General features: G+C 45.9%; 50 protein-coding genes. 46 read left to right on the top strand and 4 right to left on the bottom strand.

All coding sequences use genetic code 11. The annotated features are described in order from the left end of the window. The 46 genes from F0232_RS18205 to F0232_RS17980 all read left to right on the top strand — a co-directional run. On the top strand, positions 1–288 hold a 288-nt coding region (locus F0232_RS18205; RefSeq protein ID WP_253821956.1), incomplete at its 5' end, for a flagellin. Between the two features lie 588 nt (positions 289–876). Further along, positions 877–2,007: a flagellin gene (locus F0232_RS18200; RefSeq protein ID WP_061033702.1), complete on the top strand. Its 1,131-nt coding sequence runs from the start codon at positions 877–879 to the stop codon at positions 2,005–2,007. Positions 2,008–2,087: 80 nt separating this feature from the next. Next, complete coding sequence (gene flaG, locus F0232_RS18195; protein WP_008218257.1) at positions 2,088–2,513, top strand: flagellar protein FlaG; 426 nt, start codon at positions 2,088–2,090, stop codon at positions 2,511–2,513. Between the two features lie 22 nt (positions 2,514–2,535). Next, a complete protein-coding gene (fliD, locus tag F0232_RS18190; protein ID WP_105059163.1) occupies positions 2,536–4,563 on the top strand; it encodes a flagellar filament capping protein FliD in 2,028 nt (675 codons plus the stop codon). Between the two features lie 3 nt (positions 4,564–4,566). Next, entirely contained in the window at positions 4,567–4,872 is a 306-nt protein-coding gene (locus F0232_RS18185) for a flagellar protein FliT (RefSeq protein ID WP_004739828.1), read from the top strand. Positions 4,873–4,884: 12 nt separating this feature from the next. Then, the gene (gene fliS, locus F0232_RS18180) at positions 4,885–5,295 is read left to right on the top strand and encodes a flagellar export chaperone FliS (protein ID WP_008218262.1); all 411 of its coding nucleotides are present in this window, start codon (positions 4,885–4,887) and stop codon (positions 5,293–5,295) included. A gap of 229 nt (positions 5,296–5,524) precedes the next feature. Continuing rightward, complete coding sequence (locus F0232_RS18175) at positions 5,525–6,991, top strand: sigma-54 dependent transcriptional regulator (RefSeq protein WP_008218264.1); 1,467 nt, start codon at positions 5,525–5,527, stop codon at positions 6,989–6,991. 184 nt (positions 6,992–7,175) lie between these two features. Next, positions 7,176–8,216: a PAS domain-containing sensor histidine kinase gene (locus tag F0232_RS18170; protein WP_004739832.1), complete on the top strand. Its 1,041-nt coding sequence runs from the start codon at positions 7,176–7,178 to the stop codon at positions 8,214–8,216. A 33-nt stretch (positions 8,217–8,249) separates the two neighbouring features. Continuing rightward, the gene (locus tag F0232_RS18165) at positions 8,250–9,659 is read left to right on the top strand and encodes a sigma-54 dependent transcriptional regulator (protein ID WP_105059164.1); all 1,410 of its coding nucleotides are present in this window, start codon (positions 8,250–8,252) and stop codon (positions 9,657–9,659) included. A gap of 133 nt (positions 9,660–9,792) precedes the next feature. Further along, positions 9,793–10,104, top strand: coding sequence for a flagellar hook-basal body complex protein FliE (gene fliE, locus F0232_RS18160; RefSeq protein ID WP_061033698.1), 312 nt, complete (start codon positions 9,793–9,795; stop codon positions 10,102–10,104). A gap of 16 nt (positions 10,105–10,120) precedes the next feature. After that, positions 10,121–11,863, top strand: a complete 1,743-nt coding sequence (gene fliF, locus F0232_RS18155; protein WP_061033697.1) for a flagellar basal-body MS-ring/collar protein FliF — start codon at positions 10,121–10,123, stop codon at positions 11,861–11,863. Continuing rightward, a complete protein-coding gene (fliG, locus tag F0232_RS18150) occupies positions 11,856–12,917 on the top strand; it encodes a flagellar motor switch protein FliG (protein WP_008218275.1) in 1,062 nt (353 codons plus the stop codon). The genes fliF and fliG overlap by 8 nt, the downstream gene beginning before the upstream one ends. A gap of 124 nt (positions 12,918–13,041) precedes the next feature. After that, positions 13,042–13,842: a flagellar assembly protein FliH gene (gene fliH / locus F0232_RS18145; RefSeq protein ID WP_061033696.1), complete on the top strand. Its 801-nt coding sequence runs from the start codon at positions 13,042–13,044 to the stop codon at positions 13,840–13,842. Continuing rightward, positions 13,842–15,161 (top strand): flagellar protein export ATPase FliI, encoded by a 1,320-nt coding sequence (gene fliI / locus F0232_RS18140; RefSeq protein ID WP_061033695.1) that lies wholly within the window; start codon positions 13,842–13,844, stop codon positions 15,159–15,161. Before fliH ends, fliI begins: the two co-directional genes overlap by 1 nt. A 19-nt stretch (positions 15,162–15,180) precedes the next feature. After that, entirely contained in the window at positions 15,181–15,618 is a 438-nt protein-coding gene (gene fliJ, locus F0232_RS18135) for a flagellar export protein FliJ (RefSeq protein ID WP_008218280.1), read from the top strand. A gap of 180 nt (positions 15,619–15,798) precedes the next feature. After that, complete coding sequence (locus F0232_RS18130) at positions 15,799–17,949, top strand: flagellar hook-length control protein FliK (protein ID WP_105059165.1); 2,151 nt, start codon at positions 15,799–15,801, stop codon at positions 17,947–17,949. 90 nt (positions 17,950–18,039) lie between these two features. Beyond that, complete coding sequence (fliL, locus tag F0232_RS18125; protein ID WP_004739848.1) at positions 18,040–18,528, top strand: flagellar basal body-associated protein FliL; 489 nt, start codon at positions 18,040–18,042, stop codon at positions 18,526–18,528. A gap of 7 nt (positions 18,529–18,535) precedes the next feature. Next, positions 18,536–19,579 (top strand): flagellar motor switch protein FliM, encoded by a 1,044-nt coding sequence (gene fliM, locus F0232_RS18120; RefSeq protein ID WP_004739850.1) that lies wholly within the window; start codon positions 18,536–18,538, stop codon positions 19,577–19,579. Between the two features lie 29 nt (positions 19,580–19,608). Further along, positions 19,609–20,019, top strand: a complete 411-nt coding sequence (fliN, locus tag F0232_RS18115; protein WP_004739851.1) for a flagellar motor switch protein FliN — start codon at positions 19,609–19,611, stop codon at positions 20,017–20,019. Further along, positions 20,019–20,459, top strand: coding sequence for a flagellar biosynthetic protein FliO (gene fliO, locus F0232_RS18110; protein ID WP_008218293.1), 441 nt, complete (start codon positions 20,019–20,021; stop codon positions 20,457–20,459). Before fliN ends, fliO begins: the two co-directional genes overlap by 1 nt. Further along, positions 20,446–21,375 (top strand): flagellar type III secretion system pore protein FliP, encoded by a 930-nt coding sequence (gene fliP / locus F0232_RS18105; protein WP_171750953.1) that lies wholly within the window; start codon positions 20,446–20,448, stop codon positions 21,373–21,375. Before fliO ends, fliP begins: the two co-directional genes overlap by 14 nt. A gap of 12 nt (positions 21,376–21,387) precedes the next feature. Beyond that, positions 21,388–21,657, top strand: coding sequence for a flagellar biosynthesis protein FliQ (gene fliQ, locus F0232_RS18100; RefSeq protein ID WP_004739854.1), 270 nt, complete (start codon positions 21,388–21,390; stop codon positions 21,655–21,657). 6 nt (positions 21,658–21,663) lie between these two features. Beyond that, positions 21,664–22,446: a flagellar biosynthetic protein FliR gene (gene fliR, locus F0232_RS18095; protein WP_004739855.1), complete on the top strand. Its 783-nt coding sequence runs from the start codon at positions 21,664–21,666 to the stop codon at positions 22,444–22,446. Between the two features lie 9 nt (positions 22,447–22,455). After that, positions 22,456–23,586: a flagellar biosynthesis protein FlhB gene (gene flhB, locus F0232_RS18090; RefSeq protein ID WP_105059166.1), complete on the top strand. Its 1,131-nt coding sequence runs from the start codon at positions 22,456–22,458 to the stop codon at positions 23,584–23,586. Positions 23,587–23,839: 253 nt separating this feature from the next. Next, entirely contained in the window at positions 23,840–25,939 is a 2,100-nt protein-coding gene (gene flhA / locus F0232_RS18085; protein WP_061033690.1) for a flagellar biosynthesis protein FlhA, read from the top strand. Positions 25,940–25,966: 27 nt separating this feature from the next. After that, the gene (flhF, locus tag F0232_RS18080; RefSeq protein ID WP_105059167.1) at positions 25,967–27,478 is read left to right on the top strand and encodes a flagellar biosynthesis protein FlhF; all 1,512 of its coding nucleotides are present in this window, start codon (positions 25,967–25,969) and stop codon (positions 27,476–27,478) included. Positions 27,479–27,491: 13 nt separating this feature from the next. Continuing rightward, entirely contained in the window at positions 27,492–28,379 is an 888-nt protein-coding gene (locus F0232_RS18075; protein ID WP_008218303.1) for a MinD/ParA family protein, read from the top strand. Next, positions 28,372–29,106 (top strand): RNA polymerase sigma factor FliA, encoded by a 735-nt coding sequence (locus F0232_RS18070; protein ID WP_004739861.1) that lies wholly within the window; start codon positions 28,372–28,374, stop codon positions 29,104–29,106. The genes F0232_RS18075 and F0232_RS18070 overlap by 8 nt, the downstream gene beginning before the upstream one ends. 43 nt (positions 29,107–29,149) lie before the next feature. Continuing rightward, positions 29,150–29,518, top strand: coding sequence for a chemotaxis response regulator CheY (gene cheY / locus F0232_RS18065; RefSeq protein WP_008218307.1), 369 nt, complete (start codon positions 29,150–29,152; stop codon positions 29,516–29,518). A 113-nt stretch (positions 29,519–29,631) separates the two neighbouring features. Beyond that, a complete protein-coding gene (locus F0232_RS18060) occupies positions 29,632–30,363 on the top strand; it encodes a protein phosphatase CheZ (protein WP_008218308.1) in 732 nt (243 codons plus the stop codon). Between the two features lie 9 nt (positions 30,364–30,372). Continuing rightward, positions 30,373–32,541, top strand: coding sequence for a chemotaxis protein CheA (locus F0232_RS18055; RefSeq protein ID WP_105059168.1), 2,169 nt, complete (start codon positions 30,373–30,375; stop codon positions 32,539–32,541). 13 nt (positions 32,542–32,554) lie between these two features. Further along, on the top strand, positions 32,555–33,673 hold the full coding sequence (locus F0232_RS18050) for a chemotaxis response regulator protein-glutamate methylesterase (protein WP_105059169.1): 1,119 nt from the start codon (positions 32,555–32,557) through the stop codon (positions 33,671–33,673). Positions 33,674–33,683: 10 nt separating this feature from the next. Then, entirely contained in the window at positions 33,684–34,466 is a 783-nt protein-coding gene (locus tag F0232_RS18045) for a ParA family protein (protein ID WP_008218313.1), read from the top strand. Next, on the top strand, positions 34,453–35,574 hold the full coding sequence (locus F0232_RS18040) for a chemotaxis protein CheW (RefSeq protein WP_171750952.1): 1,122 nt from the start codon (positions 34,453–34,455) through the stop codon (positions 35,572–35,574). Before F0232_RS18045 ends, F0232_RS18040 begins: the two co-directional genes overlap by 14 nt. A gap of 70 nt (positions 35,575–35,644) precedes the next feature. Continuing rightward, entirely contained in the window at positions 35,645–36,139 is a 495-nt protein-coding gene (locus F0232_RS18035) for a chemotaxis protein CheW (protein ID WP_004739873.1), read from the top strand. Beyond that, positions 36,139–36,651, top strand: a complete 513-nt coding sequence (locus F0232_RS18030) for a DUF2802 domain-containing protein (protein WP_105059171.1) — start codon at positions 36,139–36,141, stop codon at positions 36,649–36,651. The genes F0232_RS18035 and F0232_RS18030 overlap by 1 nt, the downstream gene beginning before the upstream one ends. A gap of 276 nt (positions 36,652–36,927) precedes the next feature. Beyond that, the gene (gene ccmA, locus F0232_RS18025) at positions 36,928–37,545 is read left to right on the top strand and encodes a cytochrome c biogenesis heme-transporting ATPase CcmA (RefSeq protein WP_061033684.1); all 618 of its coding nucleotides are present in this window, start codon (positions 36,928–36,930) and stop codon (positions 37,543–37,545) included. Position 37,546: 1 nt separating this feature from the next. After that, the gene (gene ccmB / locus F0232_RS18020) at positions 37,547–38,215 is read left to right on the top strand and encodes a heme exporter protein CcmB (RefSeq protein WP_004739878.1); all 669 of its coding nucleotides are present in this window, start codon (positions 37,547–37,549) and stop codon (positions 38,213–38,215) included. Between the two features lie 147 nt (positions 38,216–38,362). Further along, complete coding sequence (locus F0232_RS18015; RefSeq protein ID WP_004739880.1) at positions 38,363–39,103, top strand: heme ABC transporter permease; 741 nt, start codon at positions 38,363–38,365, stop codon at positions 39,101–39,103. A gap of 14 nt (positions 39,104–39,117) precedes the next feature. Continuing rightward, a complete protein-coding gene (gene ccmD / locus F0232_RS18010) occupies positions 39,118–39,324 on the top strand; it encodes a heme exporter protein CcmD (RefSeq protein WP_008218322.1) in 207 nt (68 codons plus the stop codon). Then, positions 39,321–39,803 carry a cytochrome c maturation protein CcmE gene (gene ccmE / locus F0232_RS18005; protein WP_008218324.1) on the top strand — a complete coding sequence of 161 codons (483 nt, stop codon included), beginning with the start codon at positions 39,321–39,323 and terminating at the stop codon, positions 39,801–39,803. The genes ccmD and ccmE overlap by 4 nt, the downstream gene beginning before the upstream one ends. Further along, a complete protein-coding gene (locus tag F0232_RS18000) occupies positions 39,800–41,770 on the top strand; it encodes a heme lyase CcmF/NrfE family subunit (protein ID WP_008218325.1) in 1,971 nt (656 codons plus the stop codon). The genes ccmE and F0232_RS18000 overlap by 4 nt, the downstream gene beginning before the upstream one ends. Before the next feature lie 5 nt (positions 41,771–41,775). Beyond that, positions 41,776–42,327 (top strand): DsbE family thiol:disulfide interchange protein, encoded by a 552-nt coding sequence (locus F0232_RS17995; protein WP_008218327.1) that lies wholly within the window; start codon positions 41,776–41,778, stop codon positions 42,325–42,327. After that, complete coding sequence (locus F0232_RS17990) at positions 42,324–42,815, top strand: cytochrome c-type biogenesis protein (RefSeq protein ID WP_105059172.1); 492 nt, start codon at positions 42,324–42,326, stop codon at positions 42,813–42,815. The genes F0232_RS17995 and F0232_RS17990 overlap by 4 nt, the downstream gene beginning before the upstream one ends. After that, the gene (ccmI, locus tag F0232_RS17985) at positions 42,815–44,035 is read left to right on the top strand and encodes a c-type cytochrome biogenesis protein CcmI (protein ID WP_105059173.1); all 1,221 of its coding nucleotides are present in this window, start codon (positions 42,815–42,817) and stop codon (positions 44,033–44,035) included. The genes F0232_RS17990 and ccmI overlap by 1 nt, the downstream gene beginning before the upstream one ends. A gap of 118 nt (positions 44,036–44,153) precedes the next feature. Continuing rightward, positions 44,154–44,936 (top strand): VacJ family lipoprotein, encoded by a 783-nt coding sequence (locus F0232_RS17980; RefSeq protein WP_105059174.1) that lies wholly within the window; start codon positions 44,154–44,156, stop codon positions 44,934–44,936. Between the two features lie 90 nt (positions 44,937–45,026). Here the strand turns inward: F0232_RS17980 and F0232_RS17975 are convergent, their stop codons facing one another. The 4 genes from F0232_RS17975 to F0232_RS17960 form a co-directional block, all read right to left on the bottom strand. Further along, the gene (locus tag F0232_RS17975) at positions 45,027–46,352 is read right to left on the bottom strand and encodes an outer membrane protein transport protein (protein WP_105059175.1); all 1,326 of its coding nucleotides are present in this window, start codon (positions 46,350–46,352) and stop codon (positions 45,027–45,029) included. 296 nt (positions 46,353–46,648) lie between these two features. Next, positions 46,649–47,902, bottom strand: coding sequence for an outer membrane protein transport protein (locus F0232_RS17970; RefSeq protein WP_105059176.1), 1,254 nt, complete (start codon positions 47,900–47,902; stop codon positions 46,649–46,651). Positions 47,903–48,198: 296 nt separating this feature from the next. After that, positions 48,199–48,927, bottom strand: a complete 729-nt coding sequence (locus tag F0232_RS17965) for a DUF3379 domain-containing protein (protein ID WP_061033678.1) — start codon at positions 48,925–48,927, stop codon at positions 48,199–48,201. Next, the gene (locus F0232_RS17960) at positions 48,920–49,468 is read right to left on the bottom strand and encodes a sigma-70 family RNA polymerase sigma factor (RefSeq protein WP_004739895.1); all 549 of its coding nucleotides are present in this window, start codon (positions 49,466–49,468) and stop codon (positions 48,920–48,922) included. Before F0232_RS17960 ends, F0232_RS17965 begins: the two co-directional genes overlap by 8 nt. Between the last annotated feature and the right edge of the window lie 538 nt (positions 49,469–50,006).

Here is a 50,006-nt window from a genome sequence, read left to right as displayed (position 1 = left end):
TCTGTTGGCGGCGCACAAGAGTCTGTAGCAGTAATCGATGCAGCACTTAAGTACGTAGACAGCCACCGTGCAGAGCTAGGTGCTTTCCAAAACCGTTTCGACCACGCTATCAGCAACTTAGACAACATTAACGAGAACGTTAATGCATCTAAGAGCCGTATTAAAGATACTGACTTCGCGAAAGAAACGACTCAGATGACTAAGTCTCAGATCCTTTCTCAAGCTTCAAGCTCGATTCTTGCTCAAGCGAAACAAGCACCGAACTCGGCACTTAGCCTACTAGGTTAATCGATTAAAAAGCCACGTTGACTATAAGTGTTGTTGAAACAAAGCGTTAACGTAAGGCTTCCACAAATTAGCTCGTGGTGAGAGATGAGCGCTAAACAAACCCAGCTTCGGCTGGGTTTTTGCTTTTCTACGAATCGCAAAAATGTGTAGGGGAATTGCTAAGTAAGGTGTGGATGACAAGCGAGATTCCCTATCACGGTCGTCCCTCCCTGTAGGGAATGACGGGTTAGTCTATCAATCTTCAGCATCATTCCGTCATCCCAGAATCGAGTAGAACGAGATATCAGGGATCTCAGTTGTCTTTTGTATTCAACCCCATGCTTATTAATCTAAGCAAACGGGAAACTTTAGCGCATATCGGTCGATTAATTGAATGGCGATCACACTTTTCTTTGTTATTGAAAATAATGCGAAAAAAAACACATTTTTTATTAAAGCTTCTAATTAAGGCGCCGTTAAAGGGATTGAGAGAAATGATATGTACCAATGTAAGGTGAGAGAGACAGTGGTGCGTAAACAAATTGATATGTATTTGTGTGAGGTGAGAGTCACATGGGTGCATTAAAAAATGCCTAAAGGAGATCAACTATGGCGATTAATGTAAGCACTAACGTGTCTGCAATGACGGCTCAGCGTTACCTAAATAACGCGGCTGAAGGTACTCAAAAATCAATGGAGCGTTTGTCTTCTGGCTATAAAATCAATAGCGCAAAAGATGATGCTGCAGGCTTACAAATCTCTAACCGCTTAACGTCGCAAAGCCGTGGCCTAGATATGGCTGTGAAAAACGCAAATGACGGTATCTCTATTGCACAAACAGCTGAAGGTGCGATGAATGAGTCAACCAACATTCTGCAACGTATGCGTGACCTTTCTCTTCAATCTGCAAACGGTTCAAACAGCAAGTCTGAGCGTGTTGCTATCCAAGAAGAAGTATCTGCTCTAAACACAGAACTTAACCGTATCGCTGAAACAACCTCTTTTGGTGGTAACAAGCTTCTTAACGGTACTTACGGTAGCCAATCTTTCCAAATCGGTGCTGACTCAGGTGAAGCGGTAATGCTTTCTATGAGCAACATGCGTACTGACACTCAAGACATGGGTGGTAAGAGCTACGGTGTTACTGAAGGTAAAGATGCATCTTGGCGTGTAGGTGCTGGTGCTGACCTGACTATCAAATACAACGATAAGTTCGGTGAAGCTCAAGAGCTATCTATCTCTGCTAAAGAAGGCAACGATATCGAAGAGCTAGCAACTTACATCAACGGTCAAAGCCAAGACGTTAAAGCGTCTGTAGGTGAAGGCGGTAAACTACAACTTTTCGCTTCTAGCCAAAAAGTTGAAGGTGATGTTGAGTTTGGTGGCAGCCTTGCAAGTGAGCTAGGTATTGGCGCAGGCAAAGATGTAACCGTAAATGACATCGACGTAACATCAGTTGCGGGTGCAAACGAAGCGGTATCTATCATCGATGGCGCTCTAAAATCTGTAGATAGCCAACGTGCATCTCTTGGTGCTTTCCAAAACCGTTTTGACCACGCAATCAGCAACTTAGAAAACATCAACGAAAACGTTAATGCGTCTAAGAGCCGTATCAAAGATACCGATTACGCGAAAGAAACAACAGCAATGACGAAGTCTCAAATCCTACAACAGGCGAGTACTTCTATCCTAGCTCAAGCAAAACAATCACCATCAGCAGCTTTAAGCTTATTGGGCTAAACTTACCTCGGTAAGTAGCGGTAAACTCCGCTTTACGTGGAGTTTTACTGTTGGCTCATGAAGGATGGAGGGAGAGTGTTATGGAAATACCATCTAACGCATCGAACATCCAGCCTTATGGCTCACCTAATGGCATTAAAATTGCAAGCGATGAAGGTAGTAGTGCGTCGAGCATTTCACGGCTGAAAGAAGCAACCTCTTATGGCAAGGTAGAGAAATCGAAAGAAGAAGCTACCGAAGCAGCGATTCAATTAGCTCAAGAGAGAAAAGAGCTAAATGATGAAGAGCGAGTCAAGATGGTGGAGAAGGTAAACGAGTTTATCTCCTCTCTTAACAAGGGGGTTGCCTTTAAGGTCGATGAAGAATCGGGAAGGGATGTGGTGACTATTTATGAAACCACAACCGGCGATATTATTCGTCAGATACCCGATGAAGAAATGCTTGAAATTCTAAGACGCCTAGCAGCCCAAAACTCGAATAGTAGAATATTTGAGGTGAAGGTCTAAGTCGTATTATTGAGGTGGTTTAATGAGTTTTGGCCCAATGGGGATTTCGTCTGGCATGGATATCAATTCCATGGTCAGCAAAATTGTGGATTCGGAGCGTGTACCTAAACAGCAACGAATCGACAATGAAAGAGCGCGAATCGATACCAGCATTAGTGCCTATGGAAGACTCAGAGAATCTCTCGATTCGATGAAAAACCTGATGACAAACTTTCGTCAGGAAAAAGCTTTCGCTGTACGTACAGTAGAAAGTACTGATGAAGCGCTTGTTTCTGCAACCGCGACTACTGAAGCGATCGCTGGCAAATACGCCATCGATGTGTTGCAGCTTGCCCAGAGTCATAAAGTTGCGTCAGATGTTCTATCTGATGACATGAAATTTGGCCCAGGTAAGCTGCAGGTTTCGCTTGGTGATGATAGCTTTGATGTGCAAGTTGGCGATAGATCAAAGCTAATCGATGTTGTTCGCAGCATCAACGGTGCAGATAGAAACCCAGGCGTTCGCGCGTCTATTATCAATGATGTCGAAGGCCCACGACTTATTGTCGCCTCCAACCAATCTGGTGCCGATCAACAAATTAGTATCAGTGTCGACTCTGATGCGTCAAATCCTCTAAAAAAACTCGAATACAAAACCCTTGAAGAACGTGTTGAAGCGCTAGAGAAAGCTCGTATTGCCGCTCAAGACGTACTTGGTCTTACACCTGCTGGAAAAGCCGTTGATCTTATCGATGAGGCTATCTCTGACGATGTCCCGAAAGCCGATGAAGCTGTCGACGAAGACGGCAATATCATTCCAGGTTCTCAAGCGGACTCAACGTCTCCTGCAGAAGATGGCTCTCAAAGCCTTAGCTTCGGTGAACAAGCCGCTGCAGATGGCCAAGCTGCCCTAGATGCAGCTCAGGCGGCAAAATCTGTCATGCCTGAAGACAATATCCCAGGTTGGACGGAAACGGCTTCTGGCACGCTGTTAGATTCTTATTACACACCAGAACTTGAGCTTGACGAAAAAGCGATCGAGAAGGCGCCTGATGTTCCTGGTTGGTCAAACACGGCCTCAGGTACCTTGACTGATTCATATGTGACACCGAAAGAGGCCCAGCAAAAGCTAGAGGCAGAGCAAGCACGTATCGAAGAGAAGATCGCTCAAGAAAAAGCGGATCTGGCCAAGAAAGTAGAAAACGGTGAATTGACCGCAGAGCAAGCAAAAAATATCGAGCGTGCCAAATTAGAGCCTGAAGAGCGAGAGCGCTTAGAGAAAGTCGACAAGGCGCAAGCTGATTTGGCGCTTGCTCAACAATCTTTTGATAGTTACAGCGGCATGACCGAAGTCCAAGCTGGTCAAGATTCAATGGTGGTACTGGATGGTGTCGCTCAGCTCTCTAGTAATAACAATGTGATTGAAGATGCCGTTGAAGGCATTGATATTACGGTGAAAGGAAAGACGCCAAAAGATAAGCCGCCAGCAGAAATTGGAGTTGAGTACGACCGTAATAGTGTTCGTCAAGACATCGAAGCCTTTGTGAATTCTTACAACCAGTTTTACCAAGTGTCTAAAAACTTGGCGGGTGTCGATCCTGCGACTGGACAAAAAGGCCCACTTTCTGGTGACAGCACGGTCCGTAACGCAGACTCACGATTGAAAGGGGTGTTCTCATCAAGTATCGAAGGCGCACCAGACAACCTTAAGTCTTTAACAGAGTTTGGTATCACGACCACTAGGCAAGGCTCGTTAGAGATCAACTACGACATGCTCGACCGACAGCTAAACAATAACTTTGATAAGCTGGGCGAGTTTTTTGGCGGCAACAATGGCTTTGCTAAAAAAGTCGAAGATGCGATTCAGGGTATCACTGGTATTACTGGTTCAATTCGTACTCGAGAAAAGAGTCTGGTTGAGCAAAACTACCGCTTAGCAGACGACCAAAACGCCTTAGATCGCCGTATGGACAGTCTTGAGAGTCGTACTCACTCTAAGTTCACCGCCATGCAAGATGCAACCAGTAAGATGCAGTCTCAGCTTGGTAGCATGATGAATGCGTTGGGTTAATAGATGACCAGTCAGCTTCAAGAGCTTTGTGAACTAGATCAATTAATTATCTCTAAGCTCGAATTTAGTGAAATTAATGCTGAAGAAATAGCGACGCTTGTCGATAACAGAGAACAGTTATTGCAAAACGTGCTTCAATTCATCGATTCACACCCTGACGTTAAGCAAAGTTCGGAGTGGTTTGAAGCCATTTCGAGAACAAGAAAATTAGTCGAATTGATGCAGTCTGAAACTGGACGGGTAGGGAAAACCCTGCACAAGTACCGACATGGTGCCAAGTCAGTTCAACAATACAAAAAGTTTTTATAGAAGAGGTTTACTATGCGCGGTTCTTTACAGGCATATAAAAAGGTATCAGTGGATAGTCAGCTAACGGCTGCCTCACCGCATAAGATTGTGCAAATGCTAATGGCCGGCGCTATCGAGCGTTTAATCCAAGGTAAAGCGGCAATGCAAGCGGGCAATATCCCGGTGAAAGGTGAGCGACTTGGTAAGGCTCTAGACATCATTATTAGCCTTCGTAGCTGCCTTTCTATGGACGATGGTGGTGATATTGCGAAAAACCTAGATCAACTTTATGAGTTCATGATCACGCAAATTTCTGCGGCAAATCACAAAAATGACCCACAGCCTATTGATGATGTTATCGATATTATCCGCGAAATTAAGAGCGCTTGGGACCAAATTCCGAATGAATATCACAACTTGACGTCTGCTGAAGTCGGTATTTAAAGAAAAACTGCAGTTTTAACTAACCTTAGATCCTCTAATTGGTTGGTTGCCTTATTTTTTTAATCAAATAAAATAGAAGCCATTAGATAGCCTAATGGCTTTTTTTCGTTGCTGATTTCATAAATTTGTCCTCGTAAACCATAATCATAGATAGAATTCTTAATTTTATGGAATACGTTGCTCACCGTTTTTCCGCATCGCACCAAAATAAAGGCAATAATTCCTACTTATGCAAGGTTTGGCAAAACTGCTTGTGGTCGACGATAACGCTCAAGATCGTCACAATTTAAGCACAATATTAGAGTTTGTAGGAGAGAGCTGCGAAGTAATCAGCTCTGAACAAGCGCGCAAAGTCGACTGGTCACTACAGTGGGCTGGTTGCATTATTGGCTCAATAAAAGGTAAAGGCTTCAACGCATTACTGAATGATAAGCTTGTTCACGCGAATCACATCCCTCTACTTGTGATTGGCAAAAACAACCACCCGGTTGACGAGCTCACCAATTTTGTTGGTGAACTCGAGCTGCCTCTTAACTATCCCCAATTAAGTGATGCATTAAGACACTGTAAAGATTTCTTAGGACGCAAAGGTGTTCAGGTTGTCTCTTCAGCCCGTAAGAACACGCTGTTTCGCAGTCTGGTGGGTCAAAGTGCTGGCATTCAAGAAGTACGTCACTTGATTGAACAAGTTTCCTCTACCGAAGCCAACGTACTGATTCTCGGTGAGTCTGGTACCGGTAAAGAGGTGGTTGCTCGTAACATTCATTACCATTCAAAACGTCGCACTGGTCCTTTTGTTCCAGTGAACTGTGGTGCAATCCCACCAGATTTGCTGGAGAGTGAACTTTTCGGTCATGAGAAGGGCGCATTCACAGGTGCAATTACGGCACGTAAAGGACGTTTTGAGCTAGCTGAAGGTGGCACACTATTTCTTGATGAAATTGGCGATATGCCAATGGCGATGCAGGTTAAGTTGCTACGCGTACTACAAGAGCGATGCTTTGAACGTGTAGGTGGCAATTGCACTATCCAGGCGAATGTTCGAGTAATTGCGGCTACACACCGTAACCTTGAAGATATGATCGACGATGATTCATTCCGTGAAGATCTTTATTACCGCTTGAATGTATTCCCGATTGAAATGCCGGCATTACAAGAGCGTAAAGAAGATATCCCTCTACTACTTCAAGAGCTTATGACGAGAATGGAAGCGGAAGGCAGTATGCCTATCTGCTTTACGCCTCGCGCGATTAACTCTTTGATGGAGCACGATTGGCCAGGTAACGTACGTGAATTGGCGAACTTAGTGGAGCGCATGGTTATTCTCTATCCGAATAGCTTAGTGGACGTAAACCATCTGCCAACTAAGTATCGGTACAGTGACATCCCTGAATTTCAACCAGAGTTTAATAGCTTTGTTTCTGAGGAAGAGCAAGAGCGTGACGCTTTAGCTGACCTGTTCTCGGAAGATTTCAGCTTCGATCAGCAAGATGATATGACTGATAATGCGAATGCACCTCAGGAATTACCACCGGAAGGTGTGAACCTGAAAGAGCTGCTCGCTGATATGGAAGTGAATATGATCAATCAAGCCTTGGAAGCTCAAGGCGGTATTGTTGCTCGAGCGGCAGACATGTTAGGCATGCGCAGAACCACTCTGGTTGAGAAAATGCGTAAATACAATCTGCAGCGTTAGTGTTCTGCTTTTCGAAAAACGGAAAAACACACACGAAATTTTTAGCTAATCGTTCATTTTAGCTAAGCGATAAGATAAACCATAGTCGAGTTGTTGCTTGCTTAACTATGTGATAAATATAGCAAATAGCCTGACTCGTTTTGTGCGTGTCAGGCTGTTTTAGTATTTGAGGCAAATTTTTGACATGCACGTATCTAACGAACCAGAAAATCAATCACACCTAGATTCTGTTGAGCAACAGGTTGAGCGCTATAAGCAAGTGCTCGATGTTATGCCTGCTGGTGTCATCTTGTTAGATACCCATGGTGAAGTAAGAGAAGCAAACCCCGAAGCGCACCGCATTCTTGGCGTCGAGTTGGTTGGAGAGAAGTGGTTTTCTGTTATCCAAAGTGCTTTTGATCCCAAAGACGATGATGGTCATGAGATCTCATTAAAGAACGGTCGAAAGGTACGTTTGGCGATTTCTGCTTCGACTACGGGTCAGCTAATTTTGATTACCGATCTGACCGAGACGCGTTTGCTGCAATCACGAGTTAGTGATCTCCAGCGTCTGTCGTCATTAGGTAGAATGGTGGCGTCACTTGCTCATCAGGTTCGTACACCGCTCTCTAGTGCAATGTTGTATGCGTCAAACCTTGCCGCACCGAATCTACCACCGGCAACGAAGACACGTTTTCAATCTAAGCTTATGGATAGACTTCATGACTTAGAGAAGCAAGTTAATGACATGCTGCTGTTTGCTAAGGGCGGCGATAATAAGGTGGTGAAGCCTTTTACTGTGGCTGAATTGATCACAGAATTTCAGCCAATGGTCGAAGCAGCGTTGAAATCGAACCAAATTGATTACTGCCAAGAAGTGGAAGGCGAACAGACTCAAATGTTCGGCAATGCCAACGCGATTGCCTCTGCTTTAAGTAATCTGGTTTTGAATGCGGTTCAAATTGCCGGCAAAGAATCACAGATAGATGTATTTTTTAGGCCGGTAAACGGCGAGCTTAAGATATCAGTACAAGACAGTGGTCCCGGCGTACCGAAAGAGCTTCAAGGTAAAATCATGGAACCATTCTTTACCACTCGCTCGCAAGGGACAGGCTTAGGCTTGGCGGTTGTACAAATGGTATGTCGAGCACATGAAGGTCGACTGGAATTGATATCAGAAGAAGGTGATGGCGCATGCTTTACCATGTGCTTGCCACTAGAAAGAAGCGCTTCTACTGAAGACTAATAAGTTTTAACTGAATTTACACTGGAGAATCCTATGGCTCAAAGCAAAGTGTTAATCGTCGAAGATGATGAAGGTCTACGCGAGGCCCTTGTCGATACACTCGCGCTTGCTGGCTATGAATGGCTAGAAGCAGATTGCGCAGAAGATGCTCTGGTCAAACTAAAATCGAACTCCGTTGATATCGTTGTCTCTGACGTTCAGATGGCAGGCATGGGCGGCTTAGCGCTGTTAAGAAACATCAAGCAGCACTGGCCAAATCTCCCTGTATTGTTGATGACAGCTTATGCCAACATCGAAGACGCCGTCGCTGCAATGAAAGAGGGCGCTATCGACTATATGGCAAAGCCATTTGCGCCAGAAGTACTGCTAAACATGGTGAGCCGTTATGCTCCCGTAAAATCGGACGACAATGGTGATGCCATCGTTGCTGATGAAAAAAGCATCAAGCTAATGATGCTGGCCGATAAAGTGGCAAAAACGGACGCCAATGTCATGGTTTTGGGCCCGAGCGGCTCTGGTAAAGAGGTGATGTCGCGTTACATCCATAACGCCTCAAACCGTAAAGATGGTCCGTTCGTCGCGATTAATTGTGCGGCAATTCCTGACAATATGTTGGAAGCGACTCTATTTGGATATGAGAAAGGTGCATTTACTGGCGCTATTCAGGCGTGTCCAGGTAAGTTTGAACAAGCTCAAGGCGGTACAATTTTACTCGATGAGATCAGTGAAATGGATCTTGGCCTGCAAGCTAAGTTGTTGCGTGTGCTGCAAGAGCGTGAAGTTGAGCGTTTAGGTAGCCGTAAGAGCATTAAACTTGATGTTCGTGTACTCGCGACCAGTAACCGAGATCTAAAACAGTATGTGTCTGAGGGTAATTTCCGTGAAGACTTGTACTACCGTTTGAATGTTTTCCCAATTTCTTGGCCTCCACTGTGTGAACGTAAAGGTGATATTGAGCCTTTGGCGAAGCACTTAGTTGAGCGCCACTGTACCAAACTGGGTATGCCAGTTCCGGTCATGTCACCTCAAGCGATCAGCAAACTCGTCAATTATCCGTGGCCGGGTAATGTACGTGAACTTGATAATGTCGTGCAGCGCGCGTTGATTCTGAGCGAAGAAGAAAAAATTTCTGGTGAGCATATCCTACTTGAAGGGGTGGATTGGCAAGACGCTAGTGGCCTACAGCAGATTGTGGAAGGTAGCGATGTGGCAACACCAGATATCAAGCCTATTGCGGAAGCAAACCCAATCAACAAAATCGCTTCAAGCAGTGAAGGTTTGGGGAATGAGCTTAGAGATCAAGAGTATGCGATCATCCTTGAAACTTTGATCGCATGTAACGGCCGACGTAAAGATATGGCTGAGAAACTCGGTATTAGCCCTCGCACATTGCGCTATAAGTTAGCAAAAATGCGCGATGCTGGAATAGATATCCCAAACTAAGCACAGATTAGTAGTGTCAGCTTTCTGACTAGTGTAATACGATATCTAGTCGTTTTTAGGTATGGCACGCTAATTGCTCTGTCAATAATACAGCAAAATAGATAGTCATAAATTTGACTCCTTGAGGTAGTAAATGAGAATAGATGGTTTACAAGGCGAGATGCAGGCAATGATGGTTGAAGCTGCGAGCGCGCGTCCTGCTGCGACAGGGCAAACGGTCGGTGCAGACTTCGGCAACATGCTGACGCAAGCCATCAACAATGTGAACTCATTGCAAAAGACCTCAGGGGATCTACAAACTCGTTTTGATAGCGGTGATCAAAGTGTGTCGCTGTCTGATGTGATGATTGCTCGTAATAAATCTAGTGTGGCCTTTGAAGCGACAATCCAAATTAGAAATAAGTTGGTTGAGTCATACAAAGAGCTGATGAATATGCCGGTATAAGTTGGGTAGTTAAGTAGTGGCAGATAATAGTCAAACAACAGATTTAACCGTGAGCGATGGTAACGACCACGCACTCATTGCGGGTGCTGAGCTGGACGGAGAAGGGCAAAACCCGGATCTAGGTGAACGTAGTTCATCTAAATTTGATATGGCCGTAGGTGACCTCGATTTACTTCGTCAGGTCGTCTTAGTGCTGTCTATCTCAATCTGTGTCGCGCTTATTGTGATGCTGTTTTTCTGGGTTAAAGAACCAGAAATGCGTCCATTAGGGGCTTATGAAACAGAAGAGTTGATCCCAGTTCTGGATTACTTAGATCAGCAAAAGATCGAGTACTCGCTTGAGGGTAATACCATCTCGGTGCCAGCAAGTGAATATAACTCCCTGAAGCTTAATATGGTTCGCGCTGGTTTGAACCAAGAGCGAAACGCAGGTGATGACATCCTCATGCAAGACATGGGTTTTGGTGTATCACAACGTTTAGAGCAAGAACGCCTCAAATTAAGCCGCGAAAGACAGCTTGCGAAAGCCATTGAGCAGATGAAGCAGGTGCGTAAAGCGCAGGTTTTATTGGCGCTGCCGAAGCAAAGTGTTTTTGTTCGTCATAATCAAGAAGCCTCTGCCTCTGTATTCCTAACCCTCAAAACGGGTACTAACCTTAAACAGCAAGAGGTTGACTCTGTTGTCGATATGGTGGCGAGTGCCGTTCCGGGAATGAAAACGTCGCGTATTACCGTTACTGATCAACATGGCCGACTGCTGAGCTCCGGCTCTCAAGACCCTATGTCAGCGGCGCGTCGTAAAGAGCACGAGCTAGAGCGTAATCAAGAGCAAGCACTGCGTGAGAAAATTGACTCTATCCTTATTCCTATTCTTGGATTTGGAAACTACACGGCTCAGGTTGATATTCAGCTCGACTTCAGCGCAGTAGAACAAACCAGAAAACGTTTTGATCCGAACACTCCGGCAACGCGAAGCGAATACACCTTAGAAGATTACAATAACGGCAACACTGTCGCGGGTATTCCGGGTGCGCTGAGTAACCAGCCTCCATCAGATGCGTCTATCCCTCAGGATGTCGCTCAGATGAAAGATGGCGCGATGACAGGCCAGGGCTCGGTTCATAAAGAAGCAACTCGAAACTTCGAATTAGATACCACCATCAGTCATGAGCGTAAGCAGACTGGCACGGTGAACCGTCAAACGGTATCGGTCGCGATTAAAGATCGTCAATCCATCAACCCAGATACCGGTGAAGTGGTGCACACGCCAATTCCAGCCAGTGAAATCAACGCGATCCGCCAAGTGCTGATTGGTACGGTCGGTTTTGATGAAAGCCGCGGTGACTTATTGAATGTATTAAGCATGCAGTTCGCACCACAAATCACAGATGTGGTTCCTGATGTGCCTATCTGGGAGCACCCTAACTTCAATGATTGGGTACGTTGGTTTGCGAGCGCATTGGTTATTATTGTTGTGGTATTAGTCCTTGTTCGCCCAGCAATGAAGAAACTGCTTAACCCAGCTGCAGACAACGATGAACAGATGTACGGCCCTGATGGCATGCCAATTGGTGCCGATGGGGAGACCAGCCTAATTGGTGGTGATATTGAAGGTGGCGAGCTGTTTGAATTTGGTTCAAGCATCGACTTACCAAACCTTCATAAAGATGAAGACGTGCTGAAAGCAGTACGTGCACTTGTAGCGAATGAACCAGAGCTAGCAGCTCAAGTAGTTAAGAATTGGATGGCAGATGGCTAACGAAATTGTTCCACAACAAGCTGAAGGCGGTGAAGTGCTTGATGTCGCGAGTGTGGATATCGCCTCTATTTCAGGTGATGAGCGCGCAGCGATCTTGTTGTTGAGTTTAAACGAAGAAGATGCGGCGGGTATTATTCGCCACCTAGAACCTAAGCAGGTTCAACGTGTGGGTAGTGCCATGGCGCGTGCAACGGATTTATCACAAGAGAAGGTAGGCGCAGTGCACCGTGCTTTCTTAGATGATATTCAGAAGTACACCAACATCGGTATGGGCAGTGAAGACTTCATGCGTAATGCGCTGGTGGCTGCTCTGGGTGAAGACAAGGCTAATAACCTTGTTGACCAAATCCTTTTGGGAACCGGTTCAAAAGGCTTGGATTCTCTTAAGTGGATGGACCCTCGTCAGGTGGCAAGTATCATCATCAACGAGCACCCGCAGATTCAAACCATCGTGTTGTCTTACCTAGAAGCCGATCAGTCTGCTGAGATTTTGTCCCAGTTCCCTGAGCGTGTACGTCTAGATTTGATGATGCGTATTGCTAACCTTGAAGAAGTTCAACCTTCGGCGCTTGCTGAGCTGAACGAAATCATGGAGAAACAGTTCGCGGGTCAAGCTGGTGCGCAAGCGGCCAAAATTGGCGGCCTGAAAGCAGCGGCAGAGATCATGAACTACATGGACAACAACGTAGAAGGTGTCTTGATGGATCAAATCCGCGATCAAGACGAAGACATGGCAACGCAGATTCAAGATCTTATGTTTGTCTTTGAAAACCTTATTGAAGTGGATGACCAAGGCGTTCAGAAACTGCTACGTGACGTACCACAAGACGTTCTACAGAAAGCACTTAAAGGTGCTGATGAAGGCCTGCGTGAGAAGATCTTCAAGAACATGTCTAAACGTGCTGCCGATATGATGAGAGACGATATTGAGGCGATGCCGCCAGTGAAAGTCTCTGACGTAGAAGCGGCTCAGAAAGAAATTTTGGGTATTGCGAGGAAGATGGCAGACAGTGGCGAGATTATGCTGTCTGGTGGCGCCGACGAGTTCCTTTAATACAGAAACCTCAAAAGCCCCACACCGTTGGGGCTTTTCTTTATCCAACCTCGAACCACAGATTAATTACAGTTTAGCTGTTTGAATTTAAAACAGTTGGACTCACTCATAGATAGGTACTGATATGTCAGGTGATAGAAAACGCGGCTTCCTTCGCCCTGAAGAAGATAATACGGTTGCCCAACCTCAGAAATGGGGGCTGCCTGACTACACCTCTGATGTGAGTAAACAAGCTAAAGAAACGGCGTTTAACTACGACCCAGGTTGGATGCCGACAGTTGAAGAAGCTATTGAAGATGAAGAGCTTGTTCTGACCGAAGAGCAAATCGAGCTGATCAAGCAAGGCGCTTACCAAGAAGGTCTGCATCAAGGTCAGGAAGCTGGCTTCAAGCAAGGTTATGAAAAAGGCAAAGAAGAAGGTTTTGCTGCAGGCCATGCTGAAGGCAATGAAGCTGGTAAGCTCGAAGGCGTTACCGCTGGTCAAGAGTACATTCAACAACAAGTCGCTATCTTTATGGGGCTCGCGAACCAGTTTGCTCAACCTTTGGAGCTGATGAACGCTCAGGTTGAAAAGCAGCTGGTGGACATGGTGCTGACCATGGTTAAAGAGGTGGTGCACGTTGAAGTTCAGACTAATCCACAAATTATCCTAGATACCGTAAAAGAGTCAGTCGAATCTTTGCCGATTTCTGGTCATGCTATTACGTTGAAGCTTAACCCGGAAGACGTCACTATCATTCGTTCTGCATATGGGGATACGGAACTGGATTGTCGCAATTGGACATTAGTTTCAGAGCCAGCACTTAACCGTGGCGATGTGCAAATTGAAGCGGGCGAATCGAGTGTGAATTATCGAATGGAAGAGCGTGTGAAGAACGTTATCCAGAGCTTCTGTGGTGCTAATCGCCATCAAGGTCATGCGTAATGCTTGAGTTAGCGAATCGTCTCAGCCAATACAAAGTCGAAGGGCTAAAATCACGCCCCGTTGCCTCTGGTAAATTGGTGCGGGTAGTCGGACTAACCCTTGAAGCAACCGGCTGTAAAGCCCCGATTGGTAGCCTGTGCTTAGTTGAAACCATGTCTGGCCAGATGGAAGCTGAAGTGGTTGGCTTCTCTGGTGATAACCTATTTCTGATGCCGAGTGAACAAATCACAGGGATCTTACCCGGTGCTCGTGTCACCCCTATGACCTCTGAAAGCGGCATTCCTGTCGGGATGGAACTGCTTGGCCGTGTTATCGACGGTGTCGGTAATCCTCTGGATGGGCTTGGTCCTATCTATACTGAGCAACGCGCATCATTCAGTGCCGAACCGATTAACCCTCTGGCTCGTAAGCCGATCTCAGAACCACTGGATGTTGGCTTGAAAGCGATTAACGGCTTGCTGACGGTGGGTAAAGGACAGCGTATCGGTCTGTTCGCTGGTTCTGGTGTCGGTAAGTCGGTAACACTAGGCATGATGACTCGAGGTACCACCGCGCAAGTGGTTGTGGTGGGCTTGATTGGTGAGCGTGGACGCGAAGTAAAAGAATTTATTGAAGAGATTCTTGGTGAGGACGGCCGTAAGCGATCGGTTGTGGTTGCTGCCCCTGCCGATTCATCACCATTAATGCGATTAAAAGGCTGTCAAACGGCGTTAACGGTAGCGGAATATTTCCGCGACCAAGGTTTAGATGTTCTGCTCCTGATGGACTCATTGACCCGTTTTGCACAGGCTCAGCGTGAAATCGCACTATCTGTTGGCGAGCCGCCAGCAACCAAAGGTTATCCGCCATCGGTATTTGCTAAGCTGCCAGCGCTGGTTGAGCGTGCGGGTAACGGCAATGATGAGCAGGGTTCAATCACCGCTTTCTTTACCGTACTAACCGAAGGTGATGATCTACAAGACCCAATCGCCGATGCCTCACGAGCGATTCTCGATGGTCACGTTGTGTTGTCACGTGAAATGGCAGATGCGGGTCATTATCCTGCGATTGACGTTGAGAAGTCCGTCAGCCGTGTGATGCCTCAAATCACCACCGAAGAACATGTGTTGATGTCGAAAGCGGTAAGACAAGTGCTTTCTATCTGCCGTAAGAACCAAGACTTGGTGTCGATTGGTGCTTACAAGCCGGGTACCGACCCTGCGATTGATAGCGCCTTCACCTTGAAGCCGAAGTTGGATGAGTACTTACAGCAGAAGATGAAAGAAACGGTTCCTTACGATATGTGCGTCAACATGTTGAAGCATGTGTTGGGTGGCTAACGGGTGATTAAGGTTAGTCATGGATAATGCATTAGAGTTTCTTCTCGACCAAGCAAAAGACCAAGAAAATCAAGCGGTCTTGGCGCTCAACAAAGCCAATGCGGAGCTGCAAGGTTATTACGAACAGGTTGCGCAGATTGAAAAGTATCGACTGGATTATTGTCAGCAACTTGTTGATAGAGGCAAGGCAGGGCTAACGGCCAGTCAATATGGGCATTTGAATCGCTTCTTAACTCAATTGGACGAAACGCTTTCTAAACAGCGAGAAGCGGAGCATCACTTTAAAAATCAGGTCGATAACTGCCAAAACTACTGGATGGAACTGCGTAAGAAACGTAAATCCTATGAGTGGTTGATGGAGAAGAAGCAGAAAGAGAAAGCCAAACTGCAGGATCAAAGAGAACAAAAGCAGATGGATGAGTTTTCGACTTTGCTTTATAGCCGTAAGAAGATGTGATCCCGAGCCATGAATCCTACTGGCGCTGTTCACATGGTGATTAGCCGAGTTTTCTAGGCATGTTTCTTGCTCTGTTTTATATAAAATTGCGCCTTGTGCCTGCCAAAGGTATGAAAAGCATCCGACTTTCTTTTTGTTGCCTGTTTATGGTGGCAAAGCTAGTAGATAGAGCTTGTATATATGAACGTTAGTCCTTCTTCAAATTCAGCGACCAACACAACGTCTTCGTTGTTGGACACCGGTTCTGCCGCTTCAAAGGTGGAGGAAAACGGAGACTCAAAAGGTTTCTTTGAATCTTTTAAAGAAGCGCTCGGCTTTGAAGAAAGTGGTAGCAAAGCAACGGTAAAAGACGCAGACAGCACTACAAAATCTGATGCTAAACAAGCCTCTACGGAAAGTGAAGCTTCAGATGAAGCAAAGAAAACGAACTCAACAGCTGAGACTACGGATGAGTCAAGCCAAGCTCAAAGTAAGCAAGTAGCTTCAGAAGTTGAAGGTGAGCAAGCCACAGACAAAACTCCTGTAGAGGTTGTCTCTAGTTCAGAATCACAACTCAAAGCGAATTCAACCGATGATGCTGCTATCGCAAACAAGGCGGGTGAGAAAGATGAGTTGGCTAACAACAACGGCTCTAAGGAACAGACAGCTCAACCTCAAGGCCAAGCTTCATCAGCGGTAAACGAATCGACCCAAGCATCGCAAGCGGCGGCTGTGATGAATGAAGGAAACAAGTTATTAGGTCAGTTGGATGAGGCAAATAAAACGCTGAATCAGACACCAAACGGCAAAGCCTTGCCACAACAGTCTCAGTTAGAACAGGCTCAGGTCGACCAAGCTCAAGGTAATACTCCAGGAGCTTCTGTTGCAGGTTTCTCTGCTGCAGGTGAAGCGGGTAAGCAACTCCAGCAAACCCACTCAGCGAATCAAGGTAGTACGCTAGAAGTGGACTCTGAAATTGCTGTGCTTACTGGCGGGAAAGGCGTCTCGCAACTGACAGATGATGAAATTCGCCAGTTGATGGATAAAGGCGTTACTCCCGAGCAGATTGAAGCAAGTATGAGCCGAGAGATCAGCCAGAAAAATGCGGCACAAGCAGAAGTTGCAGGGCAAAGCCAAGCACTGTCTCCAGCGGATATTGAGCTGGCAAAACAGGTAGATGCGCACACCAAAGCGCTCAATCAACTAAATGCTCAGATTGAGTCAAAACAGTCCGTTGTTGATGGTTTACTGCAGAAGCAGCAAAGTGGCACTAAGTTGACAACTGATGAGCAAGCGATGTTGGCTAAAACGACCGCTGAGTTAGACGTTTTGGATAAACAACTCGCAAACGTTCAGCAACAAGCAACGGCTTTACTGAGTCAAGCTCCGGGCGCAAACAGCGCCTTAGCTGAGCCTGTTACGATTGATTGGGATAATACAGATTCAAATGAAGCCAAAGCCTTAGCAGCTGCAGCTTCAACAGCAGCGGTTGCGACGGCTGCGCAGCAAACTACTGCGCAAGCGGCAGCGCAATCGACGAGTAACGCGGCTGCCACTCATGCAGCGACGGATAAAGCGGCAATGCTGCACGCTAATAATATGCATATAGCCCAACAGGTAGCGGCTCAACAAGCTAATGTCGCAGCACAACAGCCACAAGCTGCGTTGGATCCTGCGTTAACCGCGCAAGGTGTGGCGCTGAATGCAGCACCTGCCGCGACGAAAGCGGGTTCAACAGATATGTTACTTAAGGCTGGTGCTGGTGCGGCTACTCTTTCTGGCCTCGGTAAAGCGGGTGCTAAGGAAGACTCGAAAGACACCACATTTGCTCAGCAGATCGCTTCTGCGGCTGGTGTACAAGGTGCAGCGAACGCAGGCTCGGCACCAACACGCGCCGAGATTCAAGCCGCTCAACAGGCACCGTTGCAGCTGACTAAAGAGCTAGCAAACGAACAGGTCGCTGAAAAGGTACAAATGATGATGTCTAAAAACCTTAAGAACTTAGACATTCGACTTGACCCACCAGAGTTAGGTCAAATGAAGATCCGTATGACAATGAATAATGACGTGGCGAACGTGCACTTTACGGTGAATAGTCAACAGGCGAGGGATGTGATTGAACAAACCTTACCTCGATTGAGAGAGATGCTTGCTCAACAGGGTATGCAGCTTGCCGATTCATCCGTTCAACAGCAAAGTTCAGGTCAGGGACAAGACAGATACAACAGTGGTGAGCAACAATCAGGCTCTAACCGCACAAATGATACGCAAGGTGATGAAAACCTTGATAGTGGCAGCAATCTTGAATTGAATGTCGCATCAAAGCGTGATGGAATTAGTTATTATGCCTAATATCAGGCTGAGCACACTTAATTGATAGATAGAACCAGCTGATAGACAGAACCGTCAGTTAATCGAAAGAACAGGAAGTTAGAGTAAAATATGGCAGAAGTACAAGATGCACCTAAAGGAAAGAGTAAGCTCCTTATTATCATTATAGCGGTTGTTGTTTTACTGCTTGGTATTGGTGGTGCGCTGTTCTTTTTCTTAGGCTCCGATGATAGTGCCTCAGAATCTCAGTCTCAGCCAGCCACTGCTGTGGTTGCAGCAGAGCCTGTTATGTATGTGAACATCCCTCAGCCCTTCTTGTTCAATGTAACAGGTGATAAAAAAGATCGCCTAGTTCAGATAAAAGCACAACTGATGGTGCGTGGTAGCAAAAATGAAGACCTAGCACGTTACCACTCTCCACTAGTAGAGAGCACATTGCTCGCAACGTTCGCTTCGGCAACGGTTGACCAACTTCGCTCACCAACAGGGCGAGTGGAACTGCGTGACAAAGCGACAGAAGATATTAAAGCAAGTCTGGCTCAAGCTGTTGGCCAGCCTGTGATTGAAAAAGTGTTATTCACTGACTTCGTAATTCAATAGGTAATTTGTGACCGATTTATTAAGCCAAGACGAAATTGATGCGCTGTTGCACGGCGTTGATGATGTTGAAGAAGTTGAAGATGTCTTAGAGACCGACAATGACAGTGCGGTCAATTTTGACTTCTCCTCTCAAGATCGAATCGTCCGTGGTCGAATGCCGACCCTTGAACTTATTAACGAGCGTTTCGCACGTCATATGCGAATTAGCTTGTTTAATATGTTGCGTAAAACGGCTGAAGTGTCGATCAACGGCGTACAGATGATGAAATTTGGTGAATACCAAAACACTTTGTACGTACCAACCAGTTTAAACATGGTGCGTTTCCGTCCGCTTAAAGGTACGGCGCTGATCACCATGGAAGCACGTCTTGTTTTCATCCTTGTAGAAAACTTCTTTGGTGGTGATGGTCGCTTCCACGCCAAGATTGAAGGCCGTGAGTTTACGCCAACGGAAAGACGTATTATCCAGCTACTGCTGAAGATTGTATTTGAAGATTACAAAGAAGCTTGGTCACCAGTAATGGGGGTTGAGTTTGAATACTTGGATTCTGAAGTGAACCCGAGTATGGCGAACATTGTGAGTCCAACAGAAGTGATCGTTGTGAGCTCATTCCATATTGAAGTGGATGGCGGCGGTGGTGACTTCCACGTAGTCATGCCTTACTCGATGGTTGAGCCGATCCGTGAACTGCTTGATGCGGGTGTTCAATCAGACAAAATGGAAACCGATGTTCGTTGGAGCACGGCACTGCGTGATGAAATCATGGACGTGCCTGTTAACTTCCGCGTCAACCTTTTAGAGCAAGATATCTCACTACGTGACTTAATGGAGCTGCGCCCTGGTGATGTCATTCCAATGAACATGCCTGAGCACGCGACCATGTTCGTAGAAGAGTTACCGACCTACCGTGTAAAAATGGGGCGCTCGGGTGAAAAACTCGCGGTACAGATTTCTGAAAAAATTCAAAGACCTCATGTGGTCAAAACTGATCTCGCTTTCCTAGGCAAAGACTTAATGTCTGAACTAGAAAACAGCGATGATAACGAATAGCAAAATAGATAAAAGTATAGGAATTGGTAATGGAACCTAGTGAAGATCAAAAGCTAGCAGACGAATGGGCTGCAGCGCTTGGTGAAGACCCTTCTGCACCGTCAATTGATGTTGACGATGTGCTTGCGGCACCACTTGATGAGCTAACTGATTCATCGTCTCCGATTTCTGAAGACGAGCGCCGCAAGCTGGATACCATCATGGATATCCCAGTCACCATTTCTATGGAAGTTGGCCGCTCTCAGATCAGTATCCGCAACCTTCTGCAATTGAACCAAGGTTCGGTCGTAGAGTTAGACCGTATTGCCGGTGAGTCACTGGATGTGATGGTCAATGGTACTCTGATTGCTCATGGTGAAGTGGTTGTGGTGAACGACAAATTTGGTATTCGTTTGACCGACGTAATTAGCCAAACAGAACGTATTAAGAAACTACGTTAATGCGCTTATCGTCTCTAAGGTTGACGAGTTTACCTCAAGGGCTGAAGAGCTTATCTCGAGCAATAGTTGGAGTAGGGCTGTTTGCTATTCCTTCTGTTGCCTTTGCAGCAACGCCACCTTCTCTTGATTTAGCGACCACTTTTGGGTCGCTAATTTTCGTTATAGCCTTCATTTTATTTATTGCTTGGTTGCTTAAGCGCATGCAAGTGCCAGCGATGTCCAATCAACAAGGTTTGGCGATTGTTAGACAAATCCCTGTGGGCACAAAAGAGCGTATCGCTATTGTGCAAGCGGGCGATGAACAGTTCTTAGTGGGCATTACCACTCAATCTATTCAGCTGATCTCCAAGCTTGATAAACCTCTTACTCAGGAGATGCTGGAAAAAAGTACATTCTCAAGTCAGCTTTCCCAGCTCATGAAAAAAGATGCAAACAAATAACGGACTTTTGAACTCATCTTACTTTTACCAAGCCGGAGCTTTCCGTGCGGTGAAAGTGCTGCTGGTTCAGCTTACTCTTCTCTTTACCCTTTTGTTTAGTGTGTCGGTATTTGCACAGGCTGAAGACGGCACTGTTATTCCTGCCAACACTGCGGGTTCAGAGTCGGTGACTATCAGCACGATGGAACAAGACCAAGCCAAATCGACCTCCATGACAACTGGCAGCTTGACGGGCAGTGGGGGCGGTATTCCTGCTTTCACCATGACGACCAATGCTAACGGTGGTGAAGACTACTCGATCAACCTGCAAATTCTTGCGTTGATGACCATGCTTGGCTTCTTGCCGGCAATGGTCATTCTGATGACTTCGTTCACTCGTATTGTGGTGGTGATGTCTATCCTGCGTCAGGCAATGGGTCTGCAACAAACACCATCGAACCAAGTTATCATCGGTATCGCGATATTCTTGACCTTCTTCATTATGTCACCGGTGATCAATCAGGTGAATGAGCAAGCGGTTCAACCTTATCTGAATGAACAGATCACGGCACGACAAGCATTTGATGTTGCTCAAGGGCCGATCAAATCATTCATGCTAAAACAGACTCGAATCAAAGATTTAGAGACTTTTGTTGAGATCTCCGGTTCGGAAGTGACCAATCCTGAAGACGTTTCAATGGCGGTGCTGATTCCTGCATTTATCACCTCCGAGCTCAAAACGGCTTTCCAGATTGGCTTTATGCTGTTCTTGCCGTTTTTGATCATCGACTTAGTGGTGGCGTCGGTATTGATGGCGATGGGTATGATGATGTTGTCGCCGATGATTGTATCCTTGCCGTTTAAGTTGATGCTGTTTGTCCTTGTTGATGGTTGGAACTTGATACTCTCCACACTCGCCGGCAGTTTTGCCTTGTAGCTGGGGGAAATCATGAATCCTGAAATATTCGTAGAGTTGTTCCGAGATGCGCTTTGGATGGTGTTAATCATGGTTTGTGCCATCATTATTCCCAGCTTGCTGATCGGTTTGGTGGTGGCTATCTTCCAAGCAGCGACCTCGATCAACGAACAAACATTGAGTTTCCTGCCGCGTTTGATTGTGACCTTATTGGCCTTGATGCTGTTTGCGCACTGGATGACTCAGATGATGATGGAGTTCTTCTTTGAGCTCATCGAACGTTTACCTCAAGTTCTGTATTAAACCGATATGGAATACCCAACGAGCCTTGTACTAGAGTGGTTAGCCAATTATTTTTGGCCTTACACTCGCATCTCAGCAATGCTGATGGTGATGACGGTCACCGGTGCACGTTTTGTGTCGCCGCGTATTCGTTTGTATTTAGGTTTAGCAATCACCTTCGCAGTGATGCCTGCGATTCCCGCGGTTCCAAAAGAGATTGAACTGCTCTCTTTCCAAGGCTTCTTAACCGTCTTTGAGCAAATTGTGATTGGTGTGGCGATGGGCTTTGTCACTCAGTTTATGATTCAAACCTTTGTTATGCTCGGCCAAATCCTTGGTATGCAATCGAGCTTGGGTTTCGCCTCTATGGTCGACCCGGCAAATGGACAGAACACGCCTGTATTGGGTCAGCTCTTCATGCTACTTGCGACCATGTTCTTCTTGGCGACCGATGGTCACTTGAAGATGTTGCAGCTGGTGGTATTCAGTTTTAAAACTCTGCCGATTGGCAGTGGCTCTCTGACTTCGGTCGATTTTCGCGAGCTTGCATTATGGCTCGGCATTATGTTCAAAGCGGCATTGGCGATGTCGCTGTCGGGAATTATCGCGCTGCTGACGATAAACCTGTCATTCGGTGTAATGACACGTGCTGCGCCTCAGCTAAATATCTTTTCTTTGGGTTTTGCATTTGCGCTACTCGTGGGTCTGTTACTTTGTTGGTACATCCTTGGCGGCTTGTATAGTCATTATGAGCTATTTTGGATGCAAGGCGAGCAACAGATATGTCGTCTAATCCGGTTAGATTGCTAGGAGACTGAAATGGCAGAGTCAGACGGTCAAGAACGCACAGAAGACGCCACGCCCAGACGCTTGCAACAGGCCAAAGAGAAAGGGCAGGTTGCAAGGTCAAAAGAGCTGGCATCAGCATCGGTACTAATTGTCGGTGCCGTTGCATTAATGTGGTTTGGTGAATCGATGGCGAAGGCGCTGTTCGAGGCCATGCAACGCCTGTTTTCTTTAAGCCGCGATGAAATCTTTGATACCAACAAACTACTAGAAATTGCTGGTGGTTCATTGGTGAACTTGCTGTTTCCGCTGTTCTTAATTCTGATCACCTTGTTTATTGCGGCTGTTATTGGCGCAGCAGGGGTTGGCGGGATTAACTTCTCGATGCAAGCTGCGATGCCAAAGGCGTCTAAGCTCAATCCACTCAGTGGTATCAAGCGTATGTTTGGCTTACAAAGCTGGGTTGAACTGATTAAATCGATTTTGAAAGTGGCGCTGGTATCGGGGATGGCTGTTTATCTGATTCAAGCCTCTCAACATGACTTAATGCAGCTCAGCATGGATGTCTATCCACAGAATATCTTTCACGCCTTGGATATCTTGCTTAACTTCATTCTCCTGATAAGTTGCTCTCTGCTAATTGTGGTGGCCATCGATATCCCATTCCAGATATGGCAACACGCCGATCAATTAAAGATGACCAAGCAAGAAGTAAAAGACGAATTCAAAGACACCGAAGGTAAGCCTGAAGTGAAAGGTCGAATTCGTATGTTGCAAAGAGAAGCGGCTCAGCGTCGTATGATGGCAGATGTGCCTCAAGCGGATGTGATTGTCACCAACCCAGAGCACTTCTCGGTGGCTTTGCGCTATAAGCAAAATCAAGATAAAGCGCCCATTGTGGTCGCCAAGGGTGTAGATCACATGGCGATGAAGATCCGTGAAATTGCCCGTGAAAATGATATCTATATTGTTCCAGCACCACCGTTGGCGAGGGCGCTTTATCACACTACAGAGCTTGAACAACAAATTCCTGACGGTCTGTTTACCGCCGTAGCTCAAGTGCTTGCATATGTGTTCCAGCTAAAACAGTATCGAAAACGCGGTGGCAAGAGGCCAAAACTGCAAGATTCTAATATGCCGATCCCACCTGATTTACGTCATTAGATCAATTACTTGAGCTCAGCCCTGTGAAGCTTGATAATAGGGAGATTAATTAGCTTCTGTTAACCAACAAAGCGCTGATAATTTGACGTTAGATATTGGTACAGTGTTTGCTATATCAATCCCGAACATTATAAGCCGATCATGGTAAACCTGATCACTATAAACCTTGTTGCTAAAACGTTGGCAACATAGCTTAGCCCTGAGCCCGATTTACTTGGCGAGAGGCGACAACATAGCGAAACTATCTAGATTTATGAAATTCTCCCTGCCTTTTGCGGACAAGCTACCAAAAATCCCTAACCGTGCCATGCCTGCAATTGGTGCGCCCGTTATGGTACTTGCCACGCTGGCGATGGTGGTGTTGCCAATTCCTGCATTTTTGCTGGATATGTTCTTCACCTTCAATATCGCACTCGCTATGGTTGTGTTACTGGTGTCGGTTTACACACGAAGACCTTTAGACTTCGCCGCTTTCCCAACTGTCCTTCTGATTGCAACTCTGCTTCGATTAGCCTTGAACGTTGCTTCTACTCGTGTGGTTCTACTGCATGGTCACGAAGGTGGTGATGCGGCGGGTAACGTGATTGAGGCCTTCGGTAACGTGGTTATCGGTGGTAACTACGCGGTTGGTTTAGTGGTGTTTTTGATCCTGATGATCATCAACTTCATGGTTGTTACCAAAGGTGCAGGGCGTATCTCGGAAGTAAGTGCGCGTTTTACCTTGGATGCGTTACCGGGTAAACAAATGGCAATCGATGCCGATTTGAATGCGGGTTTGATCGATCAAGATCAGGCGCGTCTGCGACGTTTTGAAGTAACCAAAGAGGCCGATTTCTACGGTTCGATGGATGGTGCTTCGAAGTTCGTTAAAGGTGATGCGATAGCGGGTATTTTGATCCTGTTCATCAACATCATTGGTGGCTTGAGTATCGGTATGGCTCAATTTGGTTTGGGTTTCGGTGAGGCTATCGAAATCTACACCCTACTGACTATCGGTGATGGTCTGGTTGCACAAATTCCATCTTTATTACTGTCGATCGCTGCAGCGATGATGGTAACGCGTCAAAATACCGATGAAGACATGGGCCAGCAGCTCATCTTCCAGATGTTCGACAATCCAAAAGCCTTGATGATCACTGCGGCGATTCTCGGTGTGATGGGTATTGTTCCGGGCATGCCACACTTCTCGTTCTTGAGCCTGGCTGCAATTGCTGGTGGTGCGGCTTATTACATCGATAAGAAACAGAAGAAGAAGGCATTGGAGCCGAACCTCCCTGCGGCTGTTGAAGCCAGTGGCGAGACGGGTTCACAAAAAGAGCTCTCTTGGGATGACGTTCAACCTGTTGATATTATTGGCCTAGAAGTAGGCTACCGCTTGATTCCTCTGGTAGATAGGGACCAAGGCGGCGAACTACTAGAGCGCGTAAAAGGCGTGCGTAAGAAGTTGTCTCAAGATTTCGGCTTCTTGATCCCTGCAGTACACATTCGCGACAACCTAGAGCTGACACCAAACAGCTACCGAATCACCTTAATGGGTGTTGCGGTAGGTGAGGCTGAGATAAAGCCTGATATGGAACTCGCGATTAACCCGGGCCAAGTGTACGGGATGATCGACGGTGAGCCGACTATCGATCCGGCATTTGGTCTCGAAGCGGTATGGATTCGTGAAGAGCAACGTGAACACGCTCAGGCTCTTGGTTACACCGTAGTTGACTCGTCGACCGTACTAGCAACCCACCTCAGCCAACTGCTTACTAACAATGCGTCGCAGCTTATTGGTCATGAAGAGGTTCAGAATCTACTTGAGATGCTTAGCCGCTCAACACCTAAGTTGGTTGAAGGGTTTGTACCGGATCAACTGCAGCTTGGTGTGGTAGTGAAAGTGCTACAAAATCTGCTTAATGAAGCCATTCCAATCCGTGATATCCGAACCATAGTCCAAACTTTGTCGGAGTACTCGAGCAAGAGTCAAGAACCTGACATATTAACGGCGGCAGTTCGCATCTCATTGAAACGACTAATTGTTCAGGAAATCAATGGGATAGAGCCGGAATTGCCTGTAATAACCCTAATTCCTGAGCTGGAACAAATCTTGCATCAAACCATGCAGGCATCCGGCGGAGAATCTGCTGGTATTGAACCTGGTTTAGCGGAACGTTTACAGACCTCTCTTAGCCAAGCGACTCAAGAGCAAGAGCTGAAAGGGGAGCCAGCAGTGTTACTGACTTCAGGCGTGTTGCGTTCGACTCTAGCTAAATTCGTGAAGAACACGATCCCAAGCTTAAGAGTACTGTCATACCAAGAAATACCGGATGAAAAGCAGATACGTATAGTACAAGCTGTTGGTAATTAAGCCGCCTAATTAGAACGGACGATCGAATTGAAAATTAAACGATTTTTTGCAAAAGACATGCGGACTGCTCTGCTCCAAGTTAAAGAAGAACTTGGTTCGGACGCAGTGATCATGTCTAACAAAAAGGTCGCAGGTGGCGTGGAAATTGTTGCCGCTATTGATGGCGAATCTAGCCCGTCAGCAGCGAGCCCAAGACTCAACAAACCTCAGCAGCCTGCGCATAGCCAATACACGCAAATGGCCGCTCCCTCAGCTCCGGCAGGGCGTCGCGAATTAGATGATGACAAGGTAAGCCTTCAGTCAAACTCTGAAGGTGGACGCTCGATGACTAAGCGCTTTGCAAACATGCTCAAGCAATACAGTCATGGCGCAGACGATGAGCCGCAGCACCGCGCTGAAAACGAAGACTCCCTGTCAGCGTTACTCAATCGTCAATCTAGCAACAGTCACCTGTCGCAAAATAACCAGCCATCGAGTGGTAGCCTAGATTCAGCATTTGCTCGCGAAACTGGCCTCTCTAAATTGATTGCTGAAGATCGCCGAGTTGAACGCCCTGCACCTCGTTTGGATCCGACTCGTTACGATCGCGGTCGCGACAGTGGTCAATCCAAAGGTTCTGATACCGAAATGGAAACGATGCGTGAAGAGATGACCTCAATTCGTCGTCTGTTAGAGCATCAAGTTTCTGGGTTGATGTGGCAAGAAGTTGAGCGCCGTGAACCGCTGAGAGCCATGCTTATTAAACGTCTTGAACGCATGGGTGTGTCGGCAGAACTTGCAGATCAGATGGCTTGTTACATTCCTGAAGATACCAAACCAGCTCGTGCATGGAAGGCGTTGTTAGCCTTGGTTGCTGACCAGATCTCCGTGACACAGAAAGATATTTTAAAACGCGGCGGAATTGTGGCTCTACTTGGCCCAACCGGCGTGGGTAAAACGACGACGGTTGCAAAGCTTGCGGCTCGTGCTGCCATGGAATATGGCGCAGATAACGTAGCACTAGTGACAACGGACACATATCGTATAGGTGCACATGAGCAGTTATCGATTTATGGTCGCATTATGGGTTGTCCTGTAAGAGTTGCTAAAGATTCTAGCGAACTGGCCGATGTAATATATCAGTTACGTAATCGTCGCCTGATTCTGGTTGATACTGCGGGTATGGGACAACGAGATGTTCGCCTATCTGAGCAGTTAGACACATTGATGCAAGAGAGTGGTTCCGTTATCAATAGCTACCTTGTTTTGCCGGCTACAGCGCAACGCAAAGTACTACAAGAAACAATTGAACACTTTAGAAGAATCCCGTTGTCGGGATGCATCATGACTAAATTGGATGAATCTCTCAGTCTTGGTGAATTCATCAGTGTCGTAATACAAAATGCATTACCAGTTGCTTACATAGCAAATGGTCAGCGAGTTCCTGAAGATATCGTTATAGCTCAACCAAAGTACATGATTGCTAAGGCAAATGAGTTATTAGAGAAATCTACAGAGAATGAACCTCATTACTGGAACAGCGATTCTGAAGGGCTCTAGGCGGCGGATAAATATGAATGAAAATATGATACACGATCAAGCTAGCGGCCTCCGTCGCTTAACCAAGCCTTCAATCACCAAAGTTATTGCGGTAACCGGTGGTAAAGGCGGCGTTGGTAAATCTAATGTGACGTTAGGTATGGCTATTTGTATGGCGCGCCAAGGTAAAAAAGTCATGGTGCTTGATGCCGACTTAGGTCTTGCGAACGTTGATATCATGCTAGGAATTCGCTCTAAGCGAAACCTTGGGCATGTGTTAGCGGGTGAATGTGAACTCAAAGATGCGATTGTTGAAGGTCCGCACGGAATTAAAATCATTCCTGCGACATCGGGCACGCAGAGCATGACAGAGCTATCACACGCACAACACGCTGGTTTGATTCGCGCATTTGGTACCCTTGAAGACGAGATGGACATCTTGCTAGTGGATACCGCGGCTGGAATCTCGGACATGGTGATCAGTTTCTCAAGAGCGGCGCAAGATGTGGTGGTCGTGGTTTGTGATGAACCTACTTCAATCACTGATGCATATGCGTTAATTAAGCTTCTGAGTAGAGAACACCAAGTTCAGCGATTTAAAGTTGTTGCAAATATGGTCAGAAGCTACCGTGAAGGCCGAGAATTATTTGCAAAATTGACTTTGGTCACAGAGCGCTTCTTGAATGTGAGCCTCGAACTCGTAGCATGTATTCCTTTAGATGATAAAGTACGTCAATCAGTCAAGAGACAGAAAATCGTAGTCGACGCGTTTCCTCGCTCTCCAGCTGCGTTGGCAATCAGCTCATTGGCAAATAAAGCATTGACCTGGCCAATACCAAAAACACCAAGTGGACACTTGGAGTTCTTTGTTGAAAGGCTGCTGAACCGTACTGAATTTGTAGAGGAACCATTTGGTGAATAAAGCGCTTACCTACGACCAACACGCTAATCACAATAGCCAACAGGCTTTTTTTGAGAAGTACTCTGTGTTGGTTAAACGTATCGCTCATCACTTGTTGGGGCGATTACCGCCTAATGTATTGGTTGATGACTTGATTCAAGCGGGCATGATCGGCTTGATTGAAGCGCAGCAAAACTATGATGGTACCAAAGGCGCAAGCTTTGAGACGTATGCCGGTATTCGAATCCGTGGTGCAATGTTGGATGACATTCGCCGTGGGGATTGGGTTCCGAGATCGGTTCATAAAAACAATCGAGAAATCAGCAGTGCAATTGCGGAACTAGAGAGTACTCTCAACCGCGACCCAAGCGATGCCGAAGTGGCAAAGCACATGGGACTCAGTTTAGAGCAGTATCATAGCGCTTTAACTGATATTAATTGCTCAAGATTGGTCGGGATCGAAGATTTAGGCGTCTCAGATGATGTAATATCTCCGAATGAAGACTCTCAAGATAACGCGCCTTTTCAAGGGGTTGCTGATGAGTCATTCCGCCAAGCTCTGATCGATTCGATAAAACAGCTTCCGGAAAGGGAAGGCTTAGTGCTTTCTCTTTATTACGACGAAGAACTCAATTTAAAAGAGATTGGGGAAGTATTAGGTGTCAGCGAATCTCGTGTCAGCCAAATATTGAGCCAATCTATGCAGCGTTTACGCACTAAGTTAAGTGCTTGGACACAGAACGACTAACAACACTGATTTTTATTCAGTGGAGGCTAATTTGAACAAAAACATGAAAATTCTCATTGTTGATGATTTTTCAACGATGCGCCGAATTGTTAAAAACCTACTTCGCGACCTAGGTTTCAACAACACACAAGAAGCAGACGATGGCTTGACCGCGTTACCTATGCTGAAAAAAGGCGAATTTGATTTCGTGGTAACTGACTGGAACATGCCGGGCATGCAAGGTATCGACCTGCTAAAACACATTCGTGCAGATGCTGAACTGAAGCACCTTCCAGTGCTAATGATCACAGCAGAAGCGAAGCGTGAGCAGATCATCGAAGCAGCGCAAGCGGGTGTAAATGGTTACATTGTGAAGCCTTTCACTGCCGCAACTCTTAAAGAAAAACTAGATAAGATTTTTGAGCGCTTATAAGCATTAAAAATAACCTGTTTTTAGGCGCTTCTAGAGAGACATTAACTTTTTAGTTTCCCGTTTTTCTCAAACGTTGAAGCGTCACAAATATGCGGAGTAAGGCCGAACTCAGGATGATTTCATTAGAACAAGCAAAAAAATTAGTAGAGCTGCTTGAAAACGATGAGCAGCAAGATGCTGATTCTCTTGTTAGAAGCATTTATGAAGACAACTTTAGTCTTCAAGACAATCCAATGCTTCAAGAAATAGGTAGTCTGACTCGCGACCTCCATGACTCTTTGACACAATTCAACTTTGACGAGCGCATTAGCGTTATCGCAAATGATGAAATCCCTGATGCAAGGGATCGCCTTCAGTATGTCATTGATAAAACGGAAGTTGCGGCAAATAAAACGATGGACGCTGTCGATCGCTGTATGCCAATCGCAGACAACCTACACGAGTGTTTACTTCAAGTAAGGCCTCAATGGAATGAACTGATGCATGGCCGCATTGAGCTGGCACAATTTAAAGCTTTATGTCACCGCATTGATGGATTGCTTGTCCAAGTAGAGGGCGATAGTACCGAACTACGTGGGCAACTGACTGAAATCTTGATGGCTCAGGATTTCCAAGATTTAACTGGGCAAATTATTAGCAAAGTTATTACCTTGGTGAATGAGGTTGAAGGGCGCTTAGTCGAGATTCTCACCGTATTTGGTGCGAATCAGGTTGAGCCAACTCCAACATCAGAGAAGAAAGCATCGATTGCTCCAGAAGGACCAATCATGAATCCAGAAGAGCGCGAAGACGCTGTTGCTTCTCAGGATGAAGTCGACGATTTGTTATCCAGTCTTGGATTTTAAAGGTAACGTATGAGCTACGATTTAGACGAAGATATTCTTCAGGACTTTTTAGTCGAAGCAGGAGAGATCCTTGAGCTTCTATCAGAGCAGCTGGTAGAACTTGAGAATAACCCTGACGACAAAGACCTATTAAATGCTATTTTCCGTGGTTTCCATACAGTAAAAGGTGGTGCTGGTTTCCTAGCATTAACTGAGCTGGTGGATACTTGTCATGGTGCCGAGAATGTGTTCGACATTCTACGCAACGGCCAACGCAGCGTAACATCAGGCTTGATGGATACCATGCTGCAGGCTCTAGACACTGTTAATACACAGTTCCAAGCCGTGCAAGATCAGGAACCTTTAGTGCCAGCAGATCAAGCATTATTGGATGAGCTTCACCGCCTCTGTAAACCAGAGTCAGCAGATGAAGTTGCACCAGTAGAAGCGCCTGCACCTGTTATCCCTGAGCCTATCGCTGTTGAACCTGAACCGGTTGTCGAAAGCCCGAGCATCAGCGCCTCTTCAGTAGACGATATCTCTGAAGATGAATTTGAACGTCTGCTCGATGAACTTCATGGTAAAGGTGGCTCACCAACGTCATCTGCGGCACCAACACCGCCGCCAGCACCAGCTGCACCACAACCTGTGGTTGATAGTGGTGATATCACTGACGACGAATTCGAAAAGTTATTGGACGAACTGCATGGTGCGGGTAATAGCCCGACAAGTGCTGGTTCAACGCCGCCTCCACCGCCAGCACCAGTATCGGCGATGTCTGAGGGCGACGATCTGATGACTGATGAAGAGTTTGAAAAGCTACTTGATCAGTTACACGGCTCTGGCAATGGTCCATCAGTTGAAGAACTCGATGCCGCGACTAAGCCTGCTGAAAGTAAGCCAGTTGCACCTCAAGCTGCGCCTAAGCCGCAACCCGCAGCGCCAGTTGCTGTAAAAGCTGAACCTGCACCAAGTGCACCGGCAAAAGCGGAAGTGAAAGCGCCGGCTAAGAAGCAGCAAGCGGAAGCAACCGTTCGTGTTGATACCTCAACGCTGGATACCATTATGAACATGGTTGGCGAATTGGTATTGGTTCGTAACCGACTCGTTAGCCTTGGCTTGAACAGTAACGACGAAGAAATGTCGAAAGCTGTCTCTAACTTAGATGTTGTTACTGCAGACCTACAAGGTGCGGTAATGAAGACTCGTATGCAGCCGATCAAGAAAGTATTTGGTCGCTTCCCTCGAGTTGTCCGCGACCTTGCACGTAGCCTGAAAAAAGACATCGTTCTTGAGATGCGTGGTGAAGAAACGGATCTAGACAAAAACTTAGTAGAAGCACTTGCTGATCCACTGATTCACTTGGTTAGAAACTCAGTTGACCACGGTATTGAAATGCCTGAAGACCGAGTGATGGCGGGTAAATCAAGAACCGGTAAAGTGATTCTGTCTGCCTCTCAAGAGGGTGATCACATTGAGCTGGCTATCGTTGATGACGGTGGCGGTATGGACCCCGATAAGCTTCGTGCTATTGCGGTTAAACGTGGTCTGATGGATGAAGATGCTGCTTCTCGTTTATCAAACAAAGAGTGTTTCAACCTAATTTTCGCGCCAGGCTTCTCAAGTAAAGAGCAGATCTCTGATATCTCTGGTCGTGGTGTAGGTATGGACGTTGTGAAAACGGCGATCAACACACTGAATGGTTCAATTGATATCGATTCTGAGATGGGACAAGGCACCAAGATTACGATCAAGGTACCACTGACGCTAGCGATTCTACCGACCTTAATGGTTGGTGTTTCTGGTCACCCATTTGCGCTGCCTTTGGCTTCAGTTAACGAGATCTTCCACTTAGATCTAAGCCGTACCAACGTGGTTGATGGTCAGTTGACGATCATCGTTCGCGATAAATCGATTCCACTGTTCTACTTGCAAAACTGGCTTGCACCGAAAGCCGGTGATGTTGAGCTACGTAAAGGGCATGGTCATGTGGTTATCGTACAACTTGGCAGCCAACGTGTTGGTTTTGTTGTTGATACGCTTATCGGTCAAGAAGAAGTGGTGATTAAGCCGCTTGATAAATTGTTGCAAGGTACGCCAGGCATGGCAGGCGCAACAATTACGAGTGATGGTCACATTGCATTGATTTTAGATGTGCCGGACTTGTTGAAGCAGTACGCAGCTGCGTCAAGAATTTAATTTAAGGATAAATATGGCGATTAAAGTATTAGTCGTTGATGATTCGAGCTTTTTTCGTCGTCGAGTAAGCGAGATCATCAATTCAGAGGCTCGCCTAGAAGTCATCGATGTTGCGGTAAATGGTAAGGAAGCGGTAGAGAAAGCGAAACAGCTAAGACCTGACGTGATTACCATGGACATCGAAATGCCTGTCATGGACGGTATCACAGCCGTTCGTGAAATTATGGCGGCGTCTCCAACGCCTATTTTGATGTTTTCATCGCTAACGCATGACGGTGCTAAAGCGACATTAGATGCTCTAGATGCGGGTGCTTTAGACTTCCTACCTAAGAAGTTCGAAGACATTGCACGTAACCGCGATGATGCCGTTGCGTTACTTCAACAGCGTGTGATTCAGATTGCGGCTAAACGTGCTTTCATGCGCCGTGCACCAATTACACCGAGGGCGACAGCAACGACTTCAACATCCACGTCATTGCGTCAACCGGTTTCTAATGCTACTCCAGCCGCTAGACCTGCGGTCGCATCCGCTGCGAAATTCAGAGCTTCGGGTAAGAAGTATCAGCTAACGGCAATTGGTACGTCGACTGGTGGTCCGGTTGCGCTGCAGAAGATTTTAACGCGTATCCCTGCGAACTACCCGCACCCTATTGTGCTAGTTCAACATATGCCTGCGACTTTCACAGCGGCTTTTGCTAGCCGCTTGAATACCTTGTGTAAGATCGAAGTTCGCGAAGCTCAAGACGGAGACGTGTTGAAGCCTGGCGTTGCTTATCTTGCTCCAGGCGGCAAGCAGATGATGGTTGATGGTCGTGCTGGATCGGCTCGCCTAAGAATCATCGATGGCGGCGATCGCATGAACTACAAACCTTGTGTGGATGTGACTTTCGGCTCTGCTGCTAAGATCTACGGCGACAAAGTGTTGTCTATGATACTGACAGGTATGGGTGCCGATGGTCGAGAAGGTTCACGCATGTTGAAAACCGCAGGCTCGACAATCTGGGCACAAGATGAAGATAGCTGTGTTGTATATGGTATGCCTCAAGCTGTAGCAAAAGCTGGCATTTCTACTGAAGACCTACCTCTGGACCGCATCGCGGAACGGATCTTGGTTGAAGTTGGGTTAGCTTAGGTAAATCGAGATGATTGTTTGGAGTGTTGCAAACCAAAAAGGTGGTGTTGGTAAAACAACCACGACAGTGACCATGGCAGGCCTGCTTGCTTTAAAAGGACACCGCGTGTTGTTGGTGGATACTGACCCACATGCATCACTGACCACCTATCTGGGTTACGACTCAGATACGGTGGAGTCGAGCTTGTTCGATCTGTTTCAGCTTCGTGAGTTTTCTGCGCAAGCGGTAAGACCGCTGACGTTGCAAACCGAAGTTGAAGGCATCGATATCATCCCAGCACACATGTCATTAGCAACACTTGACCGTGTGATGGGAAATCGAAGCGGTATGGGGTTGATCTTGAAGCGTGCTTTGGCGGCGTTGAAAGAAGATTACGACTATGTGTTGATCGACTGTCCGCCAATTCTTGGTGTGATGATGGTGAATGCATTGGCAGCGAGTGACCGTATTTTGATTCCGGTACAGACTGAGTTTCTGGCGATGAAGGGGCTAGAGCGTATGATTCGTACACTAACCATCATGCAGAAATCTCGCAAAACACCGTTTAAGGTGACGATTGTCCCTACCATGTACGACAAGCGAACCAAGGCATCACTGCAAACACTTACGCAGCTGAAAGAGGACTACCCAAACCAAGTTTGGACCTCAGCGGTACCAATTGATACCAAGTTTAGAGACGCAAGCTTAAAGCGCTTGCCTGCCTCTCACTTTGCATCGGGAAGCCGTGGTGTATTTGCTTATAAACAGCTGCTTATTTATCTCGAAAGGTTGGCGATAAATGAGCGAGAATAAAGATTCAACAATAGCGCGACCAGGCCTATCAAGTGAACAAGCACTGGATGACTATTTTACTGCGCTATTAGGTGATGAAAGCTTTGAAACTGAAGAATTTTTAGTTGACGAGTCTGATGATGAGTCACAATCTGAAGAGCCAGAGCCAGAGCCAGAGCCAGAGCCAGAGCCAGAGCCAGAGCCAGAGCCAGAGCCAGAGCCAGAGCGTCAATTAGCGAGTCATCACTCAAGCTACGCAGAAATACGCGCAGCTGAGTTTGAAGTACCTAACCTAGAGGACGTTCAGAAGCTACTGAGCCGATTAGAGGCAACCAATGTTGTTGAGGACCTGAATCTTGACGAACTGATGGACCAGAACACGCAGAAAATCGCTCAGCAAGCAGACATGCAAATGTTTGATGCTGCGGTTGAGTCGGTTCAAGTCTCGCTAGAGCCAGAGATTCAAGATTGGAACCTTCCGGAATCTGATTTATCGATAGCGGCAGAACCTCTAGTGGAACTGCAGCCAATTGAAGAATCAACAGTAGAAGCTGAGCTTCCAAGGGTTGAGCAACCAGTCTCTGAGATCGAAGCCGATGTTCCTGACATTGAGTCCGCTATTGAGCCAGAAACACAAGCGGGTGGTGCAGGGCAGTTTACTTCTTGGGAAAGTACGGCTCGAACAGAAGACTTCCAAGTTTTGTATTTTGATGTCAATGGTGTGACCTTTGCAGTACCACTGGATGAACTGGGTGGTATCCACCGCCTTGAAGAGGTCAATCACATTATTGGCAAACCAGCTTGGTATTTGGGGTTACAAACCAACCGAGACAGTCAGCTAGATGTGGTCGACACCGCAAAATGGGTGATGGCCGAGAAGTTAGCCAGTGACGAATACAAAGAAAACTATCAATATATAGTGATGCTTGGAGAAAGCTTATGGGGGCTTGCGAGCACAGAGCTTAAAGGCACCGAGCTGCTTAATACTGATAAAGTACGTTGGCGAGAAATGGCAGGAAAGCGTCCATGGCTCGCTGGTATGGTAAAAGAAAAAATGTGTGCTTTGATCCATGTCGAAGCATTAATCGCCATGCTAAATGCAGGGCTAGATGTAAAAGCATTGAGCTAGTACCAAGATTGGTACAACAAAAGCATCAAGTTAATAATAGTGGTCGGTAACGACGGCAAGAGGATTATCTATGTCTCAAATGAGTGAAGTTGAAGTAAGAAAAGATCAAACGAATGACGAAGTACTTCAATGGGTAACATTCCAGCTAGAAGAAGAAACTTACGGCATCAATGTAATGCAAGTTCGTGAAGTACTGCGTTACAGTGAGATTGCTCCGGTACCAGGTGCTCCTGACTACGTTCTAGGTATTATTAACCTACGTGGTAACGTTGTTACTGTTATCGACACTCGTTCTCGCTTTGGTTTGATGCAAGGTGAAATCACGGATAACACTCGTATCATCGTTATTGAATCTGAGCGTCAAGTTATTGGCATCCTGGTTGATAGCGTTGCTGAAGTGGTTTACCTACGTTCTTCTGAAATCGATACAACACCAAGTGTTGGTACTGACGAAAGCGCGAAGTTCATCCAGGGCGTTAGCAACCGCGATGGCAAGCTGCTTATCTTAGTAGATCTAAACAAACTACTAAGCGAAGACGAATGGGATGAGATGGCTCACCTATAATGTTTGAAGCGCTTCCTTTAAGCCCTGCTGCACTGATTGCTGGAGTTGGGGTTTTTACGTTATTCGTCTTGATTTTGATAAGCAAAGTAAAAAGTGCGATTCAAAAGCAACTGGATCAGTCACGCCTACAGGTTCGTAACTTGGATAAAGAGCTGCAAAAATCGAGCAAGCAATTGCTAGAAGTTCGCTCTGTTGTGGTTGGCCTTGGCCAGAAAGTGACTGAACAACAAGATCTTATCAAACATTTGAATGAACGTATTGTTGAGCTGGAACATGCGGATACCGATGGACGTTTGTACACGCGTGCAACGAAAATGGTTCAGCTTGGCGCTGGGATTAACGAGTTAATTGAAGAATGTGAATTACCCAAAGCAGAAGCTGAGCTGATGATGTCTCTGCAGAACAAGCTTGCTGGTAAAGAGAAAATTCCTTCATTACGAAGCGACCCTTCCTCGTTTGATGAGCATCCCACCGCCTCTCGTGATCGCAGGGATCCACCTCGACGTCGTTAAATTGAGCGCTATTCGTGGATAAACACGCATGTTTGTCGCACACTCTTTTAAAAAGAAGCTTCGGCTTCTTTTTTTGTGCCTGTATAACTGTTTATAGAACGATGTTTATAAGTGCTTGTTACTACAGCAATATCTCATTTTTGGTCAAAATGTGTAAATTGTGATGCAGTAGTAACAGTTTCTTACCGACTTTGTTCTACTGAAAACGCCTAGTCCTGTTTTGTCACCATGTTGGTGTGCTACTATAGCCCTCTCATTACTCGACTAAATTTACCTATGCTAGAAGTCTCAAATTTAACTGCTATTCGTGACGAAAGGGTTCTGTTTGAATCGTTATCTTTTCAATTGAAACCAGGAGAGTTGGTTCAAGTTGAAGGGCGTAACGGTACAGGAAAAACGACACTCCTTAGGATCATCACTGGTTTAGGTGATCGTGACGAAGGCACTATCTCTTGGGAAGGCGAATCTATCGAATCAAGTCGAGATGTGTATCATCAAAATTTGCTTTTTCTTGGCCACCAAACAGGTGTAAAGCGCGAGCTTAGTGCCTATGAGAACCTCAGTTTCTATCAGTCAATTCATTGTGGCGGAACCAATAAGGAAGAGCTTTACCATGCGCTTGCTCAGGTTGGACTAGCTGGTAGAGAAGATGTGCCTGCTGGGCAGCTTTCTGCTGGTCAGCAGCGCCGTGTTGCCTTAGCTCGTCTTTGGTTGAGTAAGCAGATGTTGTGGATTCTCGACGAACCACTGACTGCGATTGACAAGCAGGGTGTTAAAGTTCTTGAATCGCTTTTTTCTCAGCATGCGGATAACGGTGGTATTGTGCTACTCACAACGCACCAAGATATGTTTGCTGATAGCCCGAAACTAAGAAAAATAAAGTTGGGTGAGTAATATGATCTCTTCTATGACCACCATTATCCGACGCGAGCTACTTATCGCTTTTCGACGTCAGGCGGATATCTTTAACCCGTTGTGGTTCTTCATCATTGTTATCACGCTTTTCCCATTAAGTATCGGCCCTGAGCCAAACCTACTTGCACGCATTGCGGCGGGTATTGTTTGGGTTGCTGCTTTACTTTCTGCGTTACTGTCTCTTGAGCGTCTATTTCGCGATGATTTTCAAGATGGTGCCCTTGAACAGATGATGCTGATGCCCATCCCGTTGCAGTTGGTAGTATTGTCCAAGGTCATAGCACACTGGTTATTGACCGGGTTACCATTAATTTTAATTAGCCCATTGTTGGCTGTTTTGTTGTCATTGGATTTTGACACTTGGCTCTCTGTTGTGATGACTTTGCTTGTCGGAACGCCTGCCTTGAGCTTTATTGGGGCGATTGGTGTTGCTTTGACGGTTGGGTTGCAGAAGGGCGGGGTGTTACTGAGCCTGTTAATTTTGCCCCTATACATCCCTATTTTGATTTTCGCAACGTCAGCGATTGACGCTGCGGCGTTGGGCGTTGCCTACAATGGTCAACTAGCGATTCTCGGCGCCATGTTGATGGGCGCGATGACGCTAACGCCTTTTGCGATCAGTGCCGCACTTCGCGTGAGTGTGAACTGATAACGGTACCAGTATCGTATAGCTAAAGTGAACCAAAGTGTTCGATGAGACTCATAGAGTCAACAAAACAGAAAGCAGAACAAATATATTATTATAATTATAGCTTTAGTAGCTGTAAGCAATATGAAGTAAGAGTGAGATTACAACATGTGGAAATGGCTCCATCCCTATGCCAAAGCAGAAACGTCATACCAGCTTGCTGGTAAACTTCTGCCGTGGTTCTCAATCCTAGCGCTATTGTGTCTATCCGTTGGTACGGTGTGGGGCCTCGCGTTCGCACCTTCTGATTATCAACAGGGTGATAGTTTCCGAATTATCTACATTCACGTTCCTTCTGCCATTTGGTCGATGGGCGTATACATGTCGATGGCGATTGCCGCGTTTATCGGTTTGGTATGGCAGGTAAGGCTTTCTGATATGGCTGCACTGGCGATGGCGCCGATTGGTGCTGTATTTACCTTCATTGCTCTGCTAACAGGCGCAGTTTGGGGTAAGCCAATGTGGGGCGCTTGGTGGGTTTGGGATGCACGCCTAACCTCAGAGCTGATTCTTCTATTCTTATATCTAGGTGTAATTGCACTTCACCATGCGTTTGATGACCAAAAAACAGCAGCAAAAGCGGCGGGTATTTTGGCTATCGTCGGCGTGATTAACCTCCCTATTATTCACTTCTCGGTAGAGTGGTGGAACACACTTCATCAAGGCGCGACGATCACTAAGTTCGCAAAACCTTCGATTTCAAGTGACATGCTATGGCCGCTTCTTCTCAACATCTTCGGTTTCGCTTTCTTCTTTGGCGCTTTGACCATGATTCGTTTCCGCAACGAAATCATCAGCAAAGAAAGTCATCGTCCATGGGTTCGCAAGCTTGCGGCTGATAAAGCGTAGTAGGGTAGGTATTTATGTATTTTGAATCTTTGAGTGATTTCTTTGCCATGGGCGGTTACGCGTCATACGTATGGAGTGCATTTGGAATCACATTTCTCTCGATGATCATCTTGCTGGTGGTAAGCGTTCGTCGTGGTAAGCAATTACTAACTGAAGTACAAGCTAAGGTTGATCGCCAAGCTCGTATCGATGCAGCAAAAAATATGGAGAACACTCTATGAACCCAAGACGCAAAAAGAGGCTGGGCATTGTCTTAGCGATCTTTTTTGGTATCAGTGCAACTGTTGGATTAATGGTTTACGCACTTAACCAGAACATGGATCTGTTCTACACACCAACTGAGCTGGTAAACGGTAAAGATGGTAAAAAACCTGAGGTTGGCCAACGCCTACGTATTGGTGGCATGGTTGTCGTAGGCTCTGTAAGCCGTGACAACGAATCACTACGAGTAAGCTTTGATTTGGCAGATGTAGGTCCTAAAGTAACAATTTTATACGATGGTATCCTTCCTGATCTTTTCCGTGAAGGCCAAGGTATTGTTGCTCAAGGTGTCCTTAAAGATGCGACGACAATCGAAGCGTTTGAGGTGTTGGCAAAGCACGATGAAGAGTACATGCCTTCTGAAGTTGCGGAAGCAATGAAGAAAACACATGAGCCTTTGCAATACACGACTGAACAAAAAGAAGGAAATGCTCAATGATAGCCGAGATCGGCCATTTTGCGATGATCCTGTCCTTGGGACTTGCATTGCTGCTAAGCGTGCTCCCATTGTATGGAGCCGCTCGAAATAACACATTATTGATGAACAGCGCACGACCGTTGTCGTGGGGTATGTTCGGATTCTTAGCGATTTCGTTCTTTATCTTGTGTTACGCGTTTTACACAAATGACTTTACGATTCAATACGTAGCAAGTAACTCAAACAGCCAACTACCTTGGTACTACCGAATTACGGCGGTTTGGGGTGCGCACGAAGGTTCATTACTGCTTTGGGTTCTCATCCAAGCGGGTTGGACTGTAGCAGTAGCGACATTCAGTCGTGGTATGCCTCAAGAATCTGTGGCTCGCGTATTGGCTATCATGGGTTTGATTACTGTCGGCTTCTTGCTGTTCATTATCGTGACGTCTAACCCGTTCTTACGTACATTGCCTTTCTTCCCCGTTGATGGCCGTGACCTGAACCCACTACTGCAAGATCCGGGTTTGATCATTCACCCACCGATGCTTTACATGGGCTATGTAGGTTTCTCTGTTGCATTCTCTTTCGCGATTGCTTCTCTAATGAGTGGTCGTCTTGATACGGCATGGGCTCGTTGGTCTCGTCCTTGGACAATTGCAGCTTGGTTATTTCTAACGGTAGGTATCGCACTAGGTTCATGGTGGGCATACTACGAACTTGGCTGGGGTGGCTGGTGGTTCTGGGATCCAGTAGAAAACGCATCGTTCATGCCTTGGCTAGCAGGTACAGCACTAATGCACTCACTAGCGGTAACCGAAAAGCGTGGCACATTTAAAGCTTGGACAGTATTGCTGGCTATCTCTGCGTTCTCATTAAGCTTGTTGGGCACTTTCTTAGTTCGTTCGGGCATTCTGGTCTCGGTTCACGCGTTCGCGTCTGATCCGGCTCGTGGTATGTTCATCCTAGGTTTCCTAGTTTTTGTTATTGGTGGCTCACTATTACTGTTCGCAGTGAAAGGTGCATCAGTTCGTGTTCGTGGTAACTTCGATCTAGTCTCTCGTGAAAATGCGCTACTTGGTAACAACGTTCTTCTGATTGCAGCGCTAGTTGTTGTATTAGTAGGTACATTATTACCACTGGTTCACAAACAGTTAGGTCTGGGCTCGGTATCTATCGGTGCACCATTCTTCGACATGTTGTTCTTCTGGTTAATGATCCCGTTCTCGTTCCTATTGGGTATCGGTCCTCTTATCCGTTGGAAGCGTGACAATTTATCTAAGCTTGTTAAGCCAATGATTATTTCAGGCGTATTCTCGTTAGGCTTGAGTGCGCTAATGGTGACACTGCTAGCTGACCGCTTCAGTGGTACTGCGTTTGCAGGCTGGGTAATGGCATTCTGGATCATCTTCATGCACGGTTTTGAACTGCATGAGCGTGCGACTCACCGTCATAGCTTTATGAAAGGTCTAACCAAGCTACCTCGTAGCCACTGGGCGATGGTGTGTGGTCACATCGGTTTAGCCGTAACTGTAATTGGTATCGCAATGGTACAGAACTACAGTATTGAACGTGATGTTCGTCTGGCACCTGGCGAGAGCTACCAGCTTGAAGAGTACGACTTCCTATTCACAGGTGTTCGTGACAAAGATGGTCCAAACTACGATGGTTACATTGCTGATTTTGAAATCACAAAAGAAGGCAAGTACATCAATACGCTTCACGCAGAAAAACGCTTCTACACGACGGCTAAGTCTATGATGACAGAAGCGGCGATTGACCGTGGTGTAACGCGCGACCTTTACATCGCAATGGGTGAGCGTCTAGACGACAACAAATCTTGGGCTGTACGTATTTACTACAAACCATTTGTACGTTGGATCTGGGCCGGTTCTTTGATCATGTCTCTTGGTGGCGCTATCGCTATCAGTGACCGTCGTTACCGTTTCCGTAAGCCAACCAAAAAGTCGGCTCAAGAGCAGGAGGCTTAACTCGAATGAACAAAAAGATTTTATTCATTCCATTGATTGCGTTCATGGTTCTAGCGGGAATCTTTGCAACGCAATTGGTGCGTAACCAGTCGGGCGATGACCCGACTAAACTTGAATCGGTATTGATCGGTAAGCCAGTACCTGAGTTTGATCTCGAAGACTTAGAGCAACCTGGCAAGTTACATGACCAAGCGATCTTTAAAGGTGAGCCGCTGCTTCTTAACGTGTGGGCGACTTGGTGTCCTACTTGTTATGCAGAGCACTCCTACCTGAACAAGCTGGCTGACAAGGGCGTTAAGATTATTGGTCTTAACTACAAAGATGATCGCAACAAAGCGGTTGGTTGGTTAAAAGAGCTAGGTAACCCGTATCTAATCAGTCTTTTTGATGGCAACGGCATGTTAGGTCTAGACCTTGGTGTGTATGGTGCTCCAGAAACTTTCCTAATCGACGCTAATGGTGTAGTTCGCTATCGCCATGTGGGCGATGTAAATCCAACGAACTGGGCATCAACGCTTGAGCCGATGTACAACGACCTGTTGGAGGAAGCGAAATGATTAAGAAGGCACTGATTACTCTATTCGCTACGTTTGCAATATCAGCGACGGTTTCTGCCGCGCCAATCGAATTTCATGAATTTGATACTGTAGATCAAGAGCAACAGTTTAAAGAGCTGAGCAATACGCTGCGTTGTCCTAAGTGTCAGAACAACACGATTGGTGATTCGAACGCAGAACTTGCGGTCGACCTGCGCCAAAAAGTGTATGAGATGACCAAAGATGGTAAGTCGAAGCAAGACATCATTGATTATATGATTGCTCGCTACGGTAACTTCGTTACTTACAATCCGCCATTAACACTTGCGACGTCGATCCTTTGGGTCGGCCCATTTGCAGTGGTTGTGTTTGGATTTGGTTTGATCATTTTACGAAGCAGAAAGTCAAAATCGAAAGCAGCAACAGAGTCAGATCAAGACTGGGATGCAGATAAAGAAGCACGTTTAAAAGCGTTACTCGATGAAGAGAACGACGGAGATAAACAGTAATGACTCTATTTTGGATTTCTACCATTATCCTTTCGCTAGCAGCAATCTTTTTGATTGTTTTGCCTTTCATTAATAAAAAGGCAAACAATGACGATGTGCTTCGTGATGAGCTGAATAAAGCATTCTATAAAGACCGTCTCGATGAGCTAGAAGTAGAAGCTGAAGAAGGCCTTGTTGATAACCAACAGGAGCTGATCGCTGATCTGAAACAGTCTCTACTTGATGACGTTCCGGCTAAGCAAGAGATGAAGAAAACTCACATCTCAACAGTGGGTGTTGTTGTACCCTCTATCATTCTTGTTGTGGCCGTTACTTACGGTATGTACTTCAAGTTTGGTGCGCTAGACAAAGTTCAACATTGGCAAGAAGTGAGCTCTAATCTTCCTGAGTTGTCTAAAAAGCTAATGTCTTCAGAAGGCGGCACGTTAACGGACGACGAACTAGAAGATTTGACGTTAGCACTGCGTACGCGCTTGCACTACCAACCTAAAGATTCAACGGGTTGGCTGCTGCTAGGTCGCATTGCTCTGGCTAATCGTGATGCACAAACCGCGATTGATGCGATGGAACGTGCTTATAAGCTAGAGCCTAAGGACGAAGATGTTCAACTTGGCTTTGCACAAGCACTGATGTTATCGCCAGATGAGGCAGAGCAAAACCAAGCTCGTCTACTTCTAAGCCGTTTGGTTCAAAACGATTACGTAGACCTTCGTGTGTTCTCACTACTTGCTTTTGATGCATTTGAGCGTCAAGACTACCCAAGTGCGGTTAAGTACTGGAGCATCATGCAACAGATGATCGGCCCACAAGACAGCCGTTATGAAATGCTTTCTCGCAGCATCGAAAGTGCTCAGAAGAAAATGGGTGACGCGATGGGTGTTGACCAAGGCAAGAGTGTTGCAGTAACGCTTGATCTAGCTGCTGATGTGAATGCTGACCCCAATTCTGTGTTGGTAGTTTCGGTACACCGAGCAGATGGTTCACCAATGCCAGTTGCTGCGGCTCGCTACCCATTGGGTTCTTTCCCTCGTACTGTTGTACTTGATGACGGTAATAGCATGATGCAAGGTCAACAGTTGTCTAGTCTTGAAACTCTGATGGTTAGAGCTAGGCTTGATACAGATGGTAACGTTTCAACTCGCGATGGTGATTGGTACGGTGAGAGTGAAGTGGTTGAATTGGGTGAACCTGTGACCATTAATATCAACAAGCAATATTAATCATCATTTTGCATAGGTGTTAGCTATTCCGATTTATTAACAAACGGTATAGACTTACGCAAACAATTGAGGCCAGCGATTGCTGGCCTTTTTTATTATTCCTTATGGAAAAGGTGATATGTCTATCAGTGTTTTAAGACTCTCGAGTTTACTCTTTATCGCAAGCTTAACGGTGGGCTGTTCTAGCGCGCCAGATGATAGCAATAATGATAATCTCGAAACCTCTGAATACGTCGAAGAATCCCACCCGAATGATCCTTTTGAAGGTTTCAACCGTGCGATGTGGGATATCAACTACGAGTATTTAGATCCTTATTTGGTTCGCCCTGTTTCTCTCGCTTATGTTGACTACACTCCTGTGCCGGTGCGTTCTGGTATCTCCAACTTTTTAGCCAACTTAGACGAACCATCAAGCATGGTGAATAACCTCATCATGGGTAATGGTGAGAAAGCACTCGACCACTTCAACCGCTTTTGGATTAACTCGACTTTTGGTCTGTTAGGCTTAATCGATATTGCCAGTGAAGCAGGAATCACCAAATACGATGACAAGTCGTTCTCTGATGCGATCGGTCATTACGGAGTAGGGAATGGTCCGTACTTTATGGTGCCAGGTTATGGTCCTTTAACAACACGTGAAGTGACTGAAACCGTTGATGGCCTGTATGTTCCTCTGTCTTTCCTGAACTTTTGGGCGAGCTTAGGTAAATGGGCTTTCGAAGGTATGGAAACACGTGCTCAGTTAGTTTCGCAAGAAGCGCTGCTGGACGATTCTCCAGACCCATACGCGCTAACACGTGATGTCTACATCCAACGTCGTGACTTTAAAGCTGAGATTGAACCAGAAGAAGTGGATCTCGAAGAAGAAGATTTCATCGATGGTTATCTAGAAGATTACTAGATACGCGATTTAGGAAACCGATAAAAGAAAGGCTCGATGTTGAAAACAACATCGAGCCTTTTTAATGCTTTCTACTTTTAGAACTGTAGATTAGAAGCGGTAGTTAGCTTGTACACCAACGAGCCAAACATTACCCGTTGTTGTACCAACAAATTGACCGCCAACTGCTTCTGCAGCGTCGTCAGATGCATAACCACGAGACTCAGTGATTGGTGCATCTTTAGCAATGATGTAAGTAAAGCCAGCGTCTAATGAAAGTTGCTCTGACCATTGGTAACCAGCACCAATACTTAACCAAGTGCGGTCTGTTTCTGGAATCGTGATAGTACGGTTTTTGTCACTTACTGCAGAAGTATCGTAAGCTACACCTGTACGCAGTGCTAGTTTAGGGTCAACTTGGTAAGTTGCGCCTAGAGCTAGTCGGTAGTTGTCTTCCCAATTCTCTACTTTAACTGTATGGCTACCGTAGTTGTTTAACTCTGCCTGCAGTTTCTCGAAAGAGCTCCAGTCAGTCCAGTTGAAGCTAGCGTGAACGGCCAATGTTTCTGTTAGCTGATGGAAGCTCGCAAGCTCTGCTGTAGCTGGAAGAGCTAGCATCATGTGACCGTTGTCGCGTTGACCTGGATTCAAGCCAAAGCCGATACCTTCAGCGTGACCTTCTAGTTTAAACTCAACCTCTGATTTATAAGCGAAGCCGATACGGTTGTTCTCATTGATCTGCCAAGCGGTACCAACTTGCCAACCCCAAGCAGTGTCATCACCTTCCATGTATTTCAGCGTTGTACCTGCAGGTACTGAGATTGGTGCTCCAGTCACTGGATTTACGGCAACAGCATTTTTTGCTGGTGCAGTCGCACCGAAGCTGCCTTCACCCATAACGTAGCGAATACCACCACCGATGCTAACTTGCTCAATCACTTGGTAAGCAAAATTAAGGTTCGCTTCTTTAGTTATTACGCTTGCTTCATTGCCGAAGTGAGAAGCATTGAAGTCATCACCTAGGTTGGTTTCCATGCCGTAGTTAGTACCAAAGGCAAAACCGATCGCAAACTTCTCGTTGTAACGATGAGAAATGTAAAGGTTCGGAATAATCGCGTCATCAGCGAAATCATTTGAAGATGCTTGGCTAGGACCTAGCGCTGGGTGTGCGTGGTTTACTTCACCTTTGACATCAATGTTAGGGTTTACGTAGATACCACCAACTGAAACTTGAGTACCTTCTAGGTAAGTCAGCATTGCAGGGTTACGCCATTGTGCGTCTGCACCGTCAGCCATTGCTGCTTCGCCAGCGTATGCGCGGCCTAGGCCTGTTGCTGAGTATTCTGCTAGTTGAAAGCCTGCTGCTTGAGTTACAGTAGAAGCTGAAAGTAGTCCAACTGCCACTGCAGTAGATAGAAGAGTCTTATTCATTTTCATTATTATGTTCGCTGAATCATAAGTATTTAGTGGCGTGATTCTACTTTTAGAGTCATTACTTTAAAAATGAAATTCGAATAAAACAGTGTTTTAGGGATTAAATGATCAAATGTGACTGATTATTAGGTAAATAGTCTGAATGTTTCGACTGTGTTGCGAAGTTTGAGCGTACACTTGTAGCTATATATGAGGTGTGCAGGCTACAGCTGTAAGCTTAAATGGATGTTGGTCAGTAGTTTAGGCAATAAAAAAGGGTCGCATAAAGCGACCCTTTGGGATTTATAACCTAGCTTATATTAGAAGCTGCGGCTGTATTGTAGACCTAGTAGGATTGCATCAGCGTGTGTCGTTGCTGTTAGTGGAGTGCCTGAAGAAGTTTCAGTAACTTTCACATCATCACCTAGTAGGTATGTAAAGCCAAAGTCTACGTTAGATGCTGTATCGATGTGGTAAGTAAAACCAGCAGACAACCATTGACGGTCAGAATCAGGTACAGAGATTGACGTTAGGTCATCTTGGGCGCTTGTGTCATACATGTAACCAGTACGCAGTGTCCAAGTGTCGTTTAGGTAGTAAGTACCACCGATAGCGTAGTGCCAGCCATCTTGCCATTGGTACTCTTTATTGTAAGCACCTTGGATAGCACCTTGAGACAAGTTATCGAATTCGATTTGGTCAAAGTCACCCCAGCCAATCCACTGTACAGAGTAGTGAACTGCAAATTTAGTGTCTTCAATTTTGTGGAAACCAGAGAATTCAGCCATGTCTGGTAAAGGAAGAGTGATTTTCTGACCTTTATCATCTTTAGCTGTGATTTCTGGGCTGTAACGGTAAGAAAGGCCAAAGCGGTTGTTCTCGTCTAACTCGTAAACTGTACCAACGTTAAAGCCTACCGCCCAACCATCGGCTTCATCTACGTTTAGTAAAGGAGTTCCTGATGGTGGGATACCTAGAGAAGGTGCTCCTGGACCAAAACCAGCACCAGCTGTACGCTTCATTGTGCCTTGGCCATAGATAAGATCTAAACCAGCACCAAAGCTCCACTGATTATTAAGTCGGTATGAACCAGCTAGACCAAAGTTAATGCTTTTAACATCGGTCAAACCACCGTATTCAGCAGCTGGGTAGCTGTCTTCAAACTCTGTTTTTGTACCGAAGTTTGAGTAAGCGTTAACACCCCAAGCAAATTTTTCATTTACTGGAACGATTAAGTGAATGTTCGGAGCGATTGAAGTATCACCTACATCATCAGTATCAGCAACAGGTACTGCACCACCCATATAATTAACATCTTTAACTTCAATCATTGAAGTGATGCTTTCAAAACCAAGAGATAGCTCAGTTTTGTCAAACAGTGCCATTGCAGCAGGGTTACGTGCCATTACTGACGCGTTATCTGCGATTACTGCATCACCAGCGAAAGCACGGCCGATACCGGTTGCTGATTGTGCGTTAAGTTGGAAACCTGCTGCCATCGCTTGCGAAGACGCCAGTGTAATTGTTACTGCTAAAAGAGACTTTTTAAACAGACGCGTGTTGTTGGTAGTCATTCATTTATTCCTTTATATATCCGCCTCTACAGGGCGATTAATTTGAGCAATTGCTCAATGGTGGCTGATCCTATTCGCAAGTATACGATATACAAATCCGACCATTGGGAAATTTGAGTGGAAAATTATGGAAATGACGCCTATCTGGCACGAAAATGGTGCGAAATGCTGTTTTTTAGAGTTTTAACTCTAGAGTTATTGGTTTTGTGAATGGATTGGTGTTTTATTTATAAATAAAGCCCAGCAATATCAAGAGTATATTGCTGGGCCTTTTATTGAGGGGCTTTGAGAGCTGGTTAGCTCATAGGTTTGATCATTTTCGTCAGCTTTTCTGAGATTTTAGACACATCCTCGCCATTTTCACCGACGAGTATCAAACTGCTGTTATCAATCGGCATTACCGAACCTGACATCCCTTTTTCGTCAAAGTCGACTGGTTTGTCTGTCGGGATGCTAGTTAGAAATAGCGTAACTTTGCCTTTTTCACCCTGGAATACCATGTGCACTGCGTTAGACTTCCCAAAACCACAATGGTTCAGGTAATAGACGTGGTATGGGAAAGCTTCATCAAACTGAAAAGCAAATGGGTTCATTTTTGCATTGATTTGCTGTGATGTAACTTGTTCATCGATGGTGCTCACAAAGCTCTTTTCATCGATAACATGTTTCATCGCCGTATCAACCAAGCTTGCTTGCGCTGGAGACACTAATGCATTTCCCCAGTTTACTTGGCCAACTAATAGACCTGCAACAAATGCTACGGAAGCGGCCATTGCCATTGCACGTCTAGCAAACGTAGGGCGTACTACTTTGCTCTCTTCGCTTGAGGTTTGATTGAACAGAATACGATCGGCAAGATCGTCTGGCACGTCTACATTCATTGCAGAGTGGATCTGTTTATCAAGCGATAGTACGTCATCTAAAAAGTTACTGTTGGCTTCGCTATTTGCGGTTGCATCAACAATATCTTGTGTACGCTGTTTAGGTTCCGACAATACACGACGACGAAATTCTAAATCATCCATTATGTTGCCCCCTCTCTGCTTCTTCTGTATCCAGCATCTCTTTTAATTGATTTCGAGCTCTGAATAAACGTGTCATCACCGTGTTTTTGTTGAGATCGAGAATGTCCGCGATCTCGTCACCACTAAAACCACCAATCACTTGTAAGAAGAGAGGTTCACGGTAATCAATTTCAAGTTTCATGATCTGGACTTGCAACCATTGGTGTTGATGGTGCGGGTCATCACTGACACTAGCATCATTACCATGATCGTCGATATCAACCAGATCAAACTGTTTGCGTTCAAAACGTCGAGCATTCTCGCGGCGTAAGATAGTAATCAGCCAAGATTTTGCGGCTTTTTCATCTTGTAGGCTATCGAGTGATTTCCAAGCGCGAAGGCAAGTTTCTTGCACTAAATCTTCGGCAATGCTTTTGTCTTTGCATAACCAATAGGCGTAGCGAAAGAGGTCACGGTGATAGGCACGTACGAGTGCTTCGTATTTTCTTTGTTTGTCCATATCAGAGTTGACCGGACGCTTGGCTTTTTTCTTTCCAAACATTTTTATTATTGACACACGAGCCTCCATAATTGCTCTGCGTATAGCTGTCCTCTATACGTTGTGCTTCGTTTATAGTCTGTTTCGTCTTTAGAGCGAACGGCGGCTGGAATTCGTAAAATCACATTAAAATTGATCTACTTCAAAATCTAAGACCCTGAAAAAGTTATAGTACACCTTGTCGTCTAGTTAGTCATTCGTGGCTAGCATGTTGAGCAAGACGACACTTCCTTTTGAAGGCTGACTTTACTTTCTCCTAATCAGGAAACTGATTATTTTCAATTGGCGTCAAGTTAATTGCTTTATACACATTCCGACCACACAGCTTTGTGTGGTTTTTTTTTGCCTCGAGAAAACCAATCTCCTACGCCGCTATAACAGTCTTTGCTTACAATAGTTTAGTCTCTTACGACAACCTTTCACCCAAAAAGGTTCGCCTGAATTTGCAGTTATATTTTCAAACAGTGAGATACTCGTATCACGTTTATTTAAACGCTCGTTTGATTTAATTAACAACTTCTTTACAATGCTTCAGGTCAGA

The organism is Vibrio sp. T3Y01 (genome assembly GCF_013114525.1).
In the GTDB taxonomy this organism is placed as follows: domain Bacteria; phylum Pseudomonadota; class Gammaproteobacteria; order Enterobacterales; family Vibrionaceae; genus Vibrio; species Vibrio chagasii_B.
The sequence above is the reverse complement of the archived record's forward strand: the minus strand, read 5'-3'. Positions and strand labels throughout refer to the sequence as shown.

Coding starts and splice junctions, on each gene's coding strand:
- F0232_RS18050 (WP_105059169.1), top strand. CDS start 32,555: ATGGCGATTAAAGTATTAGTCGTTGATGATTCGAGCTTTTTTCGTCGT.
- flhA (WP_061033690.1), top strand. CDS start 23,840: ATGAAATTCTCCCTGCCTTTTGCGGACAAGCTACCAAAAATCCCTAAC.
- F0232_RS17975 (WP_105059175.1), bottom strand. CDS start 46,352: ATGAAAATGAATAAGACTCTTCTATCTACTGCAGTGGCAGTTGGACTA.
- F0232_RS18015 (WP_004739880.1), top strand. CDS start 38,363: ATGTGGAAATGGCTCCATCCCTATGCCAAAGCAGAAACGTCATACCAG.
- fliJ (WP_008218280.1), top strand. CDS start 15,181: ATGGATAATGCATTAGAGTTTCTTCTCGACCAAGCAAAAGACCAAGAA.
- F0232_RS17960 (WP_004739895.1), bottom strand. CDS start 49,468: ATGTTTGGAAAGAAAAAAGCCAAGCGTCCGGTCAACTCTGATATGGAC.
- F0232_RS18030 (WP_105059171.1), top strand. CDS start 36,139: ATGTTTGAAGCGCTTCCTTTAAGCCCTGCTGCACTGATTGCTGGAGTT.
- flhB (WP_105059166.1), top strand. CDS start 22,456: ATGGCAGAGTCAGACGGTCAAGAACGCACAGAAGACGCCACGCCCAGA.
- ccmA (WP_061033684.1), top strand. CDS start 36,928: ATGCTAGAAGTCTCAAATTTAACTGCTATTCGTGACGAAAGGGTTCTG.
- F0232_RS18045 (WP_008218313.1), top strand. CDS start 33,684: ATGATTGTTTGGAGTGTTGCAAACCAAAAAGGTGGTGTTGGTAAAACA.
- fliP (WP_171750953.1), top strand. CDS start 20,446: ATGCAAACAAATAACGGACTTTTGAACTCATCTTACTTTTACCAAGCC.
- fliI (WP_061033695.1), top strand. CDS start 13,842: ATGCTTGAGTTAGCGAATCGTCTCAGCCAATACAAAGTCGAAGGGCTA.
- F0232_RS18200 (WP_061033702.1), top strand. CDS start 877: ATGGCGATTAATGTAAGCACTAACGTGTCTGCAATGACGGCTCAGCGT.
- fliG (WP_008218275.1), top strand. CDS start 11,856: ATGGCTAACGAAATTGTTCCACAACAAGCTGAAGGCGGTGAAGTGCTT.
- F0232_RS17995 (WP_008218327.1), top strand. CDS start 41,776: ATGAACAAAAAGATTTTATTCATTCCATTGATTGCGTTCATGGTTCTA.
- F0232_RS17980 (WP_105059174.1), top strand. CDS start 44,154: ATGTCTATCAGTGTTTTAAGACTCTCGAGTTTACTCTTTATCGCAAGC.
- fliO (WP_008218293.1), top strand. CDS start 20,019: ATGCGCTTATCGTCTCTAAGGTTGACGAGTTTACCTCAAGGGCTGAAG.
- fliR (WP_004739855.1), top strand. CDS start 21,664: ATGGAATACCCAACGAGCCTTGTACTAGAGTGGTTAGCCAATTATTTT.
- F0232_RS17990 (WP_105059172.1), top strand. CDS start 42,324: ATGATTAAGAAGGCACTGATTACTCTATTCGCTACGTTTGCAATATCA.
- F0232_RS17970 (WP_105059176.1), bottom strand. CDS start 47,902: ATGACTACCAACAACACGCGTCTGTTTAAAAAGTCTCTTTTAGCAGTA.
- fliN (WP_004739851.1), top strand. CDS start 19,609: ATGGAACCTAGTGAAGATCAAAAGCTAGCAGACGAATGGGCTGCAGCG.
- F0232_RS18055 (WP_105059168.1), top strand. CDS start 30,373: ATGAGCTACGATTTAGACGAAGATATTCTTCAGGACTTTTTAGTCGAA.
- cheY (WP_008218307.1), top strand. CDS start 29,150: ATGAAAATTCTCATTGTTGATGATTTTTCAACGATGCGCCGAATTGTT.
- flaG (WP_008218257.1), top strand. CDS start 2,088: ATGGAAATACCATCTAACGCATCGAACATCCAGCCTTATGGCTCACCT.
- F0232_RS18175 (WP_008218264.1), top strand. CDS start 5,525: ATGCAAGGTTTGGCAAAACTGCTTGTGGTCGACGATAACGCTCAAGAT.
- fliL (WP_004739848.1), top strand. CDS start 18,040: ATGGCAGAAGTACAAGATGCACCTAAAGGAAAGAGTAAGCTCCTTATT.
- ccmB (WP_004739878.1), top strand. CDS start 37,547: ATGATCTCTTCTATGACCACCATTATCCGACGCGAGCTACTTATCGCT.
- F0232_RS18035 (WP_004739873.1), top strand. CDS start 35,645: ATGTCTCAAATGAGTGAAGTTGAAGTAAGAAAAGATCAAACGAATGAC.
- fliQ (WP_004739854.1), top strand. CDS start 21,388: ATGAATCCTGAAATATTCGTAGAGTTGTTCCGAGATGCGCTTTGGATG.
- F0232_RS18185 (WP_004739828.1), top strand. CDS start 4,567: ATGACCAGTCAGCTTCAAGAGCTTTGTGAACTAGATCAATTAATTATC.
- fliD (WP_105059163.1), top strand. CDS start 2,536: ATGAGTTTTGGCCCAATGGGGATTTCGTCTGGCATGGATATCAATTCC.
- ccmI (WP_105059173.1), top strand. CDS start 42,815: ATGACTCTATTTTGGATTTCTACCATTATCCTTTCGCTAGCAGCAATC.
- F0232_RS18130 (WP_105059165.1), top strand. CDS start 15,799: ATGAACGTTAGTCCTTCTTCAAATTCAGCGACCAACACAACGTCTTCG.
- fliH (WP_061033696.1), top strand. CDS start 13,042: ATGTCAGGTGATAGAAAACGCGGCTTCCTTCGCCCTGAAGAAGATAAT.
- F0232_RS18000 (WP_008218325.1), top strand. CDS start 39,800: ATGATAGCCGAGATCGGCCATTTTGCGATGATCCTGTCCTTGGGACTT.
- fliE (WP_061033698.1), top strand. CDS start 9,793: ATGAGAATAGATGGTTTACAAGGCGAGATGCAGGCAATGATGGTTGAA.
- F0232_RS18165 (WP_105059164.1), top strand. CDS start 8,250: ATGGCTCAAAGCAAAGTGTTAATCGTCGAAGATGATGAAGGTCTACGC.
- F0232_RS18040 (WP_171750952.1), top strand. CDS start 34,453: ATGAGCGAGAATAAAGATTCAACAATAGCGCGACCAGGCCTATCAAGT.
- ccmE (WP_008218324.1), top strand. CDS start 39,321: ATGAACCCAAGACGCAAAAAGAGGCTGGGCATTGTCTTAGCGATCTTT.
- F0232_RS18060 (WP_008218308.1), top strand. CDS start 29,632: ATGATTTCATTAGAACAAGCAAAAAAATTAGTAGAGCTGCTTGAAAAC.
- fliS (WP_008218262.1), top strand. CDS start 4,885: ATGCGCGGTTCTTTACAGGCATATAAAAAGGTATCAGTGGATAGTCAG.
- F0232_RS17965 (WP_061033678.1), bottom strand. CDS start 48,927: ATGGATGATTTAGAATTTCGTCGTCGTGTATTGTCGGAACCTAAACAG.
- F0232_RS18075 (WP_008218303.1), top strand. CDS start 27,492: ATGAATGAAAATATGATACACGATCAAGCTAGCGGCCTCCGTCGCTTA.
- F0232_RS18170 (WP_004739832.1), top strand. CDS start 7,176: ATGCACGTATCTAACGAACCAGAAAATCAATCACACCTAGATTCTGTT.
- ccmD (WP_008218322.1), top strand. CDS start 39,118: ATGTATTTTGAATCTTTGAGTGATTTCTTTGCCATGGGCGGTTACGCG.